The 56300-nt window shown below is 45.9% G+C and carries 60 protein-coding genes (2 of these 60 running past the window's edge); 40 read left to right on the forward strand and 20 right to left on the reverse strand.

Translation table 11 applies throughout. From position 1 onward, the window contains the following. The 20 genes from tsf to C1S74_RS15125 form a co-directional block, all read left to right on the forward strand. A protein-coding gene (gene tsf, locus C1S74_RS15030; RefSeq protein ID WP_045403995.1) for a translation elongation factor Ts crosses the window boundary here: on the forward strand, window positions 1-787 show its 3' portion. 59 nt of this gene lie to the left of the window's left edge; the window shows 787 of its 846 coding nt (coding positions 60-846); its start codon lies off the left edge, out of view; the stop codon is at window positions 785-787. A 153-nt stretch (window positions 788-940) separates the two neighbouring features. Next, window positions 941-1672 carry a UMP kinase gene (gene pyrH, locus C1S74_RS15035; RefSeq protein ID WP_045403996.1) on the forward strand — a complete coding sequence of 244 codons (732 nt, stop codon included), beginning with the start codon at window positions 941-943 and terminating at the stop codon, window positions 1670-1672. Window positions 1673-1770: 98 nt separating this feature from the next. Continuing rightward, on the forward strand, window positions 1771-2328 hold the full coding sequence (gene frr, locus C1S74_RS15040) for a ribosome recycling factor (protein ID WP_038864693.1): 558 nt from the start codon (window positions 1771-1773) through the stop codon (window positions 2326-2328). Window positions 2329-2424: 96 nt separating this feature from the next. Continuing rightward, window positions 2425-3180, forward strand: a complete 756-nt coding sequence (locus C1S74_RS15045; protein WP_038864695.1) for an isoprenyl transferase — start codon at window positions 2425-2427, stop codon at window positions 3178-3180. 12 nt (window positions 3181-3192) lie between these two features. Continuing rightward, a complete protein-coding gene (locus C1S74_RS15050) occupies window positions 3193-4035 on the forward strand; it encodes a phosphatidate cytidylyltransferase (protein WP_045403997.1) in 843 nt (280 codons plus the stop codon). Window positions 4036-4087: 52 nt separating this feature from the next. Beyond that, complete coding sequence (ispC, locus tag C1S74_RS15055; protein WP_045403998.1) at window positions 4088-5293, forward strand: 1-deoxy-D-xylulose-5-phosphate reductoisomerase; 1206 nt, start codon at window positions 4088-4090, stop codon at window positions 5291-5293. Continuing rightward, complete coding sequence (gene rseP, locus C1S74_RS15060; protein WP_045403999.1) at window positions 5293-6651, forward strand: sigma E protease regulator RseP; 1359 nt, start codon at window positions 5293-5295, stop codon at window positions 6649-6651. The genes ispC and rseP overlap by 1 nt, the downstream gene beginning before the upstream one ends. 44 nt (window positions 6652-6695) lie before the next feature. After that, window positions 6696-9110, forward strand: coding sequence for an outer membrane protein assembly factor BamA (bamA, locus tag C1S74_RS15065; protein WP_045404001.1), 2415 nt, complete (start codon window positions 6696-6698; stop codon window positions 9108-9110). Between the two features lie 13 nt (window positions 9111-9123). Beyond that, entirely contained in the window at window positions 9124-9633 is a 510-nt protein-coding gene (locus C1S74_RS15070) for an OmpH family outer membrane protein (protein ID WP_038864801.1), read from the forward strand. Between the two features lie 6 nt (window positions 9634-9639). Beyond that, the gene (lpxD, locus tag C1S74_RS15075; protein ID WP_045404003.1) at window positions 9640-10671 is read left to right on the forward strand and encodes a UDP-3-O-(3-hydroxymyristoyl)glucosamine N-acyltransferase; all 1032 of its coding nucleotides are present in this window, start codon (window positions 9640-9642) and stop codon (window positions 10669-10671) included. A gap of 174 nt (window positions 10672-10845) precedes the next feature. Further along, window positions 10846-11298, forward strand: coding sequence for a 3-hydroxyacyl-ACP dehydratase FabZ (fabZ, locus tag C1S74_RS15080; protein WP_009707417.1), 453 nt, complete (start codon window positions 10846-10848; stop codon window positions 11296-11298). Between the two features lies 1 nt (window position 11299). Then, window positions 11300-12088, forward strand: coding sequence for an acyl-ACP--UDP-N-acetylglucosamine O-acyltransferase (lpxA, locus tag C1S74_RS15085; protein ID WP_045404005.1), 789 nt, complete (start codon window positions 11300-11302; stop codon window positions 12086-12088). Window positions 12089-12225: 137 nt separating this feature from the next. Beyond that, entirely contained in the window at window positions 12226-13365 is a 1140-nt protein-coding gene (gene lpxB / locus C1S74_RS15090; RefSeq protein ID WP_045404007.1) for a lipid-A-disaccharide synthase, read from the forward strand. Between the two features lie 9 nt (window positions 13366-13374). Then, window positions 13375-14013, forward strand: coding sequence for a ribonuclease HII (gene rnhB / locus C1S74_RS15095; protein ID WP_038864717.1), 639 nt, complete (start codon window positions 13375-13377; stop codon window positions 14011-14013). Window positions 14014-14089: 76 nt separating this feature from the next. After that, a complete protein-coding gene (gene dnaE, locus C1S74_RS15100) occupies window positions 14090-17569 on the forward strand; it encodes a DNA polymerase III subunit alpha (protein WP_045404008.1) in 3480 nt (1159 codons plus the stop codon). 46 nt (window positions 17570-17615) lie between these two features. Next, a complete protein-coding gene (accA, locus tag C1S74_RS15105) occupies window positions 17616-18575 on the forward strand; it encodes an acetyl-CoA carboxylase carboxyl transferase subunit alpha (RefSeq protein ID WP_039976971.1) in 960 nt (319 codons plus the stop codon). A 105-nt stretch (window positions 18576-18680) separates the two neighbouring features. After that, the gene (gene tilS, locus C1S74_RS15110; protein WP_045404010.1) at window positions 18681-20027 is read left to right on the forward strand and encodes a tRNA lysidine(34) synthetase TilS; all 1347 of its coding nucleotides are present in this window, start codon (window positions 18681-18683) and stop codon (window positions 20025-20027) included. A gap of 64 nt (window positions 20028-20091) precedes the next feature. Beyond that, window positions 20092-20406, forward strand: coding sequence for a c-type cytochrome (locus C1S74_RS15115; RefSeq protein WP_045404012.1), 315 nt, complete (start codon window positions 20092-20094; stop codon window positions 20404-20406). Between the two features lie 222 nt (window positions 20407-20628). Further along, the gene (glnB, locus tag C1S74_RS15120) at window positions 20629-20967 is read left to right on the forward strand and encodes a nitrogen regulatory protein P-II (protein ID WP_005436810.1); all 339 of its coding nucleotides are present in this window, start codon (window positions 20629-20631) and stop codon (window positions 20965-20967) included. A 134-nt stretch (window positions 20968-21101) separates the two neighbouring features. Further along, window positions 21102-21947, forward strand: coding sequence for an endonuclease/exonuclease/phosphatase family protein (locus C1S74_RS15125; RefSeq protein ID WP_045404014.1), 846 nt, complete (start codon window positions 21102-21104; stop codon window positions 21945-21947). 17 nt (window positions 21948-21964) lie between these two features. On the opposite strand, the gene C1S74_RS15130 is transcribed toward C1S74_RS15125, so the two are convergent. The 3 genes from C1S74_RS15130 to gloB form a co-directional block, all read right to left on the reverse strand. Further along, a complete protein-coding gene (locus C1S74_RS15130) occupies window positions 21965-22651 on the reverse strand; it encodes a YIP1 family protein (protein WP_038879168.1) in 687 nt (228 codons plus the stop codon). Next, window positions 22648-24234, reverse strand: a complete 1587-nt coding sequence (locus tag C1S74_RS15135) for a lytic transglycosylase (RefSeq protein ID WP_045404015.1) — start codon at window positions 24232-24234, stop codon at window positions 22648-22650. The genes C1S74_RS15130 and C1S74_RS15135 overlap by 4 nt, the downstream gene beginning before the upstream one ends. 252 nt (window positions 24235-24486) lie before the next feature. Then, the gene (gene gloB, locus C1S74_RS15140; RefSeq protein ID WP_038864732.1) at window positions 24487-25245 is read right to left on the reverse strand and encodes a hydroxyacylglutathione hydrolase; all 759 of its coding nucleotides are present in this window, start codon (window positions 25243-25245) and stop codon (window positions 24487-24489) included. Window positions 25246-25281: 36 nt separating this feature from the next. Between gloB and C1S74_RS15145 the strand changes: the two genes are divergently transcribed. Then, entirely contained in the window at window positions 25282-26037 is a 756-nt protein-coding gene (locus tag C1S74_RS15145; protein WP_045404017.1) for a class I SAM-dependent methyltransferase, read from the forward strand. Here C1S74_RS15145 and rnhA read toward each other — a convergent pair. Continuing rightward, a complete protein-coding gene (gene rnhA / locus C1S74_RS15150) occupies window positions 26034-26498 on the reverse strand; it encodes a ribonuclease HI (protein WP_045404019.1) in 465 nt (154 codons plus the stop codon). The two genes, C1S74_RS15145 and rnhA, sit on opposite strands and share 4 nt — an antisense overlap. Window positions 26499-26556: 58 nt before the next feature. Here rnhA and dnaQ point away from each other — a divergent pair, with 58 nt between their 5' ends. The 8 genes from dnaQ (at window position 26557) to C1S74_RS15190 (ending at window position 32922) form a co-directional block, all read left to right on the forward strand. Beyond that, window positions 26557-27273, forward strand: coding sequence for a DNA polymerase III subunit epsilon (gene dnaQ / locus C1S74_RS15155; protein ID WP_038864738.1), 717 nt, complete (start codon window positions 26557-26559; stop codon window positions 27271-27273). Window positions 27274-27288: 15 nt separating this feature from the next. Continuing rightward, window positions 27289-28539 carry a TIGR03503 family protein gene (locus C1S74_RS15160; RefSeq protein ID WP_045404021.1) on the forward strand — a complete coding sequence of 417 codons (1251 nt, stop codon included), beginning with the start codon at window positions 27289-27291 and terminating at the stop codon, window positions 28537-28539. Between the two features lie 208 nt (window positions 28540-28747). Beyond that, window positions 28748-29011, forward strand: coding sequence for a type II toxin-antitoxin system HigB family toxin (locus tag C1S74_RS15165; RefSeq protein WP_045404023.1), 264 nt, complete (start codon window positions 28748-28750; stop codon window positions 29009-29011). After that, window positions 29008-30234 (forward strand): ImmA/IrrE family metallo-endopeptidase, encoded by a 1227-nt coding sequence (locus tag C1S74_RS15170; RefSeq protein ID WP_045404025.1) that lies wholly within the window; start codon window positions 29008-29010, stop codon window positions 30232-30234. The genes C1S74_RS15165 and C1S74_RS15170 overlap by 4 nt, the downstream gene beginning before the upstream one ends. 11 nt (window positions 30235-30245) lie before the next feature. After that, window positions 30246-31409: a beta family protein gene (locus C1S74_RS15175; protein WP_045404027.1), complete on the forward strand. Its 1164-nt coding sequence runs from the start codon at window positions 30246-30248 to the stop codon at window positions 31407-31409. Window positions 31410-31512: 103 nt separating this feature from the next. Continuing rightward, the gene (locus C1S74_RS15180; protein WP_045404029.1) at window positions 31513-31905 is read left to right on the forward strand and encodes a DUF1353 domain-containing protein; all 393 of its coding nucleotides are present in this window, start codon (window positions 31513-31515) and stop codon (window positions 31903-31905) included. A gap of 81 nt (window positions 31906-31986) precedes the next feature. After that, window positions 31987-32397, forward strand: a complete 411-nt coding sequence (locus C1S74_RS15185) for a GNAT family N-acetyltransferase (RefSeq protein WP_045404030.1) — start codon at window positions 31987-31989, stop codon at window positions 32395-32397. Window positions 32398-32658: 261 nt separating this feature from the next. Beyond that, complete coding sequence (locus C1S74_RS15190; protein WP_045404032.1) at window positions 32659-32922, forward strand: hypothetical protein; 264 nt, start codon at window positions 32659-32661, stop codon at window positions 32920-32922. Window positions 32923-33027: 105 nt separating this feature from the next. On the opposite strand, the gene fadE is transcribed toward C1S74_RS15190, so the two are convergent. Next, window positions 33028-35472 (reverse strand): acyl-CoA dehydrogenase FadE, encoded by a 2445-nt coding sequence (fadE, locus tag C1S74_RS15195; protein WP_045404034.1) that lies wholly within the window; start codon window positions 35470-35472, stop codon window positions 33028-33030. Between the two features lie 359 nt (window positions 35473-35831). On the opposite strand from fadE, the gene lpcA reads away from it, so the two are divergent. Next, entirely contained in the window at window positions 35832-36407 is a 576-nt protein-coding gene (lpcA, locus tag C1S74_RS15200; RefSeq protein WP_005436835.1) for a D-sedoheptulose 7-phosphate isomerase, read from the forward strand. A gap of 61 nt (window positions 36408-36468) precedes the next feature. Continuing rightward, window positions 36469-37314 carry a class II glutamine amidotransferase gene (locus tag C1S74_RS15205; protein WP_045404036.1) on the forward strand — a complete coding sequence of 282 codons (846 nt, stop codon included), beginning with the start codon at window positions 36469-36471 and terminating at the stop codon, window positions 37312-37314. Between the two features lie 84 nt (window positions 37315-37398). Here the strand turns inward: C1S74_RS15205 and purN are convergent, their stop codons facing one another. Together purN and purM are read right to left on the reverse strand one after the other, a co-directional pair. Continuing rightward, window positions 37399-38037 carry a phosphoribosylglycinamide formyltransferase gene (gene purN / locus C1S74_RS15210; protein ID WP_045404037.1) on the reverse strand — a complete coding sequence of 213 codons (639 nt, stop codon included), beginning with the start codon at window positions 38035-38037 and terminating at the stop codon, window positions 37399-37401. 408 nt (window positions 38038-38445) lie between these two features. Beyond that, window positions 38446-39486: a phosphoribosylformylglycinamidine cyclo-ligase gene (gene purM, locus C1S74_RS15220; RefSeq protein ID WP_005436839.1), complete on the reverse strand. Its 1041-nt coding sequence runs from the start codon at window positions 39484-39486 to the stop codon at window positions 38446-38448. A gap of 179 nt (window positions 39487-39665) precedes the next feature. Between purM and upp the strand changes: the two genes are divergently transcribed. Continuing rightward, the gene (gene upp, locus C1S74_RS15225) at window positions 39666-40292 is read left to right on the forward strand and encodes a uracil phosphoribosyltransferase (protein ID WP_005533963.1); all 627 of its coding nucleotides are present in this window, start codon (window positions 39666-39668) and stop codon (window positions 40290-40292) included. A 137-nt stretch (window positions 40293-40429) separates the two neighbouring features. Here upp and C1S74_RS15230 read toward each other — a convergent pair whose 3' ends face one another. Next, window positions 40430-41683 carry a uracil-xanthine permease family protein gene (locus C1S74_RS15230; RefSeq protein ID WP_038879185.1) on the reverse strand — a complete coding sequence of 418 codons (1254 nt, stop codon included), beginning with the start codon at window positions 41681-41683 and terminating at the stop codon, window positions 40430-40432. 242 nt (window positions 41684-41925) lie between these two features. Here C1S74_RS15230 and C1S74_RS15235 point away from each other — a divergent pair, with 242 nt between their 5' ends. After that, window positions 41926-43224, forward strand: a complete 1299-nt coding sequence (locus C1S74_RS15235) for a DUF2066 domain-containing protein (RefSeq protein WP_045404082.1) — start codon at window positions 41926-41928, stop codon at window positions 43222-43224. 87 nt (window positions 43225-43311) lie between these two features. On the opposite strand, the gene C1S74_RS15240 is transcribed toward C1S74_RS15235, so the two are convergent. Genes C1S74_RS15240 through bepA form a run of 4 tightly spaced genes read right to left on the reverse strand, consistent with a single transcriptional unit; the run spans window position 43312 to window position 46167 of the window. Then, window positions 43312-43752, reverse strand: a complete 441-nt coding sequence (locus C1S74_RS15240) for a DUF2069 domain-containing protein (RefSeq protein ID WP_038864756.1) — start codon at window positions 43750-43752, stop codon at window positions 43312-43314. 20 nt (window positions 43753-43772) lie between these two features. Then, window positions 43773-44345, reverse strand: coding sequence for an NAD(P)H:quinone oxidoreductase (wrbA, locus tag C1S74_RS15245; protein ID WP_045404038.1), 573 nt, complete (start codon window positions 44343-44345; stop codon window positions 43773-43775). Next, a complete protein-coding gene (gene arsC, locus C1S74_RS15250) occupies window positions 44346-44696 on the reverse strand; it encodes an arsenate reductase (glutaredoxin) (protein WP_045404040.1) in 351 nt (116 codons plus the stop codon). A gap of 16 nt (window positions 44697-44712) precedes the next feature. Continuing rightward, the gene (bepA, locus tag C1S74_RS15255; RefSeq protein WP_038864759.1) at window positions 44713-46167 is read right to left on the reverse strand and encodes a beta-barrel assembly-enhancing protease; all 1455 of its coding nucleotides are present in this window, start codon (window positions 46165-46167) and stop codon (window positions 44713-44715) included. A gap of 269 nt (window positions 46168-46436) precedes the next feature. Between bepA and C1S74_RS15260 the strand changes: the two genes are divergently transcribed. Next, window positions 46437-46673: a sulfurtransferase TusA family protein gene (locus tag C1S74_RS15260; RefSeq protein WP_038864760.1), complete on the forward strand. Its 237-nt coding sequence runs from the start codon at window positions 46437-46439 to the stop codon at window positions 46671-46673. A gap of 1 nt (window position 46674) precedes the next feature. Then, entirely contained in the window at window positions 46675-47745 is a 1071-nt protein-coding gene (locus tag C1S74_RS15265) for an AI-2E family transporter (protein ID WP_038864761.1), read from the forward strand. Window positions 47746-47809: 64 nt separating this feature from the next. Here the strand turns inward: C1S74_RS15265 and bcp are convergent, their stop codons facing one another. Continuing rightward, on the reverse strand, window positions 47810-48280 hold the full coding sequence (gene bcp, locus C1S74_RS15270) for a thioredoxin-dependent thiol peroxidase (RefSeq protein WP_038864763.1): 471 nt from the start codon (window positions 48278-48280) through the stop codon (window positions 47810-47812). A 15-nt stretch (window positions 48281-48295) separates the two neighbouring features. Next, window positions 48296-48838 carry a glycine cleavage system transcriptional repressor gene (locus C1S74_RS15275; RefSeq protein ID WP_038864765.1) on the reverse strand — a complete coding sequence of 181 codons (543 nt, stop codon included), beginning with the start codon at window positions 48836-48838 and terminating at the stop codon, window positions 48296-48298. Between the two features lie 409 nt (window positions 48839-49247). Here C1S74_RS15275 and dapA point away from each other — a divergent pair, with 409 nt between their 5' ends. Together dapA and bamC are read left to right on the forward strand one after the other, a co-directional pair. Next, window positions 49248-50126 (forward strand): 4-hydroxy-tetrahydrodipicolinate synthase, encoded by an 879-nt coding sequence (gene dapA, locus C1S74_RS15280; protein ID WP_038864767.1) that lies wholly within the window; start codon window positions 49248-49250, stop codon window positions 50124-50126. A gap of 66 nt (window positions 50127-50192) precedes the next feature. Then, window positions 50193-51212 carry an outer membrane protein assembly factor BamC gene (gene bamC, locus C1S74_RS15285; protein ID WP_045404042.1) on the forward strand — a complete coding sequence of 340 codons (1020 nt, stop codon included), beginning with the start codon at window positions 50193-50195 and terminating at the stop codon, window positions 51210-51212. 131 nt (window positions 51213-51343) lie between these two features. Here bamC and C1S74_RS15290 read toward each other — a convergent pair whose 3' ends face one another. The 4 genes from C1S74_RS15290 to C1S74_RS15305 are packed head-to-tail and all read right to left on the reverse strand — an operon-like array spanning window position 51344 to window position 53792. Continuing rightward, the gene (locus C1S74_RS15290) at window positions 51344-51550 is read right to left on the reverse strand and encodes a DUF2897 family protein (RefSeq protein ID WP_045404044.1); all 207 of its coding nucleotides are present in this window, start codon (window positions 51548-51550) and stop codon (window positions 51344-51346) included. Then, window positions 51547-52245, reverse strand: a complete 699-nt coding sequence (locus C1S74_RS15295; protein WP_045404045.1) for a M15 family metallopeptidase — start codon at window positions 52243-52245, stop codon at window positions 51547-51549. The genes C1S74_RS15290 and C1S74_RS15295 overlap by 4 nt, the downstream gene beginning before the upstream one ends. A gap of 41 nt (window positions 52246-52286) precedes the next feature. Then, a complete protein-coding gene (dapE, locus tag C1S74_RS15300) occupies window positions 52287-53423 on the reverse strand; it encodes a succinyl-diaminopimelate desuccinylase (RefSeq protein WP_045404047.1) in 1137 nt (378 codons plus the stop codon). A gap of 18 nt (window positions 53424-53441) precedes the next feature. Beyond that, complete coding sequence (locus C1S74_RS15305; RefSeq protein WP_045404049.1) at window positions 53442-53792, reverse strand: ArsC family reductase; 351 nt, start codon at window positions 53790-53792, stop codon at window positions 53442-53444. A 303-nt stretch (window positions 53793-54095) separates the two neighbouring features. Between C1S74_RS15305 and C1S74_RS15310 the strand changes: the two genes are divergently transcribed. Further along, a complete protein-coding gene (locus C1S74_RS15310) occupies window positions 54096-54383 on the forward strand; it encodes a winged helix-turn-helix domain-containing protein (RefSeq protein ID WP_038864778.1) in 288 nt (95 codons plus the stop codon). A gap of 38 nt (window positions 54384-54421) precedes the next feature. Here the strand turns inward: C1S74_RS15310 and C1S74_RS15315 are convergent, their stop codons facing one another. Together C1S74_RS15315 and C1S74_RS15320 are read right to left on the reverse strand one after the other, a co-directional pair. Beyond that, a complete protein-coding gene (locus C1S74_RS15315) occupies window positions 54422-54754 on the reverse strand; it encodes a DUF4156 domain-containing protein (protein ID WP_045404050.1) in 333 nt (110 codons plus the stop codon). A 1-nt stretch (window position 54755) separates the two neighbouring features. Continuing rightward, on the reverse strand, window positions 54756-55109 hold the full coding sequence (locus C1S74_RS15320) for a DUF2956 domain-containing protein (RefSeq protein WP_045404052.1): 354 nt from the start codon (window positions 55107-55109) through the stop codon (window positions 54756-54758). 142 nt (window positions 55110-55251) lie between these two features. Here C1S74_RS15320 and C1S74_RS15325 point away from each other — a divergent pair, with 142 nt between their 5' ends. Both C1S74_RS15325 and C1S74_RS15330 read left to right on the forward strand, forming a co-directional pair. Continuing rightward, entirely contained in the window at window positions 55252-55737 is a 486-nt protein-coding gene (locus tag C1S74_RS15325) for a DUF2919 domain-containing protein (RefSeq protein WP_038864785.1), read from the forward strand. 41 nt (window positions 55738-55778) lie between these two features. Beyond that, a protein-coding gene (locus tag C1S74_RS15330) for a Dyp-type peroxidase (RefSeq protein ID WP_045404054.1) crosses the window boundary here: on the forward strand, window positions 55779-56300 show its 5' portion. The gene runs 381 nt beyond the window's last position; only the first 522 of its 903 coding nucleotides appear in the window; it begins with the start codon at window positions 55779-55781; its stop codon lies beyond the right edge, outside the window.

Here is a 56300-nt window from a genome sequence, read left to right on the forward strand (position 1 = left end):
GATGGAATGTAAGAAAGCGCTTGTAGAAGCAAACGCTGACATCGAACTAGCAATTGAAAACATGCGTAAATCAGGCGCAGCGAAAGCAGCTAAGAAAGCTGGTAACGTTGCAGCTGAAGGCGCAATCATCATCAAAGAAGAAAACGGCGTAGCTGTTCTTCTTGAAGTTAACTGCCAAACTGACTTCGTTGCTAAAGACGGTAACTTCACTGCATTCGCAGAAAAAGTAGCACTTGACGCTCTAGCGACTAAAGCTACTGCTGAAGAGCTAGTTGCTAAATTTGAAGAAGAGCGCGTAGCTCTAGTTGCTAAAATCGGCGAAAACATCAACATCCGTCGCGTTGCTTACGTACAAGGTACTGCAATCGCTTCTTACCGTCACGGTGAGAAAATCGGTGTAGTTGTTGCTGGTGAAGGCGACGCTGAAACTCTTAAGCACGTTGCTATGCACGTTGCTGCTTCTAAGCCTGAGTTCGTTAATCCAGAAGACGTACCAGCTGACGTAGTTGCTAAAGAGAAAGAAGTTCAAGTTGAAATCGCTATGAACGAAGGCAAGCCTCAAGAGATCGCTGAGAAGATGGTTATCGGCCGCATGAAGAAATTCACTGGCGAAATCTCTCTTACTGGTCAAGCTTTCATCATGGAACCTAAGAAATCTGTTGGCGAAATGCTAAAAGAGAAAGGTGCTTCTGTTGCTACATTCGTTCGCCTAGAAGTAGGTGAAGGTATCGAGAAAGCTCAAGAAATGAGCTTCGCTGAAGAAGTAGCTGCAGCTCAAAAAGGTTAATCCTTAGCGACTTGTATAAATATTAGACCGTAGCCTAGGCTGCGGTCTTTTTACGAAAAGAGCGGCAAATCTTAGCCGTGATGAATAGCTATAAGTTTTCTTGTGTCTATTCGTGACTGTTAATCAACAACTCTCTTTTGGAAGGTAAACTCCATGACTACGAACCCTAAACCAGCGTATCAACGTATTCTATTAAAACTGAGTGGTGAAGCTCTTCAAGGCGAAGAAGGTTTCGGTATTGACCCTGCGGTTCTTGACCGTATGGCTCAAGAAGTTAAGGAGCTGGTTGAACTGGGTGTTCAAGTTGGTGTGGTAATCGGTGGCGGTAACCTATTCCGTGGTGCTGGTCTGGCTGAAGCGGGTATGAACCGCGTTGTGGGTGACCACATGGGTATGCTAGCAACAGTAATGAACGGTCTAGCAATGCGTGACGCACTTCACCGCGCATACGTAAATGCTCGCGTAATGTCTGCAATTCCTCTAAAAGGTGTGTGTGACGATTACAATTGGGCAGACGCTATCCGCGAACTTCGCCAAGGCCGCGTAGTAATCTTCTCGGCAGGTACAGGTAACCCATTCTTCACAACAGATTCAGCGGCTTGTCTACGCGGTATCGAAATCGAAGCTGACGTAGTTCTAAAAGCGACAAAAGTTGATGGTGTATTTACTGCTGACCCAGTAGCAAACCCAGACGCAGAGCTGTATGATAAGCTATCTTACACTGAAATTCTGGATAAAGAATTGAAAGTGATGGACTTGGCTGCGTTCACTCTTGCTCGTGACCACAAAATGCCAATCCGCGTATTTAACATGAATAAGCCAGGCGCACTACGTCGCGTGGTAATGGGCGAAGCTGAAGGCACTTTGATCTGCACTGACGCGTAAATCTCAGCGCCATTCAACAAGAGACATTGGATGGCGTTTTGCTTTGCTTAAGCCCTTTAAGCTTTCTTCATGAAAGATGACATTTTTAAGGTGAAACCGTGATTAACGAAATCAATAAAGACGCGCAAGAGCGCATGGACAAAAGCGTTGAAGCGCTAAAGAACAACCTTTCTAAAGTTCGTACTGGCCGCGCACACCCAAGCCTACTATCTGGCATCTCTGTAGAATACTACGGCGCAGCTACTCCTCTTAACCAAATCGCTAACGTTGTTGCTGAAGACGCTCGTACTCTAGCAATCACAGTTTTCGACAAAGAACTAACTCAAAAAGTTGAAAAAGCGATCATGATGTCTGACCTTGGTCTAAACCCAATGTCTGCTGGCACAATCATCCGCGTTCCACTTCCACCGCTAACAGAAGAGCGTCGTAAAGACCTAGTTAAGATCGTTCGCGGTGAAGCTGAAGGCGCACGTGTTGCTGTTCGTAACATCCGTCGTGACGCAAACAGCGACCTAAAAGGCCTTCTAAAAGATAAAGAAATCTCTGAAGACGAAGATCGTAAAGCACAAGACGAAATTCAAAAACTGACTGACGTAGCAGTTAAGAAGATCGACGACGTTCTTGCTGCAAAAGAAAAAGAGTTGATGGAAGTTTAATACTCCCATCCACATCACTGTTGGAAAACGCTGTGCTCACAGCTCAGCGTTTTTTTGTGTTAGTCTATCCAACTGATGGAACTCAATTAACTCCCTATGCAAAATTCTCAAGCCTTCTCTGATTCCCTTCCTAAACATATTGCCATCATTATGGACGGTAATGGTCGTTGGGCTAAGTCCAAAGGAAAGCCTCGTGTATTCGGTCATAAAAAGGGCGTAAACGCCGTTCGTAAGACTGTTGCAGCCGCTTCCAAGCTTGGCATCAAAGCCATGACTTTATTCGCTTTCAGTAGCGAAAACTGGCGTCGTCCAGAAGAAGAAGTCGGCCTTTTAATGGAGCTGTTCATTTCTGTCTTATCGAGTGAAGTGAAAAAGCTGCACAAAAACAACTTACGCCTACGTGTCATTGGCGATACCAGCCGTTTTAGTGAACGCTTACAAGGTAAAATTCTTGAAGCGGAAGCTCTAACTGCCGGCAACACGGGAATGGTGATTAACATTGCAGCCAACTATGGCGGTAAGTGGGACATCACAGAGGCGGCCAAATCGTTAGCGTTAAAAGCGCGTAACGGTGAGATCCGTGTAGAGGATATCAATGAGCAGTTGATTACCCAGCATCTGACTATGGCAGACCTACCAGAAGTCGATCTATTGATTCGTACTAGTGGTGAGTGTCGCATCAGTAACTTCATGCTGTGGCAAATGGCTTATGCTGAAATGTACTTTACTCCTGAGTACTGGCCTGAATTCGATGAAGACAGCTTAGTAGAGGCTGTGACTTGGTTTATCAACCGAGAGCGTCGTTTTGGTTGTACTGGTGAACAAGTGAAGGCATTGATGGCTGCTCAATAAGGACTAGTTAGTTTGAAACAGAGAATAATAACAGCACTAATTTTAGCTCCCCTGGTTATTTTAGGTATTTTTAAGTTACCACTAATGGGCTTTATCATCGCATTGACCGCGATAACCCTATTAGGCTTTTGGGAGTGGACTCAGTTTACAGAAAGCAAATCTCGCATTGCTGCCCTTGTTCCGGCTGCCGTTGTTACCGGACTTAGTTTTCTATTCATTTCGCCTGATGCAGCAAGCCTTAACCAACTGGCAGCTCCGCATTACACCGTTTTAGCACTCGGTTTTGCTTGGTGGATTATCGCAAGCGGAATGGCAATTACTTACCCTAAAACCACTAATTTATGGCAAAGCAGTAAAGTGTTGCGCCATGTCTTTGGTTTCCTTACGTTGATCCCTTTCTTATGGAGTGTGATCATTCTTAGGGCTTCTGATTTTGCAGTAGATCCATACCACGGCGCAAAACTTGTGCTGTATGTTTGCTTCTTGGTATGGGCTGCTGATAGCGGTGCTTACTTTGCTGGTAAAAGCATGGGTAAGCGCAAAATGGCGCCTCATGTGAGCCCAAACAAGACGATAGAAGGCTTGATTGGCGGCATTGTCGCAGCATTGATTGTTGGCTGGTTGTTCGCCGGTTGGTTTGATATTCAATTTACCAGCCCAATTCACATGGTGGTCATCACATTGATTACCGTCGTGATTTCTGTACTTGGTGATTTGGTTGAAAGCATGTTCAAACGTGTGTCAGGTATCAAAGACAGCAGCAACATCATTCCCGGTCACGGCGGTATCCTAGATCGTGTCGATAGCCTTACCGCTGCATTCCCAGTATTTGCTCTTCTTTACTACGTATTCTAATTTAATCGGGAGCGGCATCGTCGCTCCTGAGTTTTTCTAACGGTCTTACATCATGCAAAAGTTAACGATTCTTGGTGCAACAGGCTCAATCGGTGCAAGCACACTAAAAGTGGTTGAACAAAACCCTGAGCTGTTTTCTATCGTCGCATTAGCGGCTAGCACTAACGTTGAAAAGATGGTCGCACTTTGCCGTAAATGGCAACCAAAATATGCTGTGATGGCGGATAAAGCGGCGGCAGTGGCATTAAGCACCGAGCTTGCTTCAATCTCGCTAAAGACAGAAGTATTAGGTGGTGTTGACGCACTTTGCCATGTTTCTGCCTTGGAAGAAGTCGACAGCGTAATGGCTGCGATTGTAGGCGCTGCAGGTTTGTTACCAACCATGGCAGCGGTAAAAGCGGGCAAGCGAGTGCTGCTAGCGAACAAAGAAGCGCTTGTGATGTCAGGTCAACTGTTCATTGACGCAGTTGAAGAACATGGCGCAGAGTTACTTCCTGTAGACAGTGAGCACAATGCGATTTTCCAGTGCCTCCCGCAACAAGTTCAAACTAATCTAGGCCGTTGTAACTTAGAAGAGCATGGTATTTCCTCGATCCTGCTGACTGGTTCTGGTGGTCCATTCCGCTATACCGACATTGCAGAGTTAGATAAAGTGACGCCAGCACAAGCGATTGCTCATCCTAACTGGTCAATGGGGCCAAAAATCTCGGTTGATTCTGCAACCATGATGAACAAAGGCCTTGAGTACATTGAAGCAAAATGGCTATTTAACGCCGCTCGTGAACAACTGAAAGTGATCATTCACCCTCAGTCTGTCATTCACTCCATGGTTCAATACCGCGACGGCTCTGTACTGGCGCAAATGGGGGAGCCAGATATGGCAACCCCGATTGCATTAACCATGTCATATCCATCCCGTGTGGATGCGGGAGTGAAACCGCTCGACTTTACTCAAGTAGGTGAATTGACATTCCTTCAACCAGATTTTGCACGCTATCCGTGTTTGAAGCTGGCTATCGATGCGTGCTACGAAGGTCAACATGCAACAACGGCTCTGAATGCAGCGAACGAGATTGCCGTTGATGCTTTCCTAAATAATCGACTTGGTTTCACAGATATCGCTCGCATCAATGAGTCAGTTTTGAACAAAATAACTGCAAGCCATAAAAGTGAGAATGTGAATAGCTTGGAAAGCTTGATAGAGCTAGATAGAATGGCACGAACTATCGCCTTAGAATTTTTACGCGAGCGTAGCTAATGACAGGTATTTTGTGGAATTTGGTTTCTTTTATCGTTGCATTGGGCATCTTGGTGGCCGTGCACGAGTTTGGTCACTTTTGGGTTGCTCGCCGTTGTGGTGTCAAGGTTGAGAAATTCTCAATCGGTTTTGGTAAGTCTATCTGGAACAAGGTAGGCAAAGACGGCACTGAGTACAGCATTTCAATGATCCCATTGGGTGGCTATGTCAAAATGGTGGATAGCCGTGTTGATGAAGTACCTGAAAATGAAAAGTACATGGCGTTTGATCAAAAGCCATTGTGGAAGCGCACATCAATCGTTGCGGCAGGCCCTATTTTCAACTTCCTGTTCGCGATCGTTGCGTATTGGCTAGTTTTCCTGATTGGTGTGCCAGCGGTTAAACCTGTAATTGGTGAAGTTACGCCCAATTCAATCGTTGCTCAGGCAGGAATTGAAACAGGGATGGAACTAAAATCTATCTCAGGTATCAAAACTCCGGATTGGGAATCAGTCAACATGGGTTTAATCTCTCATATTGGCGATGATTCAATGACAGTGACCTTAACTTCATCAAATGAAGTGGTCTCTGAAGTGACCAAAACCCTTGATATCCGTGATTGGAAATTTGATCCTGAAACTCAATCAGCAATGCATTCACTTGGCTTTACGCCGTTCACTCCAGAGATATACACGGAGTTAGCGCAAGTAAGTGAAGGCGCTGCGGGTGAAAAGGCGGGTTTACTGGCTGGTGACAAGATTGTCGCGATCAACGGCAAAAAGATTTCTAACTGGAATGAAGTGGTTGAAGCCATTCGTTCTAACCCAGAAACGCCAATTGACCTGACGGTGTTACGTCAGGGTGATGAGCAATCATTGACGTTGACTCCAGGTCGCCGTGAGCTAGCTAACAAACAAGTGGTTGGTTTTGCGGGTATCGCACCTGAAGTCGCAGAATGGCCAGAAAGTTATCGCTTCGAATTACAGTTTGGTGTATTCGAGTCTATTGGCAAAGCGATTGACAAAACTGGTCAAGTTATTGGACTTACAATCAGCATGCTTAAGAAACTGATTGTAGGTGATGTTGGTCTGAACAATCTGAGTGGGCCAATTTCAATCGCCAAAGGAGCAGGGGCTACGGCAGACTATGGTCTGGTTTACTTTTTAGGTTTTCTAGCACTAATTAGTGTTAACCTAGGTATTATTAACCTCGTTCCTTTACCAATGTTGGATGGTGGTCATTTGTTGTTTTTTGCAATCGAAGCTGTTATCCGACGCCCTGTGCCGGAAAAGGTACAAGAAATGGGTTATCGAATTGGTGGTGCGATTATCTTCTCGCTCATGGCGTTAGCGCTATTTAATGATTTTACTCGTCTGTGATAGTTCAGAGACAAAAGCAGTAGCAAGGAATAATTAGAACAAGTATGGCGATTAAGCGAATTCTTTTTGCAAGTTTACTGGCGACCAGTGTATCTGCAAACGGAGCACAGAACTTTGTAGTTCAAGATATTGAAATCGATGGATTGCAACGTGTGGCACTGGGTGCTGCGTTGCTGAAAATGCCTGTACGTGTCGGCGATACTGTTGACCAAGGCGATGTTGCTGAGATCATTCGTGCACTGTACGCATCGGGTAACTTCGAAGATGTTAAAGTACTGCGCAATGGTGACGTGTTGGTTGTTCAAGTAAAAGAACGCCCAACGATTGCGAGCATTTCATTCTCAGGCAACAAAGCAATCAAGGACGAGCAGCTACAAGAAAACCTGAACGCTTCTGGTGTTCGTGAAGGTGAAGCGCTTGACCGTACTACGCTAAGCAACATCGAAAAAGGTTTGGAAGACTTTTACTACAGTGTTGGTAAATACAATGCGACCGTAAAAGCGGTTGTTACTCCATTGCCTCGTAACCGTTCTGATCTGAAATTTGTCTTCACCGAAGGTGTATCGGCAAAAATTCAGCAAATCAACTTTATCGGCAATGAAGTCTTTTCTGATGAAGACCTTCTTTCTCGTTTCAACCTAAACGTAGACGTGCCATGGTGGAACTTCTTAGCGGACGAAAAGTACCAAAAGCAAGTGCTTGCTGGTGATATCGAGGCGCTGAAGTCTTACTACCTTGACCGTGGTTACTTGAAATTTAACGTTGATTCGACACAAGTGGCGATTTCTCCTGACAAAAAAGGCGTATACATTACGCTTGGTCTTGAAGAGGGCGACGTGTACACCGTTAAGGATGTGAAATTCCGCGGCAACTTGATCGGTGAAGAAGAAACGTTTGAGAAGCTGGTTCCATTTGAAGATAACGAAACCTACAACGGTTCTCGTGTGACTTCGATGGAAGAAGGCATCAAGCGTGTGCTTGGTGAATCTGGCTACGCTTACCCACAAGTGAACACAATCCCTGAGTTTGACGACGAAAATAAACAAGTGTCGCTTGTCGTCAACGTTGACCCAGGTAACCGTATCTACGTACGTGATATTCGCTTTACGGGTAACAACTCGACCAAAGATGAAGTACTGCGTCGTGAGATGCGTCAGATGGAAGGCAGCTGGTTAAACTCGAAATCGATTGAAACGGGTAAAACGCGTCTAAACCGTCTTGGTTACTTCGAAAACGTAGAAGTACAAACTGTACGTGTTCCTGGCAGCGATGACCAAGTAGACCTAGTTTACTCAGTTAAAGAGGCAAACTCAGGCAGCGTTAACTTTGGTGTCGGCTACGGTACTGAATCAGGCGTCAGCTTCCAAGTTGGTTTACAACAAGACAACTTTATCGGTAGTGGTAACCGCGTTGGTATTAACGCGATGATGAACGACTACCAGAAAAACGTGAGTTTGGACTACCGCGACCCTTACTGGAACCTAGATGGTGTAAGTTTGGGTGGTAAGATCTTCTATGATGAGTTTGAAGCATCTGAAGCGGGTATCGTTGACTATACCAACCAAAGTTACGGTGCAAGTTTGACATGGGGTTTCCCATTCGACGAATTGAACCGTTTTGAGTTTGGTGTTGGTTATACCCACAACAAGATCGGTAACTTGTCGCCTTACTTACAGGTAGAACAGTTCCTACAAGCGCAAGCAGACAATATCGACTCTAGCGGCGCATTGAATACAAACGATTTTGACTTCAACATCTCATGGACACGTAACAACCTAAACCGTGGCTACTTCCCAACAGCGGGTAACCACCAACGTGCATTCTATAAGATGACCGTACCTGGCTCTGACGTTCAATACTTCAAGATGCAGTATGATGTTCGTCAATACGTGCCACTGACTAAGAAGCATGAATTCACGCTCTTGTTCCGTGGTCGTCTAGGTTATGGTAACGGTTATGGTCAAACGGATGGTAACGATAACTTGTTCCCATTCTACGAGAACTACTACGCAGGTGGTTTTACAACACTACGTGGTTTCGGCTCTAACTCTGTAGGTCCGAAAGCGGTTTACCGTGATTACTCAGGCTCAAATAACGGTGCGGACACCGCAACAGATGATTCTGTTGGTGGTAACGCGGTAGCGCTGGCGAGTATCGAGTTGATCGTACCAACACCATTTGCTTCGGATGAAGTTCGTAACCAGATTCGTACCAGTATCTTCTTTGATATGGCGAGTATTTGGGATACCGAATTTGATTACCGTAGCTCAGGTGCTGAATACGGCGACCGTTACTACTACGATTACTCAGATCCAACCAACTACCGTTCATCTTACGGTGCGGCGTTGCAATGGATGTCTCCTATGGGGCCACTAGTCTTCTCACTAGCGAAACCAATTAAGAAATATGATGGCGACGATGAAGAGTTCTTCACGTTCACTATCGGTAGAACCTTCTAAAGAGGAAAATATTTTGAATAAAATGATCAAAGCGGCTGGGATTGGCCTTCTTGTACTTAGCTCTTCAATGTTTGCAAACGCGGCTGAAGCTGCTCAGAAAATTGCTTACGTAAACACGGCTCAGGTTTTCCAATCTCTTCCTCAGCGCGAAGTGGTTCTACAAAAAATGCAGAAAGACTTCAAGAGCAAGGCAGACGAGCTGAAGTCTATCCAAGCAAAAGCGAAGACTAAGATTGAAAAGCTACAGCGTGATGGCCAACTTCTAGGCCAAGACGAAGTTGAAAAGCTACGTATCGACATCGCTAAACTAGACAGCGAGTACAAAGTAAAAGCTCAAGCTCTAGAGAAAGCAAGCGCACGTCGTGAAGCTGAAGAAAAAGCGAAGCTATTCAAAACGATTCAAGATGCTGTGAAGAAAGTAGCAACGAAGAAAGGTTACGATATGGTAATCGATATTTCTTCTCTTCAGTACGGTAAGCCAGAATACAACATCTCTGAAGACGTAATTAAAGCTCTAAAATAAGAAGTTATGAAGACATTAACATTAGCCGAGTTGGCGACAATTACCGGGGGAGAGCTATTTGGTGACGAGTCACTCGTCGTAAGCCGTGTAGCTCCAATGGATAAAGCACAAGAAGGTGACGTTACCTTTTTGTCTAACCCAAAATACGCAAAGCACCTTGCTGAATGTCTCGCGACAGTCGTGATGGTGAAGGAAGAGCACAAAGAGCAGTGTACAGGCAATGCGCTTGTTGTCGCTGACCCTTATGTAGCTTTTGCTCGTGTGGTTCAAGCTATGGATACCACACCGAAGCCTGCTGAAGACATTGCACCTAGTGCCGTGATTGCAGCAGACGTGAAGATGGGTGCAAACGTAGCAGTCGGTGCAAATGCAGTGATTGAAACGGGTGTAGAGCTTGGCGACAACGTTATTGTTGGTGCGGGCTGTTTTATCGGTAAAAACGCAAAGTTAGGCAACAACACCAAGCTTTGGGCTAATGTTACTATCTATCATGAAGTGTCACTTGGCGATGACTGTCTGGTTCAATCTGGCACAGTCATCGGTTCAGACGGTTTCGGTTACGCGAGCGATAAAGGCGAGTGGATCAAAATTCCTCAGCTTGGTTCAGTGCGTATCGGCAATCGTGTTGAGATTGGTGCATGTACTACGATTGACCGTGGTGCACTTGAAGACACCATCATTGAAGACAACGTGATTCTTGATAACCAGCTTCAAATCGCTCATAACGTGCAGATCGGATATGGTACCGTGATGCCAGGTGGTACTATTGTCGCTGGCAGTACCAAAATTGGTAAATACTGCCAGATCGGCGGCGCGTCGGTTCTTAACGGACATATCACGATTGCAGATGGCGTAGCTATCACCGGTATGGGCATGGTTATGCGCAGTATCGAAGAGAAAGGCTTGTATTCGTCAGGTATTCCACTGCAAACGAACCGAGAGTGGCGTAAGACGGCAACTCGAGTTCATCGCATTGACGATATGAACAAACGCCTGAAAGCTGTTGAGAAGCAGCTGGAACCGAAAGAAGAATCTTAGTTCCATAATTCTGAACAAAGACTCGCGAAATGCGGGTCTTTTTCTTCTATAATGACGCGCTATAAGTAGATTTATCACCAAGCTGGTATACACTTTGCAGGCATTTCCTGATTAAGTGGCTTTTGCCGCTGCCTTGCCATCTTGGTTGTTGAGTATTGATATAGGAAGACGACTTTGACTACTGAAAAGAAAACGATGAACATCTCTGAAATTCAAGAGCTACTACCTCATCGCTACCCATTCTTATTGATCGACCGAGTGATTGACTTCCAAGAAGAGAAGTACCTTCACGCGATTAAAAACGTGTCGGTTAACGAACCTCAGTTCACAGGTCACTTTCCACAACTGCCAGTCTTCCCAGGTGTTCTTATTCTGGAAGCGATGGCGCAGGCGACAGGCTTACTTGCATTTAAATCATTTGGTGCGCCAACTGAAAATGAGCTGTACTACTTCGCAAGTGTTGACGGTGCAAAATTCCGTAAACCAGTAGTACCAGGCGACCAAATGATTATTGAAGTAGAATTTTTGAAAGAGCGTCGCGGCATTGCTGCATTCAAAGGTGTAGCGAAGGTTGACGGCGAAGTAGTATGTTCAGCAGAGCTGAAGTGTGCTCGTCGAGAGTTTTAATATGATTCATGAAACCGCTAAAATCCACCCAGCTGCGGTGGTAGAAGAAGGCGCGAAAATTGGCGCTAACGTGACTGTTGGTCCATTCACTTACATCACCTCAACGGTAGAGATCGGTGAAGGTACGGAAGTGATGTCTCACGTAGTGATCAAAGGTCACACCAAAATTGGTAAAGACAACCGCATTTTCCCACATGCTGTGATTGGTGAAGAAAACCAAGATAAGAAGTACGGTGGCGAAGATACAACAGTGGTTATCGGTGACCGCAACGTGATTCGTGAAGCGGTTCAGGTTCATCGTGGCACTGTCCAAGATAAAGCGACCACTGTGATTGGTGATGATAACTTGCTGTGTGTTAACGCGCACATTGCTCACGATGTTATCGTTGGTAACCATACTCACATTGGTAACAACGCGATTCTTGGCGGTCACGTAACGGTTGATGACCATGCCGGCGTTATGGCACTTTCTGCGATTCACCCATTCTGTACGGTAGGTGCTTACGCTTACGTTGGCGGTTGTTCTGCAGTTGTTCAGGATGTACCGGCTTACGTACTTGCACAAGGTAACCATGCGACACCATTTGGTTTGAACTTGGTTGGTTTGAAGCGTAACGGTTTTGAAAAACCAGAAATCCGTGCACTGCAAAAAGCGTATAAAGAGCTTTACCGTTCAGGTAAAACGCTAGAAGAAGTGAAGCCGATCCTTGCTGAAATGGCACAAGAGTGGCCAGCAGTAAAACGTTTCTCAGACATTCTGGAAACAACGGAACGTGGCATCATTCGTTAATTTACGAATGTGCGGTTAATGAGAAAAGATCGCGCCCAATTGGGCTGCGGTCTTTTTGTGTTTTATGGATAGGGTAAAATAGCAAGATCCTCGGATATTACTCTCTATCCATAGCGCATAGGAAAAGCGAAAGAAAGATGGAAAGACCACTACGTATTGGCATCATTGCCGGAGAACTGTCAGGCGATACTCTTGGCGAAGGCTTCATCAAAGCAGTTAAAGAACAATACCCAGATGCAGAATTTGTCGGTATTGGCGGCCCTAAAATGATCGCGCAAGGCTGTGAGTCACTGTTTGAAATGGAAGAGTTGGCAGTGATGGGCTTGGTTGAAGTTTTGGGTCGCTTACCAAGATTGTTGAAAGTGAAAGCAGAGCTGATTAAGTATTTCACTGCAAATCCGCCGGATGTCTTTGTAGGGATCGATGCACCAGACTTTAACTTGCGTGTTGAATTAGATTTAAAAAACGCAGGAATCAAAACGGTACACTACGTGAGCCCTTCTGTTTGGGCCTGGCGTCAAAAACGTATCTTCAAGATTGAAGCGGCAACCAACCTTGTATTGGCTTTCTTACCTTTCGAAAAAGCGTTTTACGACAAATTCAATGTGCCGTGTGAATTCATTGGTCACACATTGGCAGATGCTATTCCGTTGCAATCGGATAAAGCGCCTGCACGTGAGCTACTAGGTTTAGAACAAGATAAACAATGGCTAGCGGTGCTTCCGGGTAGTCGTGGCAGCGAGTTGAAAATGCTCTCTCAACCGTTTATTGAAACCTGTAAAAAACTGCATCAGAAGTTCCCAGATCTTGGTTTTGTCGTTGCGTTAGTAAATCAGAAACGTCGCGAGCAATTCGAGCAAGCGTGGAAAGAGTACGCGCCAGAGTTGGACTTCAAACTGGTAGACGATACCGCTCGTAATGTGATTACGGCGTCTGATGCCGTGATGTTGGCGTCTGGTACGGTCGCGCTTGAGTGTATGTTGTTAAAACGCCCAATGGTTGTAGGGTACCGTGTTAACGCGGTTACCGCCTTCCTAGCCAAGCGCCTGCTGAAAACCAAATACGTGTCGTTACCAAACATTTTGTCGGATAGCGAGTTAGTAAAAGAATACCTGCAAGAAGAGTGCACTCCAGAAAACTTATTCACTGAAGTGTCTCGCTTACTAGAGAGCGATAACCAACAGATGTTGGATAAGTTTACGGAAATGCATCACTGGATACGCAAAGACGCGGACCAACAGGCTGCAAATGCGGTTCTAAAACTGATTGAAAAATAGAGATTTACCATGGCTGTAAAACCAAAAACGACCAAAGCGAAAGTAGAGCTCCCACCGTTTGAATACCCACAAGGTTACCAATTGGTTGCGGGTGTGGATGAAGTAGGGCGTGGGCCTCTTGTCGGCGACGTTGTTACCGCTGCGGTTATCTTAGATCCAAATAACCCAATTGAGGGTTTGAACGACTCGAAAAAGCTGAGCGAGAAAAAACGTCTCGCACTTCTGCCCGAAATTAAAGAGAAAGCCTTGGCTTGGGCGGTCGGCCGCTGTTCTCCTGAAGAAATTGACGAGCTCAACATATTGCAAGCCACCATGGTTGCGATGCAGCGTGCCATCGCTGGTTTGAAAGTACAGCCAGACCTCGCACTTATCGATGGCAACCGCTGTCCGCAGTTGCCAATGGATTCCCAAGCGGTGGTGAAGGGTGATTTGCGAGTTGCGGAAATCAGTGCGGCTTCAATCATTGCAAAAGTGGTTCGTGACCAAGAAATGGAAGAATTGGACAAGCAATACCCACAGTTTGGTTTTGCAAAGCACAAAGGTTACCCAACCAAAGCGCACTTTGAAGCGATTGAAGAGCACGGCGTGATCAGTGAACATCGCAAGAGCTTCAAGCCAGTGAAGAAAGCGCTTGGTATTGAAGAATAATTAGCGGCTGCTTGGTGTTATAAGCCAGCCCTTAGGTTAGAATTCCCAACAAGATTTAGTTTTACGGTACCTGTTAATGTCAGATCCCAAGTTCATTCACCTTCGTGTCCATAGTGACTTCTCGATGGTGGATGGTATCAACAAAGTTCCACCGCTCGTTAAGAAAGTCGCCGAACTCGGCATGCCAGCAATGGCACTGACCGATTTCACCAACTTATGTGGTTTGGTGAAATATTACGGCACAGCTCACGGTAGTGGTGTTAAGCCAATCATTGGTGCAGATTTTAAAATGCAATCCGATGAGTTTGGCGAGGAACTGACACAACTGACCGTATTAGCGGCGGACAACACCGGTTATAAAAACCTGACATTGTTGATTTCCAAAGCGTATTTACGTGGTCACGTTCAACATCAGCCTGTTATCGACAAAACATGGTTAGCGGAACTGTCAGAAGGACTTATCATTCTTTCTGGTGCGAAAAACGGTGAAATCGGTAAGGCATTGCTAAAAGGCAACCGTAAAGTTGTCGACAGCTGTGTCGAGTTTTATAATCAATATTTCCCAGACCGCTTCTATCTAGAATTGGTTCGGACCGGTCGCCCAGATGAAGAAACCTACCTTCACTTTGCGATTGAATTGGCAGAAGAGGTAGAACTGCCAGTTGTTGCAACTAACGAAGTGGTGTTCATCAGCGAAGACTTGTTTGATGCTCATGAAATCCGCGTTGCGATCCACGATGGTTACACCCTAGAAGATCCACGACGTCCAAAGAACTACAGTCCTGAGCAGTATTTGCGTACGGAAGAGGAAATGTGCGAGCTGTTTGCCGACATTCCTGAAGCGCTGGAAAACAGTGTCGAAATCGCTAAACGCTGTAATGTAACGGTTCGTCTTGGTGAATACTTCCTGCCTGCCTTCCCAACTGAAGGGATGGAAGAAACCGAATTCTTGGTGATGAAATCTCGTGAAGGCTTGGAAGAACGTCTTGAGTTCCTATTCCCAGACGAAGCCGAGCGTAAAGAGCGTCGACCAGAATACGACGATCGCCTTCAAATCGAACTCGACGTAATCAACCAAATGGGATTCCCGGGTTACTTCTTGATCGTAATGGAGTTCATCCAGTGGTCGAAAGACAATGCGATTCCAGTAGGCCCAGGTCGTGGTTCGGGTGCTGGTTCTTTGGTGGCATACGCACTGAAGATCACCGACCTTGACCCGTTGGAATATGACCTTCTTTTCGAACGTTTCTTGAACCCAGAACGTGTCTCCATGCCCGATTTCGACGTCGACTTCTGTATGGACAAACGTGACCAAGTTATTGACCACGTAGCAGAAATGTACGGTCGTGATGCGGTATCGCAGATCATCACGTTTGGTACCATGGCGGCAAAAGCGGTAATCCGCGACGTAGGCCGTGTATTGGGCCACCCATTTGGTTTCGTTGACCGCATCTCGAAACTGGTTCCGCCTGACCCAGGTATGACGCTAGAGAAAGCGTTTAAAGCTGAGCCAGCGCTACCAGAGCTTTACGACGCCGATGAAGAAGTCAAAGAGCTGATCGATAAGTGTCGCATCCTAGAGGGTTGTACACGAAACGCCGGTAAGCACGCGGGTGGTGTTGTAATTTCACCTACCACGATCACCGACTTTGCGCCGATTTATGCTGATGCGGAAGGCCACTTCCCCGTTACTCAGTTCGATAAGAACGACGTTGAAACTGCTGGCTTGGTTAAGTTTGACTTCTTGGGTCTGCGTACCTTAACCATCATCGACTGGGCGCTGGGCCTGATTAACCCACGTTTAGAGCGTGAGGGTAAAGAATCCGTTCAGATTGAATCGATCCCGCTGGTGGATCCGGCGTCTTTCCGACTATTACAAAACTCAGAAACTACTGCGGTATTCCAGCTGGAATCGCGTGGTATGAAAGAACTGATCAAACGTCTTCAGCCGGACTGTTTCGAAGACATCATCGCACTGGTAGCCCTTTTCCGTCCCGGTCCGCTACAGTCGGGCATGGTAGATAACTTTATCGACCGTAAACACGGCCGAGAAGCGATCTCTTATCCAGATGAAAAGTGGCAACACGAATCACTTAAAGAGATTCTGGATCCCACTTACGGCATCATCCTGTATCAAGAACAGGTAATGCAGATTGCACAGGTACTGTCTGGCTACACCCTTGGTGGTGCGGACATGCTTCGTCGTGCGATGGGTAAGAAAAAGCCTGAAGAGATGGCGAAGCAGCGTGCCACCTTTGAAGAAGGCGCGATTGCTAACGGCGTCGATGGCGAGTTGGCGATGAAAATCTTCGACTTGGTAGAAAAGTTTGCGGGTTACGGTTTTAACAAATCGCACTCGGCAGCTTATGCGTTGGTTTCTTACCAAACGCTATGGCTAAAGACGCACTTCCCAGCAGAGTTCATGGCAGCGGTAATGACCGCCGATATGGACAACACGGAAAAAGTCGTTGGCCTTGTAGACGAATGTTTCCGCATGAAACTGACCGTCTTGCCGCCAGACATTAACTCCGGTTTGTACCGCTTTAACGTGGATGAAAACGGCGCGATTGTTTACGGTATTGGCGCGATTAAAGGTGTGGGTGAAGGCCCAATTGATGCGATTTTAGAAGCGCGGAACAAAGGCGGTCACTTCATTGATCTGTTTGACTTCTGTGCGCGCATCGATCTGAAAAAGGTCAACAAACGCGTTATCGAAAAACTGATTTACGCGGGCGCACTTGACCGACTTGGTCCACATCGTGCGGCGTTGATGGCATCGTTGAATGACGCGGTCAAAGCGGCCAGCCAACATCACCAAGCCGAAGCATTTGGTCAGACTGACATGTTCGGCGTATTGACCGATGCTCCGGAAGAAGTGGAACACAAATACACCCAAGTTCCGGCGTGGCCAGAGAAAGTATGGTTAGAGGGTGAGCGTGAGACACTAGGTTTGTATTTGACAGGCCACCCAGTAAACGCATACATAAAGGAACTAAATAAGTACGTTAGTTGTCGACTTAAAGATGCGACACCGACTCGACGTGATCAATCTGTGACCGTTGCGGGTTTGGTTATTGCAGCTCGTGTTATGACAACGAAGCGCGGAACACGCATCGGTTTGATGACTTTGGATGACAGAAGTGGTCGAATGGAAGTGATGTTGTTCTCGGATGCGCTCGATAGATATGCAGAACTTCTCGAAAAAGACAAAATTTTGGTCGTTTCTGGACAGGTCAGCTTTGATGACTTCAATGGTGGCCTTAAAATGTCGGCGCGTGAGGTCATGGATCTTGGCAGTGCACGTGAAAAATATGCACGTGGTTTGTCAGTATCCATCGATGCGAGCCAAATTAACGATAAATTCTTTGAGCAATTTACGCGTATTTTAGAACCGTACAAAGCCGGAACCGTACCTGTCAATGTATACTACCAGCGTGCCGACGCCAGAGCGCGGTTAACATTGGGCACCGAATGGCGAGTAACGCCAAGTGATACATTGCTAGACGATTTAAAACAGTTACTTGGCAAAGGCCAGGTAGAACTCGAATTTAACTAAAAATTCAGCGCAATATGTTAGACGCTGAGTCAAAAAGGATTCATAGATGAGCCTAAACTTTCTTGAATTTGAAAAGCCGATTGCAGAACTAGAAGCGAAAATTGAAGCGCTACGTGACGTATCTCGTCACGGTGGTGATTCTGCGGTTGACCTTGATAAAGAAATCGAACAGCTTGAGAAAAAGAGCCTAGAACTTAAGAAGAAAACCTTCAGCAACCTAGGCGCATGGGAAACAGCTCAACTGGCTCGTCACCCTTTACGTCCATACACATTGGATTACATCCAGCACGCGTTTGAAGAGTTTGATGAATTGGCGGGTGACCGTGCGTTCGCAGACGACAAAGCTATTGTTGGTGGTATTGCACGCCTTGAAGGTCGCCCAGTGATGATCATTGGTCACCAAAAAGGTCGTGAAACCAAAGAGAAAGTGAAGCGTAACTTTGGTATGCCTAAACCAGAAGGTTACCGTAAAGCACTGCGTCTGATGGAAATGGCTGAGCGTTTCAACATGCCTATCATCACTTTCATCGACACAGCTGGCGCATACCCAGGTGTTGGCGCGGAAGAGCGTGGCCAATCTGAAGCAATCGCAAAAAACCTAAAAGTGATGTCTGGTCTTAAAGTACCAGTAATCTGTAACGTGGTTGGCGAAGGTGGTTCAGGCGGTGCACTTGCTATTGGTGTAGGCGACTACGTGAACATGCTTCAGTACTCAACGTACTCAGTAATCTCTCCAGAAGGTTGTGCTTCAATCCTATGGCGTGATTCAGACAAAGCACCTCAAGCAGCAGACGCAATGGGTCTAACCGCTCCTCGTCTAAAAGAGCTTGAGCTTATCGACGAAATCATCGAAGAGCCATTAGGTGGTGCGCATCGTGACCACGTTCAAATGGCGGCGAACATGAAAGCAAATCTGCTTCGTCAGCTAGAAGACCTAGAACAGCTGGATCACGAAACGCTACTTGAGCGCCGTTACCAGCGTCTAATGAACTACGGTTACTGCTAAATTACGGTCACCGTTAAGCGCTAGCTGATCTCTCTTGAGATAAGAGATAAAATAGAAAGGGTTGGGCATGTGTCCAGCCCTTTTTTTGTTTCTACCGGATTGCTTATGGAATCGCTTTACTCAAATTTTGCTCAAGCTCTCGACCGCTATCATCAACCAAACACTAAGATCGTTTTGGCGTTCAGTGGTGGGGTGGATTCGCGTCTGTTGCTTGAGCTGTTGAGTCGTTACCAACAAGCGCGTTCAGCAGACGGTAGCTCTGCAGATTCCCAACTAATAAACTGTCATGCTGTGTATGTTCATCATGGGTTGAGTGTGAATGCTGATGACTGGGCACAAAAGTGCAAGCAATGGGCACAGCAAGCTGGGCTCTCATGTTCCGTTGAACACGTGAACCTAGATATCAACAGTGGTGAAAGCATTGAGCTTTTAGCTCGTGAAGCGCGGTATCAAGCTCTGGCGAAGCACATCGCAGTCGGTGACTTACTGCTGACCGGTCAACATGCCGATGATCAGGTCGAAACCTTCTTGTTGGCACTAAAACGTGGCAGTGGACCGAAAGGTTTATCATCGATGGCAGAAAGCATGCGGTTTGCTAGTGGGACATTAGTACGCCCATTACTTTCGGTTAAACGATCGCAGATTGAACAGGCCGCGGATTACTTTGGCTTAGAGTGGGTTGAAGACGAAAGTAACCAAGACACACGGTATGATCGAAACTTCCTTCGTCATCGCATTGTTCCCCAACTTTCTGAGCGTTGGCCTAGCATCCATCAAGCGGTGCAACGCAGTGCGACTTTGTGTGCCCAGCAAGAGACCTTGCTAGATGAGTTGCTCGAAGCGGTATTCAATCAGGCGATGCAGCCGGATTTGAGTTTGAGTATTGACGTTTTAACGGCACACAGTGAGTTGGCGCGCGCACGTTTGATTCGTATGTGGCTGGCAAAACTCAATGCCAATATGCCGTCTCAAGTGCAGTTGAACCTGATTTGGGATGAAGTGGCGCGGGCTCAACAGGACGCCAACCCAAAATTGAAGATCAAGCAAGGTGAAGTGCGCCGCTTTCAACATCGACTCTATTGGGTCACTGAAACTTCAGATGTGACCTCGTGGCAAGCCAAGTGCCCTTTGAATACGCCTCTAAAGCTTCCTGAGCCGTTAGGGGAGCTTGAGTTGAGTACGAAGTCATGTGAGCTAAGTATTACCCTACCTGCGCACCCAGAGCGACTTAGAATTACATTTAACCCTGAAGGCTTGTCTGCACACCCGACGACTCGTCACCACAGTCGTAAGCTGAAAAAACTCTTTCAGGAATACAATGTGCCGAGCTGGCAACGTCGTCAAATTCCAATTCTAATGTATGAAGATAAAGTGGTTGCCGTCGCTGGCCTGTTCGTTGATCAAGCCTTTAGTGGTCAAGACTGTGAACTGATCTGGCGCAAGATGTTGTAATTCATGCAACAATGTCGGTTATAAAACAAAAATATCTTTAAATAATAATCGATTAGGTGAAGCAATGAAGAAAATAATCATGGGCGCAGGAATCGCGCTAGCCATGTTAAGTGGGCAGGCGCTGGCGGCAGGCGATGTGGCTGCTGGCCAAGCAAAAGCTGGCGTTTGTGCTGCTTGTCATGGACCAGATGGAATTGCTGTGATTCCTGGCTACCCAAACTTAAAAGGTCAAAATGAGCAGTACATTGCTAGCTCAATTAAGGCATACAAAGCAGGCCAGCGCACTGGTGGTTTGGCTGCGGTGATGCAAGCACAAGCAAGTTTGCTGTCTGATGAGGACATTGCTAACTTGGCGGCATACTATGCGAGCTTGAAGTAAGCGTTAGCCTCAAATTAACGCTCACTAAAACACATACCAAGCCAGACTTATGCTCTGGCTTTTTCATTGGTGGCATGATTGAGAATGGCGACTTTGTTACATTTGCCCGCAAATAAATCCCACCAGTGTCAGGATTTTCAGGTGCTTGGTCACAACAAGGATTGAATGTTGTGAGGCGCTAACCGATAATATGCGCAAACGATTGAAGCTTAAGGGATGAACATGAAAAAGATTGAAGCGATTATCAAGCCATTCAAATTGGATGATGTTCGAGAAGCATTGGCTGAAGTAGGCATTACAGGGATGACCGTCTCTGAAGTGAAAGGCTTTGGTCGTCAGAAAGGTCACACAGAATTGTACCGCGGTGCAGAGTACATGGTGGATTTCCTTCCTAAAGTGAAGCTAGAAATCGTAGTGACGGAAGACGTTGCAGACAAGTGTGTAGAAACCATCATCGAAACGGCGCAAACCGGTAAGATTGGTGACGGTAAGATCTTCGTAACAGACGTCGAACGCGTAGTGCGTATCCGTACTGGTGAAGAAGACGAAGATGCGATCTAATCTGTTATCCAGATAGATATAAGATTTCACTACAGCATGTGGTGAAAATTTGAGTAAGCTAAGAGGGAGCCGACTGGGGCTCCTTTTTTATTATGCGCATTTTATGCGTGCCATTTTTGTATTTAGGTAAGCCTATGTATCCGCGTTTAGCTTTTGCGTTAGTTTTTCTTATTATTACTGCGGTGGTGAGCTTTCAGGTGATTTTTACCGTGCCAGAGCAACCACAAATTATTACTCAAACAGGGGCGAACATTAAGCAAGATATCCGCTGCATGGAGTTTGATAAGCCGCAAGTGCTGGATAAGGATGGCGAGCTAAATGTCGTAGTGTGGAACATTTACAAACAAAACCGAGACAACTGGAAGCAAGCGTTGGATACATTCTCCGTTAATAAACAGTTGCTCTTGTTACAAGAAGCAAGCTTAACGGACGACTTCAAAAGCTGGCTGGTGGAAGGGCATTGGGTCAGTAATCAAGTCAGTGCGTTTAAAGCATTAGGAAGTGGTGCTGGTGTGATCAGCATTGCGCAAAAAGAGCCCATTCTCGCTTGTGCGTACACATCGAAAGAACCGTGGTTGCGCTTGCCGAAATCGGCACTGTATAGCAAATACAGGCTCAGCAACGGTGAAACCTTAGCGGTGGTGAACATTCACGCGATCAACTTTACCGTTGGTACCGAGGAATACACTTCGCAATTGTCTGCGTTAGAAAGGGTATTGAAAGAGCACAAAGGCCCGATTTTGTTTGCGGGGGATTTCAATAGTTGGAGTGAAGAGCGCGTGACGGCAATGAAGAAAGCACTCCAAAAAGCCAATCTACAAGAAGCAAAGTTCAGCCAAGACAATCGAACTCAGTTCATTACAGGCTTGCCGCTTGATCATGTGTTTTATCGCGGGTTAACCCTCAAAAACGCGAAAGCGCCGCAGAGCGACGCTTCCGATCATAATCCACTGTTGGTGTCGTTTACGTTAAGCGACTAACGGATTACCTTGGTCCATTAAGCGATAACGATATACAACGCCCAAATTACGTAAAACGCAATCCAAGGCAGGCTCGCAATCACAAGAGCCTGTCCGCGTTCGAACTCTGTCCAAGTCAAAACTACACCATAGCCAAGCACGATGTACCATGGCAATAGCAATGGTAATGAGCTTGCAAAGTGTGACCAATCACTGGTCAAAGGTAACTTTAGCAACCCGTTTAGGCTATTCAAATCGGCAGCGTAAGTCATCACCTGACCATGCTTCAGCAATAAGCTCGCGTAGCTTGCAATATCGCCCAACACGGCTGGGAATAAAATCGCACTCGCAGCAGCGAACCATTTCCAGTAACCGTATTGCTGTTTACTTGCTTTGGTTGCAAGAAAGAACCACAGCGCTAATAGCAACAGTGTTGCAAAACGATTGAATACGTCATTGATGATCGCACTTGCCATCAGCGTGTTTGGCTCCAGCAACTCGATTTGCTTTGGATCGATCTGTTGGAACTGAGCGGTCAGTTGATCACTTAACCAAGTAAAATCCACATTCGAGAAGTAGGCGCCCCAGAATAGGAATGGGCTGAGCATCAAAATGATGAACGGCTGCCACCCCCAACCTCCGCGCTGATACAGCGCTAAGAAGCAAGATGTTGGCGATCGGAAGATATCCAACAACATGATAAGTGGGTTACTCGACGGGTTCATACACTTACCTTAGTTACATCAACATACAACTTAAGCTTCTGACCTGGTTTCAGGTACTTCTGCTTTTGAAGAGAATTCCATTTTACGATGTCGTTACCCTTCACCTTAAACTTGGTTGCAATACCACTGATGGTGTCGCCAGAACGTACGTTGTAGAACACGGTACGAATCACTGCGCCTTTATCAGAGTTCTTCCAAATCACCAGTTTTTGGCCAACGCGCAAGGTGTCTTTTGGTCCCATGCCGTTCCATTTTGCCAAAGACTTATGAGAAACCTTGTTCTCTTTTGCGATTGACCACAAGCTCTCGCCTGATTGCACAACGTGAGTCAGTTTGAATTGACCACGAGATTGAGATTGCGTTTTGTTCAGGCGATTTTCAGCAGTTAAGGCGTACTTTGTATCGTCTTTTGTCGACGTTGGGATCATTAGGTACTGACCAACGCGGATATTGTTGTTCGATAGGCCGTTAGCACGTTGGATAACTTTCGTTGTCGTACCGTACTTCTGAGCCAATACGCTGAGCGAGTCACCAGACTTCACTTTATAGCGTGCGACCTTCATGCCTTTACCACGGTTCTTCTTCACTTGAGCAAGGAACTGATCCTTTTTCTCGATAGGAATAAGAAGTTGGTGTGGGCCGTCAGGTGCAGTAGACCATTGGTTATATGCTGGGTTGTAACCTTGCAGCTCCTTAACACCAATTCCGGCGTAGTCTGCCGCAATTGCTAGGTCTAGTTGTTCTTTTGGATCAACCTGAGTCAGAACTGGCTTGTTCGGGATCGGCGGAATGTCGATGCCGTACTTATCTTGGTTCGCAATGATGTCCGCTAGTGCAAGCAGTTTAGGTACGTAACTGCTGGTCTCTTTTGGAAGATCCAAAGAGAAGAAGTCCGTTGGTTTGCCTAGCTTTTTGTTCTTACGAATCGCGCTCGATACACGGCCACCACCACTGTTGTAAGCCGCAATCGCTTGATCCCAGTTGCCGTCAAAACGCTTGCTTTGCTGCTCTAGGTAAACCAGTGCTGCATCGGTAGAAGCATAAACATCACGGCGACCGTCGTACCAGTAGTTCTGATCTAGACCCATCATTTTGCCGGTGCCAGGAACGAACTGCCACAAACCTGCTGCACTGCCGTGCGAGTAGGCAAAAGCATCAAATGAGCTTTCTACGATCGGTAGCAGCGCCAATTCCATCGGAAGGCCACGTTCTTCGATACGGGTGGTAATCATGTACAAAAACGGCTGTGCACGTTCAGATACTGTGCGCAGGTGGTTAGGATGCTTTAAATACCAAGTGCGGTAGTAAGCCACTTTCTTGTTGTCAGGAATGTCCATTTCAAGTTGCATGCCGATACGTCGCCACACATCGTCTTGTTCCTGAGGGGAAAGGGCTTTTGGCGTCTCTTTAGCAGGTTTCTTTGCTATCGATTGCTTTTTCTCGGAGTCAGCCTGAGCTGTTTTTTGCTTAACAGCTTGTTCTGACTTATTGGTTTCTGGTGTTGGAGTGCTTGCAGAATCTGACTGTGTCAATTGACAGCCAGATAATAGTAACGCCAACGCCCAACTGTACTTCAAACGCATGGTTTCAGCCTATTTAGGGCCTGTTTATCTTCTCCTGCCTGTCGCGCAACAAAGTGCGTGGCAGTCGCAAGATAATAGACATCTTGTAACACTAACTAAGGGTAGAGGCGGTTTTGCCGCTACTTTATGCGTTTGGGTGAAATACAAACAGATTTATATCAGCCCCAAACGCAATAGAAGCGCCAGAGGCGCTTCTATGAAAATCAGCTCACGATAATACTTGCGTCTAGCAAAGTTACAAGCAGAAAATGGTTAAAATTCGTTCTTCCACTCACGTAAAGCTGTAAAAACCGAGCATGGGTCGCTATTTTGGATACGGTTTGTTACAGATTTTATGACCTCTGCGTTCGTTGCACGCAGGAATGGGTTAATTAACTTCTCTTTGCGTAACGTCGTAGGAAGGGTAGGAATATTTAATCCGCGTAGACGGTTTACATCATCACGGTACTGACGCAAATGTTCATTGTCCGGCTCAACCGCCAGTGCAAATGCTACATTACTTGCCGTGTATTCATGTGCGCAGAACACTTCTGTCTCTTCCGGCAGTTTCATTATTTTGCTTAGTGACTCAAACATCTGCTCTGGTGTGCCTTCAAAGATTCGGCCACAACCCGCCGAGAACAACACGTCACCACAGAACAACTTACCGTCACCAACATAGCCAATGTGACCTAATGTGTGGCCAGGCAGCCCCAGTACCATGAAGATTTCGCCAAACAGTTCTAGCTTGTCACCTTCTTCCATTGCGTTGGTTAAGGTTGGGATTGGCTCTGCTTTCGGACCAACCACTGCAACATGAGGAAACGCATGAACTAAATCTGGAACGCCACCAATGTGATCGTTGTGGTGGTGTGTAATTAAGATCGCTTCTAAAGTTAACTCGTTAGCCTGCAAATATTCCAACACTGGCTTAGCATCGCCCGGATCAACCACGGCGCATCGCTTATCGCTATTTTGAATCAGCCAGATGTAATTATCATTAAATGCGGGTATGCTTTTGATCTCTAACACGTTCGTTCTCCGTCACCCTTTTAAGTCAGGTGGTTAATGAAACCAGCACTCAGCAACAAAACTTTACAGCACCCGTCGACCTGGTCAGAAATGAATAACGGCCCGTGGGTACTTGAGTCAATCCAAACCCGACTCGACGAGTGGTGTCCGAAATTGTTCGGTTACCACATGCTTAAATTGGGCGGGTTGAGCTGTGAGCTAACCAGCTGTAGTTGTAACATTCAACACCAAGTCAACGTAGATATCCAGAACCCGTTGCATAATGTCATTGCAGATGGTTACGAATTACCCTTTTTAGAGAAAAGCTTTGATGTTGCGGTCCTCGCCCATCAGCTTGACTATGCAAGTGATCCCCATCGATTGCTGCGAGAAGTCGATCGCGTCATGATGGACGACGGTTATCTTATTATTACGGGATTCAACCCCATCAGTTTCACTGGACTTGCGAGTTTGTTGCCTTGGCGCAGAAATAATTTGCCTTGGAGTGGACGAATGTTCACAGCGAACCGGATTAAAGACTGGTTAGGGGTATTGAACTATCAGGTGATTCATTGCGAACGTTATGCTCTGTTTCCGATGACACGTTACAAAACCATGTGGACATGGTTGGAAAACAGCTTGGGGGATTGGGCATCGCCGGCGGGGAGTTTGTACTACATCGTCGCTCGCAAGCGAACTTACCCTCTCAAACCTATCAAGCCACATTGGCGCTTGAAGAGAAAGTTAACACCACTGGGCGTGATGAACAGAGAGGGCAGTGCGTTAGAAAAGGTATCAAGCAGTAAAAACTAAGACGCTTGGTAACCGGTATCTTCTTCGGTTGGGTTTTCTGCGGCTATGCGTGCTAATTCATCACACATTTCGTTTTCACGATGACCCGCGTGGCCTTTAACCCAGCGCCAATCCACTTGGTGGCGAGCAGTCTCTTTATCCAATGCCTGCCATAAATCGGCATTTTTCACAGGTTTTTTATCTGACGTTTTCCAACCGCGTTTCTTCCAGTTGTGGATCCATTGCGTAATGCCTTGGCGCACGTACTGACTATCGGTAGTCAACGTCACTTGGCACGGCTCTTTTAGCGTTTGTAACGCCACAACAGCGGCCAACATTTCCATACGGTTGTTTGTGGTGAGCGTGTAGCCTTTGGCGAGAGTCTTTTCTGTTTGCTTATAACGCAAGACAATGCCGTAACCGCCAGGGCCTGGATTTCCTAAACAAGATCCGTCTGTGAAAATCTCAACGTGTTTGGTCATATTTTTGGTACTATTAGCCGAAACATTTAATAAAGCATAGTCTGACACACATAACCTTATGAATACCAGCAGCAATTCTGAACATAATCGTATTGTCGTTCTCGATACCGAAACCACGGGTATGAACCTAGAAGGTGGTCCTCACTACATGGGTCATCGCATCATCGAAATTGGTGCCGTGGAGATCATCAACCGTAAGCTGACTGGTCGTCACTTTCACGTTTACCTAAAACCTGACCGTGAAATCCAACCAGACGCGATTGAAGTCCACGGTATTACCGATGACTTCTTGGTCGACAAGCCAGATTACTCAGCCGTACACCAAGAGTTTCTCGACTTTATCAAAGGTGCCGAGTTGGTTGCCCACAACGCGCCCTTCGATACCGGCTTCATGGATTATGAGTTTGAAATGCTCAATCCAAGCATTGGTAAGACGGATGACTACTGTAAGGTGACCGATACCCTTGCCATGGCGAAGAAAATCTTCCCGGGCAAGCGAAACAACCTCGACGTCTTGTGTGAACGTTACGGCATTGATAACTCACACCGTACTCTCCACGGGGCATTGCTCGATGCGGAGATTCTAGCTGACGTTTACCTCCTAATGACGGGTGGTCAAACGAGTCTAGAATTCAACGCCAACAAAAAAGACGGTGAAGCGGAAGGCATTCGTCGTGTTGAAGGAAGAAAAGCGCTAAAGGTTTTGCGTGCAACTGCCGATGAAGTAGAAGCACACCAGAAAAGACTCGAACTGGTGAACGACAGTATTTGGTAGTTAATAGGAGAGACTATGTTGAGGGCTTTGTCAGTCGCTATTTTAGCGTTCTGGAGTTGTTTCGCGTTTTCTGCGAGCGAGTCCGCCATGTCTTTGTTAGATAACCGCTTTCGTGTCGATCCCACCATCGAACAGATTACTTTTTTGGTTTATCGTGAACAGAGCTCTCAGCCCGTCGTCCTTGTCCGCCCCGATGGTAAAAAATATTACGCTTGGGGCACCTACGACAACGTTCGTTGGTATCAAGAATCTTCCCTCGACATCATCTCGATAGATAAACCCATGCCGGGTCCGTGGCAGGCCGTCGGCAAAGTTACCCCGAAAAACAACATCCGTCTGATTTCGCACCTCAAGCTCAGCACCGATGTGTTTCCAAACCGCCTTTACAATAGCGAAGCTCTAAAATTTACCGCACGTTTGACCTCAGACGATAAGCCACTTGCTCTGCGTGATTTTTTAGACCGCGTAAACCTGCGTGTGACTTTTGCTAAGTTTGTTGAGAACGAAGACGAACTGATCAAAGAAGCGCGCCCTGTACCAATGGTGATTGGCGAATTTGCCGATGATGGCCGAGACCTAGATGAAAAAGCAGGCGACGGTGTGTTTACCGTTCAACTGCCGATTGATGTCGAACCGGGTAAATACCGCGCGCGCATTACTTCTGGCAACGGCGTGTTCCTACGAGCACAAGAGCAAGTCGTACTGGTGTACCCATCGCCAATTACGCGCACCTTTATTCAAGCTCGTCATGCAGACCAACCTCATCAGCTGGTGGTCAGTGGTGAGCAAGGCATGATCACGCCAGGATCCATTGCAGTGAACGTTGAGCAAGAAGCACCAGACGGCTTTATCAGTTACAGCCAAGGTCAGGTGTCGGCTGATGGCTCTAAAACCACATTGAAGATGGATAACGATTCTGAACTTGGCAAATACTCATGGCACGGTGAAGTCTTTGCTACCGACCTATCTACCAAGCGCTCATTGGTGTTCCCAATTAAAGAGCAGACGTTCAGTGTGGTCGACGAAGTAGATCTAGAAGCCGCACGTCTTGCTAAAGAAGCAGAGCTTGCCGAGCAACGCCGCATCGAAATGGAAAAGCGCATCATCGCCGAGCGCGAAGCCGAACGAAAGCGCAGCATGATCATCATTGCCATTGGCAACGTGATTGCTTTGATTCTGGTGATTCTATTCTGGATCATCTGGAGCAAGCTCAAGGCCAAACGTCAAGCCATGCCAGAGATGCAGTTGGAAGTGCCTAAGAAGTAGGGCGCAAGAATTTAGATTATAGAACGGAGCCGCTTGGCTCCGTTTTTTTGATCTGTACGTTATAAAAATATGCAACTGGTTGTTTTTTGATATTTTTGACCATATTTATTATGTGGAATAGGCTTGTAAATTAAAGTTCCCATTTGTGGAACTTTTTGTTGATGTTTTTTGTTTGTGGTATAGAATAATTCCCAATTGGAGAACTTTGATGCGTTTAATTGGATTAGAACGACTGGGCGGAATTATAAGCGTCGACAGCGATACCAACATTTGGGTTTCTGCGTGGGTTGCAGAAGTAAGTAATGCCAATTGGAGAAGTGGTATTGAATTAGTTGACGCTTTTCCCAGGGTGAAGTGCCTAGATGAAACTTCTTATGAATTTCCGGTTTGCGGTAGTGACAATCTAAACATCAAAGTCACTTTTTGCTTTAACAGAGGCATTGCTGTGATACGTGAAGTGATGAATAAATGAGTAACCAACAACCTAGAGTTATTAGAACTCAAGAGCAATATCGCGAATATCTACTTCAAGTCGAAGAATTGATTGTTCAGAAATTAGCTCCGGGTTCAGAAGAAGCTGAGCGTTTAGAGTTGCTAACAATTCTTATAGAGAATTACGAACGCTCTCACTATGTGATAGAGCCGATAGACCCTATAGAGGCTATTAAGTTTAGGATGGCTGAAAAGGGATTAAAGCAAGTTGATTTAGCTCCCTATTTTGGAACGAAAAGTCGAGTTTCTGAGGTGCTATCCGGGAAGCGTCCATTAACCGTTCCAATGATCAAAGCATTATCGGTTGGACTGGGTATTGCTCCCCAAACTTTATTAGGACTTGAAAGTGAGTCTGACTATACGAGCACTTCAAACAAGCCAGAGGTCAACTGGTCGAAGTTCCCAATAAAGGAAATGCTTTCAAGAGGTTGGATTGAGAAGGTTAGCTCAAAGGCTAAGCAAACCGTTGAAGAGCAAGTTAAAGACTTTATTGGAAGTCTTGGAGGCACTACGGCATCAGCGTCTTTTAAAAGGACACTTTCAGGAGACGCTTATTCGCCACTAAGTCATTATAAACTCTATGCATGGGTAGCTCGTGTCATTCAAAAGGCTAGAAACAAAAAACTCGAGAATACTTTTGATGAGGGTGTGCTAGGCAAAGATTTTCTTAAGGATCTAGCTCAACTAAGTTGGTCTGAATATGGTCCTCTTTTAGCTGTCGAGTATTTAGAGAAACATGGTATTTGCGTTGTAATAGAGCCAGCCTTGAAAGGCACGTCTGTTGATGGCGCTGCTATGAAAGATATCGATGGTAAACCAATTATTGGCTTGTCTTTAAGGCAGGATCGCCTCGATAACTTCTGGTTTACCTTACTCCACGAGGTGGTTCATATCTGGAAGCATGCAGACTTAAACAAGACCTTTGTAGATGACATTGAAAATCACAGAGATAGCAAAGATAAGTTTGAAGCAGAGGCAAATCGGATCGCAAGAGATACTTTCATACCTCGAATGGTTTGGAAGCGTAGCGAAGCATATTTAAATCCCAGCCGGGATTCGATAGATAGTTTGTCCCGAGAGTTAAACATACATCCGGCTATCATTGCTGGAAGGTTAAGACGCGAATCGGGGAAATATAATCAGTATTCAGATTTGATTGGTCAAGGAGATGTCAGAAAGCACTTTCCTTGTAAGCATTGGTAAGTGAGGTAAGAATGACCCCTAAGTATGTACCTATTTTAAAGGCAAAAAAAGGCGAGTTTGAAGCGTATCAAAACTTGTCTAGAGCCGTTCAGCTTAACACTCTTCCTATTTTTGAGCTCCCACAACTCACTAGTAAGATGTTGGAGAATAAAACTTATTCTGCTCTTGTAAGTCCATACGATTACTTTGTTGGAAAGTGCGCGAAAGAGCTTAGCTCATCTTTGGGGGTTCCTACATTGGGAGTAGACATACATGCTTGGGCTCCTAATTCGACCGTAGAATCAGGTGAACACGTACTTTCAAAGTATGTTAGTGCACTAACTGCATATGGTTGTGACGCGATTCCGGTAATTGGTTACGATCGGTGGGAAGACGAAGAGTACGCAACAGTACTAAAATTGCTTGCTCAGTCAAAAGACAGATTTATACTTCGATTAGATTCGTTTGCATTCGAAGATATGATCGAAGGAGATGTCTTTTTCGATACCCTAGAAGATATTGTGTCCTCAATGGACCTAGATACAAGTAAGTGTTCAGTTCTACTCGATTTTGGGGATGTGACTAAAACATCTATTGTTGAAATAGAGGAACAAGTTACGACTGCATTAGCATTGTTACGTGATTATAAGTTTATGTTTACGTCTCTTGCGGGCTGTTCTGTCACGACTGATATAAATGGCATGGTTCCGAGCATCAATTCAACAGGCATAGTTGTCCGCAAAGAATTTAAGGCTTGGAAGGCGGTCAAGACTTTTGCACCCAATACGAATTTTGTTTTTGGTGATTATGGTATTGCTAACCCAAATGTTGCAGATGGCATTGTTGCTCCCGATGCCAATGGAAAAATTAGATATACCATCGCAGACAGCTTTTTTGTAGTTCGTGGATATTCTCGAAGACAAGGGGAAAAAGGCGCACAAATGCATGGCTTGTGTGAGACTTTGGTTAACTCTGGCTATTATCTTGGCCCTGAATTTAGCTGGGGAGACAGTATGATACATAAATGTTCTCAGCATGGAACTATCGGAAAGAAAGTGTTTGTGGGAAGTACTACCAATTGGGTATCAATAGACACCACACATCATATGACTTTTGTAAACAGTGAGATTCTAGAGTTCGAGAGAAAGGCTGCTACAAAGAAAGCGTTCGATTTTGAAGTCGTTACACGACGTTAGTGTTGTTCGACATCTGAGCTAAGAAAGGAGCAATCGCTCCTTTTTTTATTGCGATACCAAAAGTAACTCAACATCTCAAGTGAGGTGACTAGGAGGTCTCTGAATGAAGTACAAAAAGCGTCAGGCATACAAATACAACCTTCATTCCGAAGAACAGATTGAAACCGGTATTACCCTCGCGCAGCCTTTCGATAGTCCGTTTCTGAGTCTATCTAAGCAAGGTTTGCTGACGATTAAGAAAGGTTACTCATGGGATGGGGCGAGTGGCCCAGCGATTGATACCAAGAACATCCTCAAAGCGTCTTTGGTGCATGATGCGTTGTATCAGCTAATGAGGGAGGAAGTATTACCGCAAAGCAGTCGAGAGCAAGCGGATAGGCTTCTACGTCAAATATGTCTCGAACACGGCATGTCGAACTTTAGGGCGACGTACATCTACTACGGAGTAAGAGTATTTGGCGGATGTTTTTCCAAACCGGATCTGTTATCTGCCTGACGCGTATTTTTTATAAACTAACTGTTCATTTATACAGTGTTATTTTGTATGCTTCGAGTGTTTCAAAAGGAGTAATACATAATGACAATAAGATATGAAGAACATCCCCCAAGCCCACAAGAGTACTGTGAGATGCGTGTAAAAGCAGGCTTATCTCCAAAGTCTTTAAAAGCCGCAGAGATTGGCTTGCCGAACTCGCTTTATGGCGTATCCATCCGAGATGGTGAAGTGTTGATCGCAATGGGTCGAGTGGTTGGTGATGGCGCATGTAACTTTGAAATTGTGGATATCGCGGTCGATCCTAGCTATCAAGGAAAAGGCTTAGGAAGGAAAGTGATGGAATACATAGATGGCTACCTGTCGTCAGCAGCGCTAGAAGGCTCTTATGTTTCTATGATTGCGGATGAGCCAGTCTTCTATGAAAAACTTGGATACCGTTTAGTGGCACCAAAAAGTCAGGGGATGACAAAGAAGTTTAAACCACGCAAATAGAAGCCGCGCGATACCTAAGAGTAAACCGTCATTCTAGCGAGCTCCAGCGAGACTAAGAATCTATTATCAGCGCGCTGGGGTGTTTGTTTCTTCATCCTCTACAGAGTGCTTGGCAAGCAGGCTCTAGCGCGTGCATTCAATCACCTCGCTGTTCCTTTCCGTATCTATGCTAAACTCACGCCATCAGCTATATGAATGACTTCTCATTTGTTTACCTGAGGGCAGCAATCGGGCTGCCATAATCTTATTAAAGGCATAAAAATGAGCAAATTAAGTTCAGCTGAACGTAAAGCACGTGACAACGAACGTTTCTCCCAACGCGTGAGTGAGCGTCGTGAAAAAGGTGAAGATGTCGTTGCGTACGCATTGGCGAACAAAAAGGCTGTGAAGTTCCTGACTAAGTCAGAGAAGAAAGCTTTGAACGAACGCAAAGCGACGCTTCAAGAAGAACTTAAGCTGAAAGAGCAGGAAGAACTGCGCAGAATTGAACAGTCGTTTATTGTTGAAGAAGATAGCGAACAATAAACGCTTCTTTGCTAACGCCGTGTTGTGCGTAGCAGAGATTCAATAAAAAACGGGAGCCTCGGCTCCCGTTTTGCTTTCTTATTTATCGTTTAAGCCATCATTCGCTTAAGCGACGTTTTCCATCTGAGGGTAAAGCGGCTTTGCGGCCAATAGCTCTGGCTCAAAATCGTCTACGTTGATGGTGTCTAGGCGATGCTGTTCCGCTTCTCTTAGCAGATCTGCTTCTTCCTGAGTGATTACGCCTTGTTCTAGACCTTCTTGAGCAATCATATCCAAACGCATGAATGGACGGCGTTTGCCTTGCGCTTTACATATTTTGTCGAACACAGGCTCAGCTTGAAGGATCACAGACAGTGCCAACTCAATTTTACCTGCAGCGTTGTGTTCTGTTGGTTCTAGGTACTGACCACGACCAATACGTGAACGTGTTGCACTTGGCGTTTGTAGAATACGCGCCACTTTACTGTCTAGCTTATCGCTTGGTGCTTTGCGCACTCGGCCAAATGGCATGATCAATACACGCAGTGCACGACCAATCGCTTTGTTCGGGAAGTTTGCTAGGAACTCATCAATGGCAGCTTCGCTTTGTTTTAAGCTGTCTTGCAAGCCCCAATGTACCAATGGCAAATCTTCAACAGGGCGGCCATCCTGCTCGAAGCGTTTCAATGTTGCAGAGCTCAAGTATAGCTGACTTAAAATGTCACCAAGACGCGCAGACAGACGCTCTTTACGCTTCAACGAACCACCTAGTACTGCCATCGAGATATCCGATAGCAGAGCAAGGTTTGCGCTGTAACGGTTCAATTGTTGGTAGTAACGCTTGGTTGCGTCTTTGGTTGGTGACGTTGAGCCTAGACCATCACTTAGACCAAACCAGATGCTGCGAACTAGGTTACTCATGGTGAAGCTCACGTGACCCGCTAGTGCTTTGTCGAACTTCTCAACCGCATCGCCAGCGTCAGAGTAAGCGGCATTCATCTCTTCAAGAACGTAAGGGTGACAACGAATTGCGCCTTGACCGAAGATGATCATTGAACGAGTTAGGATGTTGGCACCTTCTACCGTTACCGCGATTGGTGCACCTTGGTAACCACGTGCTAGGAAGTTAGAAGGACCCATACAGATGCCTTTACCACCTACGATATCCATCGCGTCGATGATGCTTTGTTGGCCACGATGCGTACAGTGGTACTTCACGATAGCCGAGATAACAGAAGGTTTTTCACCTAGGTCGATACCTGCCACGGTTAGGTTGCTTGCTGCATCCATCACGTAGGCATTACCACCTAGACGAGCTAATGGTTCTTCTACGCCTTCCATGTGACCGATAGGTTGTTTGAACTGACGACGAATGCGTGAGTAAGCGCCTGTTGCCATCGCAGCGGTTTTGATGCCGCCCGTTGAGTTAGAAGGTAGCGTGATACCACGACCGACTGATAGACACTCAACCAGCATACGCCAGCCTTGACCAGCCATTTTCTCGCCACCGATGATGAAGTCCATTGGTACAAACACATCTTTTGCGCGAGTCGGACCATTTTGGAATGGTACGTTAAGTGGGAAATGACGGTTACCAATCTCAACACCTTTAAGGTTTGTTGGGATTAGGGCACAAGTGATACCAAGATCTTCTTGATCGCCAAGCAGACCTTCAGGGTCACGCAGTTTAAAGGCTAGGCCAAGTACCGTCGCGACAGGTGCCAGTGTGATGTAACGTTTATTCCAAGTTAGGCGCATGCCTAAGACTTCTTCGCCTTCCCATTCACCTTTACATACCACACCGAAATCTGGAATAGAGCCAGCATCGGAACCTGCTTCTGGGCTAGTCAGTGCAAAACATGGGATCTCTTTACCTTCAGCCAAGCGAGGTAAGTAATGATTTTTCTGCTCTTCTGTACCGTAGTGCTGCAGGAGTTCACCAGGACCTAATGAGTTCGGTACGCCAACGGTAGAAGACAGCACGCCAGAAACGCCAGTCAGTTTTTGCAGTACCAAAGATTGCGCGTATGCAGAGAATTCCAGACCACCGTATTTCTTTTTGATGATCATGGCGAAGAACTTGTTGTCTTTCAGGTATTGCCATACTTCTGGTGGCAAATCTGCAAGCTCGTGAGTGACTTGGTAGTCGTTCACCATGGCACACACTTCGTTAACTGGGCCATCTAGGAATGCACGCTCTTCTTTGCTCAGCTTAGGCGCTTTGATTGCGTGAAGCTTTTCCCATTCAGGTTTGCCTTTGAATAGCTCCGCTTCCCACCAGACCGTACCAGCGTCCAATGCTTCTTTCTCGGTCTGAGACATAGCAGGTAGGACTTTCTTAAACATCACGAGCGCTTTGCGACTGATCAGTGATTGGCGAATGCCCGACACGGCGAATACCGCAACGGCAAGTACATAAAGTGCCCAGCCAATAACACCAACTGAGCCTGCGATCGTCAGTGCTAGCATGGCAGCAGTTAGCAGACTGACGGATTTCACGAGAGACATTCTGTGGTAGAGCGTTATGCCTAACACAACTGTCATCGCTACGATTGAGAGCAAGATGTCCATATGTTTTTTCCTTTTCAGACTTTATTAATGTTGTACGTCTGTATTTTGGTAAGAGGTCTAACCAGTTCTCATAAGTGTAATCAAAATATTAATAAAATGTAAAACCTAAGATTGGGTAAAAAGTGATCTATGTAGAGTTAAAATTCTAAAGTTGGGAGTTGAGTGATGATTTCGTAAGCAAGTTAACAAGTTTATTACCGCGATGAATCCAAATCTGTTGGTTCACTATCGACACTAATTCTCGTTTGTGGGTAAACTCAGAGTAATGAAATGTCCGGTGCGAGATTCGCATCAGAACAATTTGCCAAGCGAGAGCCTCAACCTCACTGCTGTGGCCGAAATAATAAAGAGAACGTCTTATGTACCAAGATCTGATTAGAAGTGAATTAAACGAAGCTGCTGAAGTTCTGAATAAGTTTTTAAGTGATGACCACAACATCGCGCAAATCGAAGCGGCAGCAAAAATGATTGCTGACTCATTCAAGCAAGATGGTAAAGTGTTGTCATGCGGTAACGGTGGTTCTCACTGTGACTCTATGCACTTTGCAGAAGAGCTAACAGGTCGTTACCGTGAAAACCGTCCAGGTTACGCTGGTATTGCTATTTCAGATCCAAGCCACCTATCTTGCGTTAGTAACGACTTTGGCTACGATTTTGTATTCTCTCGTTACGTTGAAGCAGTAGGCCGCAAAGGCGATGTTCTGTTTGGTTTGTCGACGTCAGGCAACTCAGGCAACATCCTAAAAGCGATTGAAGCCGCGCAAGCGAAAGGCATGAAGACAATTGCGCTGACCGGTAAAGATGGCGGCAAAATGGCTGGCCTAGCGGACATCGAGATTCGCGTACCACACTTTGGTTACGCAGACCGCATTCAGGAAGTACACATTAAGATTATTCACATCATCATTCAGTTGATTGAAAAAGAGATGGAATAAGCTTTTCAGCTTGGCCTCGTTTGGGCTTAGTGGTGTTTTAAGGTAAGGAGTTCGTTTAACCATGTGTGAATTGCTCGGCATGAGCGCAAATGTTCCAACCGATATTTGTTTCAGTTTTACTGGATTGATGCAGCGCGGTGGTCGCACTGGACCGCATCGTGATGGCTGGGGAATTACTTTCTATGAAGGAAAGGGTTTCCGAACATTCAAAGATCCAAACCCTAGTTGTGATTCTCAGATCGCTGAGTTGGTGCAGAACTACCCGATAAAAAGTCGTGCGGTGGTTAGCCACATTCGCCAAGCAAACCGAGGCGGAGTGAACTTAGAGAACACGCACCCATTTACGCGTGAGCTGTGGGGACGCTACTGGACTTTTGCACACAATGGTCAGCTGAGTGACTACCAAGATTTGTATACGGGTCGTCACCGTCCGGTGGGAGAAACCGACAGCGAAATGGCTTTCTGTTGGTTGCTCAAACAGATGGAAGATAAATACCCTGAGCCACCTCAGGATATGGAATCGGTCTTTACTTATGTTGCTCAGTGTTGCGATAAGTTGAGAGACAAGGGCGTGTTTAACATGCTGCTCAGTGACGGTGAGTTTGTGATGACTTACTGTACCAACCATCTGTATTGGATTACGCGTCGCGCACCATTTGGCAAAGCGGCTCTATTGGATGAAGATGTCGAAATCAACTTCCAAGAAGAGACCACGCCAAATGATGTGGTTTCTGTGATTGCGACTCAGCCATTAACGGGCAATGAGGCATGGCAACGAATGAAACCGGGTGAGTTTGGTTTATTCCATGTCGGTGAATTGGTGTTGAATAATGCCAAGGCTCTGGAGGATGTACCCTTTGCCGCGCCGAAGCCGGGTAACCAAGCACCGACCGAACCGTTGAAGTGATGGTTTTCTCGCAGTATAGCATTCGAATAAAACAAAAGGCAGCCTGATGGCTGCCTTTTTGCGTTTGGTGTTTGGAATTGAGAACTATTCGTCGGCGTAGCCGTGTTCACCAAGCTCGAAACCATCAAGATACGCTTTACCATCTCTCATCGTTAGCCTTTCATCCGCTAACCACTTAGTTACCATTGGGTAGATCTTGTGTTCTTGAGTCTGCACGCGTGCAGCGAGTGCATCGGTATCGTCGTCTTCAAATACGGGTACTTTGGCTTGTAGTACCACAGGGCCGCCGTCTAACTCTTCTGTGACAAAGTGTACGCTGGTGCCGTGTTCTTTGTCGCCAGCATCAATAGCGCCCTGGTGGGTGTGTAGCCCCGGATACTTAGGCAAAAGGGAAGGGTGGATGTTGATCATTTTACCCAGGTAGTGGGAAACAAACGCGCCACTGAGAATACGCATGTAACCTGCAAGTACAATCACGTCCGGTTGGTATTCATCGATTTGTTTCATCAGTTCAGCATCAAAGTCTTCACGGGATTCGAATGCTTTTGGATCGACAAAATGCCCATTCACATCAAACTGTTTTGCGCGCTCTAAACCATAAGCGTCAGCTTTGTTGGAGAACACCGCTGCGACTTGTGCATTTGGCATACTGTCTTCGCAAGCTTCCAAGATGGCTTGAAGGTTACTGCCGTTACCCGAAATGAGGACCACTATGTTTTTCATGATGTTGAGACTGCCTTGCTATTGTAGGTTTGAAGTGCGTATCCGCTAAATTACCTACTATTAGAATGGTTTTCGATGTTCCAGATAGCAGAATGAGGACTATATCCCCAAATGACTTCATTAGGCTGGATTCAGAGCTTTGTCACCAATTCTAGTTCAAGGAAAACAACGTAGTGGAATAGTAAGCTCTTTCCAAGTTGTTTGACGATGAAATCGTATTGGTGACATGCTCCCGAAGGGCGAGTTGTATTGGCTTGTATACTTTGTTAACGATTTTTGATTTAGAACCACTAGATCTTCAAATCGTTGTCGCGCCTACAAACCAATCCATTCTCGCTGAACCAGCATTTAGAAGTTATTTGGGGATAACATCCTCATTCTTTTTATTTTTTGAGCTTGATTCGCAAGTTATTGGATTTCAACTTGCTCTTCGTTTGCTTCTGCTTGAGCGATTTCACCAATCACCCATGCGTTTTCGCCTTCTTCTTTAAGAAGAGCAACCGCTGCGTCTGCTTGGTCTTTTGGAAGAGCAACGACTAGGCCAACACCACAGTTGAACGTACGGTACATTTCGTGTGTTTCAACGTTGCCTTTCTCTTGTAACCATTTGAAGATGATTGGCCATTCCCAGCTACTACCATCGATAACGGCTTTTGTGCCTTCAGGCAGTACGCGTGGGATGTTTTCCCAGAAACCACCACCCGTGATGTGAGAAATCGCGTGGATGTCGTGCTTCTCAATCATCTTAAGTGCTGATTTGATGTAAATCTTAGTTGGTTCTAGTAGGTGCTCACCGATAGTACGACCTGCTAGCTCTTCGTTTTTATCTGCGCCAGAAACTTCTAGGATCTTACGGATAAGAGAGTAACCGTTTGAGTGTGGACCGCTTGAGCCAACAGCGATTAGTGCGTCGCCTGCTGCCACTTTCGTGCCGTCAATCACGTCTTCTTTTTCTACTACGCCAACACAGAATCCAGCAACGTCGTAGTCTTCGCCTTCGTACATGCCCGGCATCTCAGCAGTTTCACCACCGATTAGTGCACAGCCTGCTTGAACACAGCCATCAGCAATACCAGAAACCACGTCTGCCGCGGTATCTACGTCTAGCTTGCCTGTTGCATAGTAGTCTAGGAAGAATAGAGGCTCTGCACCTTGCACGATGAGGTCGTTTACACACATCGCCACTAGGTCTACGCCGATAGTGTCGTGCTTGTTCATATCCAGCGCTAGGCGAAGTTTTGTACCTACACCGTCAGTACCAGAAACCAGTACAGGTTGTTTGTATTTTGTCGGCAATTCACACAATGCGCCAAAACCGCCGATACCACCCATCACTTCAGGGCGACGAGTACGCTTAACCGCACCTTTAATACGATCTACAAGCGCGTTGCCTGCATCAATATCTACACCAGCGTCTTTATAGCTAAGAGAAGAGTTGTTACCACTCACAGGGAAGTCCTCGGTTTTTAAGTTGGATATGAAAACGGCGCTATTCTACCAGTGGTTAAATACAGATAGCAAACGTTTGCGTCGGTTTTTTTCTTTAGTGATCTATCCTGATATCCCTGCAAAAATCATGTATAATCTGAAGGTTTGTTTAAATATTGCCAATAAAGCCGGAGATGGAAATGAAAGTTGTTGAAGTTAAACACCCTCTAGTGAAACACAAAATCGGTCTAATGCGAGAAGGTGACATCAGCACGAAGCGTTTTCGTGAGTTAGCGACAGAAGTCGGTAGCCTACTTACTTACGAAGCGACTGCAGACTTTGAAACAGAGAAAGTAACCATTGAAGGTTGGAATGGTCCTGTAGAAGTTGACCAAATCAAGGGTAAGAAAGTAACAGTAGTGCCAATCCTGCGTGCAGGTCTAGGTATGATGGATGGCGTTCTTGAGCACATGCCAAGCGCACGTATCAGTGTTGTAGGTATCTACCGTGATGAAGAAACACTTGAGCCAGTGCCATACTTCAACAAGCTTGCTTCAAACATCGATGAGCGTATCGCCCTAGTTGTTGACCCAATGCTTGCAACAGGTGGCTCTATGATCGCAACAATCGATCTTCTAAAAGAGAAAGGTTGTCAGGCAATCAAGATTCTTGTTCTTGTAGCGGCTCCTGAAGGTATCGAAGCGCTAGAAAAAGCGCACCCAGATGTTGAGCTATACACAGCGGCAATCGATGAGAAGCTAAACGACAAAGGTTATATTGTTCCTGGTCTTGGTGACGCAGGTGACAAGATCTTCGGTACTCAATAAGCATTATTGTTTTACTGAATTTCAAAAAATAAAGGCTTGGTGAAAACCAAGCCTTTTTTTGTCTCTGCTATTTAGAAGCTAGCAAGCTAGATACGAGAGCAGTAGGGGCGACTTAAATCAATCAAGCCGCACAATACTTACTTCGCGTTGTCTTCTTCCATCTGTGCATTATCTACTACGTGGTTTTCACCAAGGTCGTGTGGCAGCACTAGGTTAAGAATGATTGCCACGATACCACACAGGCTCACACCTTGTAGGCTGAACTCACCAATACCGAAAGCCATACCACCGATACCAAACACTAGCGTTACCGCAACGATTACTAGGTTACGTGATTTGTGTAGATCAACGTTATTTTTAATCAGTGTGTTTAGACCAACTGTTGCGATAGAACCAAACAGTAGAATCATGATACCGCCCATTACCGGGACTGGAATGGTTTGTAGTATTGCACCCAGTTTACCCACGAGTGCAAGTACGATGGCAGTGACCGCTGCCCATGTCATGATTACAGGGTTGAACGCTTTCGTTAGCATTACCGCACCTGTTACTTCGCTGTAAGTGGTGTTTGGTGGCGCGCCAACCATAGAAGCTGCAATTGTTGCCACCCCGTCACCGGCGATAGTGCGGTGCAGACCTGGTTTCTTCAGGTAGTTTTTGCCCGTTACGTTTGAAATGGCAAGCATGTCACCCACGTGTTCAACCGCCGGGGCAATCGCTACTGGGATCATGAACAAGATGGCGTTGATGTTGAACTCTGGTGCGGTGAAGTTTGGCATTGCTAGCCAAGCCGCTTGAGCAACCGGTGTGAAATCAACCACTCCGTAGAACAGGGATACTGTGTAGCCTGCCAAAATACCGCCGACGATAGGAACCAGCTTTAGGAAGCCTTTCGCGAACACGCTTAGTGTAATGGTCGTTAAAAGTGATACCGCTGAGATGATCACCGCAGCATCGCCATTCACTAATTGAATCGCGCCGTCACCCGATTTACCTACTGCCATGTTGACCGCGGTAGGAGCGAGGCCAAGACCTATCACCATGATCACTGGGCCGACAACTACAGGAGGCAGAATTTTATGAATAAAGCCAACGCCGCGTACTTTGATCATCGCACCAAGACCAACGTATACCAAACCGGCAGCCATCAAGCCACCCATGGTTGCACCGATACCCCAAGTTTGGATACCGAACATAATAGGAGCAATAAACGCAAAAGAAGAGGCAAGGAAGATAGGGACAGAACGTTTAGTAATCAGTTGGAAAAGAAGAGTACCGACACCAGCACCAAACAGAGCAACGTTTGGGTCTAGGCCAGTAAGAAGTGGTACCAGCACGAGAGCACCAAAAGCGACAAAGAGCATCTGAGCGCCTTGTAACGCGTTTTTCATAATTATTTCCTATTCAGAGATCAGAGATACGCAGACAAATCCGGCGAATATTATCATCTGGCAATCGATTGCAATGTTGCCTAGATCAAACTTTTGTATGGATTTATAACAGAGACGAATAGTTTGTTTCCATGGTGGGTTTTAACTTGGTCAGAATACAGACAATTCACTCAGTACTCTTCTTGCTCACCGTTTGATAGTTGCTTATGATGCGTGTTCTTGTACAGAGGATTATGAAAACTATGCGCTATTTAGCTCTCTTATTGATAGGTTGGTTGTCTCTGCCAGTTTATGCATTAACTCAGGTGGATATCTATCGTGCCGAAGTGGCGATCGACAGTGAGCAAAAAGACGGCGAAGAACTCGCCCGTCAACAAGGTATGCAAGATGTGATTGTGCGTGCAACAGGCAGCGAATCTTCCCTTAGCAACCCAGTAATTAAGAAAGCAGTGGGTTCAAGTTCTCGCTATATTTCTCAACTTGGTTACGGCCAACTTGATGGTCAAAGCAGTTTGAAGATGCTGTTCAATAGTGGCCAAATCCGCTCATTGTTGACGCAAGCACAGTTGCCAACGTGGTCAGCAAGTCGTGCCAACATTCTTGTTTGGTTAGTGGAAGAACAAGGTTACGACCGTACTATCACTTGGGAGCATTCTGATTCTTCAAGTGTTGCAGCGTTGCGTGATGCGGCACAGTCACGAGGCTTACCTATCACGATGCCTGTGGGCGACTTTGATGATGTTACCGGTGTGAACGTGTCTGATTTGTGGGGCGGCTTTGTAGACCCAATCAGCCAAGCAAGCCAACGTTACCCTGTAGATGCCGTTTTGGTTGTACGCGTACAAGGTGACAAGATCCGTTGGACTTTGTATGACCAAGCGCCAACGCAATTGTCTGAGTCGAAGCAGTCGCCACGTAGTGGTTCTGCATCTGGTGCGAATGCTATTCCGGCGATGATTGGTGGTATCGCTGATTATTATGCGAAGAAAAGTGCGGTTGTTGTCTCGAGCAAGTCTTCAGAAGAGATCGATGTAAAAGTCGTTGATGTTGAATCAGCAATGGATTTCTTCAACCTAGAGGATTCCCTAACTAAGCTAAACTCAGTGGCGAGCACCGAGATCAAGCGTGTGCAAGGCAATGCTGTGACATTAACTATTCACCTCCTTGCTTCTCAACAAGCGTTTGAACAAGAAGCTTCCTCTATTCGTCCACTGGAAGTCACCGAAGATCCAATGGCGGGTTTAGAACCGGCGCCGGTACAACTTCCAGAAGCGCCTGCTCAACCAACGCAACTTCCTGCTGATACAGAGCAAGGCCAAGCTACAGAGAGTGGTGCTGTGGTTCAAGAGCTGACGGCAGAGCAGAGCGCAGTAGAAGCGAAACAGCCTGTTGTTGCTCAGCCAGCTCCAGAGCAATATGACCTTATTTACAAGTGGAAAGCTCCGGTTCGTGCTCAAGTTGAGCCAGAGCTAGATGCGGATTCTGAAATCGCCCCTGTGCTAGAAAAAGATACGGTAGAAAATCCAGAAGATGTTGGTTAATCGACGGTCTTGATTGGGTTTTCAAACAAATAAAAAGAGTCGCGTAGTGCGACTCTTTTTATTTTTTGATTTTGAAACTTCACGAGACTACTTGTTGAATTTGGCTTTCTCTTCCTTTTCAACTTGAGAAAGGCGTTTCAATTTCAACCCTAGCTCTTTACCTCTCGCTCGTGCAAACAAGATGTTACCCAAGAAGCCCAGTGAGGTGAGTAGTAACTCGACAACGGCAAGCCAGCGTTCGCCATCATCGACGTATAAAATCGTCAAACCGTGTAAGAAGTAAAGCATCAGCACAAAGTTTGCCCACGCGTGGGTGTATGGCTTACCTGCTAAAATTCCCGGTAATGGGAGCAGTAACGGAACACACCAAGCAATGGCTAATGTGGTACTACTCAGGTGTGGGTGAGGCGATAAGGCCAGTTGCCAAATGGCGACCCAAGCCAGTAGCGCTAAATTGCCAAACAACGCCATATAACGATAGGTTTGAGTTTGCTTGCTGAGAGGTGGTTGGTCGATAGAGTCAGTCATCGATTTACTTATCCTTGAGCTTACTGACTGCCTTTCAGCTTTTGTGCTGTCGCTGCCAGTCGTTTTCCTAATTGCTGTGCGAGACGAATCTCTTCTGCCGTAAGACTTGGTTCTTGTCCTACACTGCTTGCGCCGTATGGTGTGCCACCTGATTGGGTGGTATGCAGTTCTGGCTCTGAATAGGGGATTCCCAACACCATCATGCCGTGATGCAGCAGTGGTGTCATCATGCTCTGTAACGTGGTTTCTTGGCCACCATGCATAGAAGATGATGAGGTAAACACACAAGCGGGTTTATCGATAAGGACACCGTTTACCCACAAAGGTGTGGTTTGATCCCAAAAGTGTTTGAGTGGTGCGGCCATGTTGCCAAACCAAACTGGGCTGCCAAACGCAAGACCATCGCACTTTTTCAACTCTTCTAGAGTAACAATTGGATCAGAAGGAGGCTGTGAGTGAGGTGACAATTCTTCAACTGTACGCAAAATCGCTTCACAATGAGGAGTCGACTCGACTCCCCTTGCTATCTGTCTTGCCAGCTGTTTTGTAGAGCCATGACGGCTGAAATACAAAATGAGAACCTGGCAATCCATTTATAGAATGTCCAATACTTGCTCTGGCGGGCGACCAATTTTTGCTTTGCCGTTTGCAACAACAACAGGGCGCTCAAAAAGCTTTGGATTTTTTTCCATTGCTTCGAACAGTTGCTCGTCTGTCACTGACGCTTCACCTAGAGCAAGCTCTTTGTAGATGTCTTCTTTAGTACGCATCATTTCGCGAACTGAAGAGAATCCAAGTTGAGCGTAAAGTGCTTTGAGTTGCTCCACGTTAAGCGGCGTATCTAAGTATTTAACCACTTCGGGTGTCACACCATTTTGCTCTAGTAGTTCCAGTGTTTGACGGCTCTTTGAGCAACGAGGGTTGTGATAAATCACGACTGACATGGTTTTCTCCATTTCGTTATTGTAATGCCATGAATCGATCTCTTTGGATCATTAACTGGTCGATACGAGCGTCGTATCGTGCTTGTTTCAAGCTGCCCAGATCTGCAATTTTACTTGCTTCAGAATAATATTGAATGGCTTTATTCCATCCTGCTCGCAGCGCTAAAATTTCCGCGCGAGCGGCGAGTTCTTCGTCATTGCGACCCAGTGCGTGGTTACCTTTTGATAGAAGGTGCCAACCATTAGTGTCTTCTGGGTTATCGTGCGTGTAACGTTGAAGAATACGTACGGCTTCTTCATTCTTATTCGCTTCCAACAAAGCGTTGGCATAGTTGATGGTCAGCACTTTGTTTTGTGGATTGCGCTTTAAGGCTCGACTTAGCATATCTACGGCTTTTTGCGGCTGTTTCTGCTCGATGTACAGATCTGTCATGGCATCAAGATAAAATGGATTCGCTGGGTCTTGTTGAAGCAGTTTTTTCAACAACGGTTCAGCCTTATCGAGACGCTTATTATCTAAATGCACCAGCGCGCGACCGTAATCAAAAGACGGGACAATTTCTGGTGACGCTTTTTTCTGTGTTCGTTCAAACCACCCCATCGCTGCTTGTCCATCAATGCCTGCATAGCGGGCTACAATGCGAGCGCGTGTCAGGTGGTAATCGATAGATGGTTGAATTCGCAATGGTGGATACGCTCTAGCACGTGCTCGGCTGTCGGTAATACGATCTTCTGGTAATGGGTGAGTCAAAAGCATTGGGGGTGGCTTACTTGCGTAACGGTATTCGTCCGCAAGACGACCAAAAAAACGAGGCATTGCTTGAGCTTCAAACCCAGCTTTTGCCAAGGTCGCAATACCAAAACGGTCTGCTTCTTTCTCGTTGGAGCGAGTGTAGTTGATTTGGCTCTGCATATTACCAGCTGTTGCCGCCGTCACTGCTGCCATCCCCGCTTCTGGAGAGGCAATAGCAAGCAACAGCGCACCAGCTAGTGCCGCCATTGTTGCTGGCGAACGGCGCGCTTGTTCTTCCATGCTTCGTGCAAGGTGACGCTGTGTAACGTGGGCAATTTCGTGCGCTACAACAGAGGCAAGTTCACTTTCAGTACGAGCGTGCAAAAACAGACCCGAGTGCAGGGCAACGTAACCACCAAAGAAGGCAAATGCATTGATGTTGCGGTCACGGATCATAAAGAAGTGGAACGGAGTTTTTACGTCATTCGCATTGGCAACCAAACGGTGTCCAAGTGTGTCAATGTATTCATTGATGACGGGGTCGCTAACAATAGGACTGCTGGCTCTGAGCATACGCATGTAGGCGTCACCGTAAATCAACTCCTGATCTATCGTCAGAGTGCCTCCAGCTGCGGTGCCAATATCAGGGAGATCAAGGCTATTGGCGTAAATAGGCGTTGGTGTACTCAATGCAGCAGCAAGGCATAAACAAACTAGCGAGCGAGTGCGTTTTAACATACGGTTTAAAGATTCTCCAAAATACCGAGTCTGTGCTTGAGAGATGAATTCCTTTCAACGTCAGCACAGGCTTTATGGTCATCCGTGTCGGATGAATATGCTAGCTATAAGACCGAAAATAAACGAATTGGTTTCGTCAATTGTCATACACATAACTTCAAATTGTTAATTTAGAAGTCTTTGTCGTCTACGCTTAAATCACTAGCACCAGCTCAAAAAGCCGTTACAATACAACCCTATCATAGTTGCAGAGCAATACAATGGAATCCATGTTACTTGATTTGCGTGATCAACGCTGCCCTATGGCACTGTTACTTGCTAAGCGTCACGCAGCTGAAGTGTTTCAAGGAGAAACATCGCAGTTTCAACAGCTTGTTATTCAAGTTGTAGACAAGAGCTCTAAACAAGACATTGTGAAGTATTTGCAAAATCAAGGCTATACAGTGGATTGCGAATCCACGTCAGAACACTTCATTTTGACAGTCTTCAATAAGGAATCATCATAAGATGCTTGAGATGGTAAGTCGTTGGTATAAGCGACGCTTTTCAGACCCACACGCCGTGAGCCTCGTAGCGATCTTGCTGTTCGGCTTTATCACCATTTATTTCTTCGGGCATTTGATTGCACCGTTGTTAGTTGCCATCGTTCTCGCATATTTACTCGAGTGGCCAGTGACGCAAATGTGTCGCTTGGGGATTCCACGTACTTTTTCTGTCATTACGGTGATTTTGATTTTCATTGGCTTGATGCTGATTGCGGTGTTTGGTTTAGTGCCAACCATCTGGACTCAGGTCGGCAACCTAATCAACGACATTCCGAACATGTATGCTGGTCTGCAAAAGTTCATTGCTACTTTACCACAGCGTTATCCAGAACTGGCGAACTTACAAATCGTGGAAACCTTGGTAACCAATGCGAAAAACCAAGCAATAGGCTTAGGGGAAAGCGTGGTGAAAGGTTCGTTGGCGTCACTCGTCAGTTTGGCTACGTTAGCGGTTTATCTGATTCTTGTTCCTCTGTTGGTGTTCTTTCTACTGAAAGACAAAGAAGAAATGCTACGCATGGCAAGCGGTATTCTGCCTAAAAACCGTAAGTTGGCGAACAAAGTTTGGCATGAGATGAACGAGCAGATCTCGAATTACATTCGCGGTAAAGTGCTTGAAATTCTTATCGTTGGTGGTGTGAGCTACGTAACCTTCGCGATTCTTGATTTACGTTACTCAGCGCTGCTTGCGGTTGCCGTGGGCTTATCCGTTCTGATCCCCTACATCGGCGCGGCAGCGGTGACAGTACCTGTGGCGATTGTTGGTTTGTTCCAATGGGGCTTATCGCCTCAGTTTTACTGGTTACTTGTTGCTTACGGTATTATTCAAGCACTAGATGGCAACGTATTAGTACCAGTATTGTTTTCAGAGGCAGTCAACCTTCACCCAGTGGCTATCATTGTCGCAGTATTGGTGTTTGGTGGATTGTGGGGCTTCTGGGGCGTATTCTTTGCTATTCCATTGGCGACGTTGGTGAAAGCAGTATGGAACGCGCTGCCAAGCTCGGAAGAAGCCGAACCGATACAAGAATAGAAACCGATTTCAATAAAAAGCCCAGCGATTGCTGGGCTTTTTGGTATTTGGATGAAAGCTAAGCTTACGCGTTTTCTTTCAAGTAGTTCACAACCACTTCGTGGTGATCTTTGGTTTTGAACTTGTTGAACACGTGCTCAATCACGCCTTCTTCGTTGATTAGGAAGCTGATGCGGTGAAGGCCATCGTACACTTTACCCATGAATTTCTTCTCACCCCAAACGCCGAATTGGTCTGCAACTGCATGGTCTTCGTCTGAAAGTAGCGTGAAGTTTAGCTCATCACGCTCGATGAATTTACCAAGGCGTTTTACTGGGTCGATACTTACGCCTAAAACGACAACGTTGTGTTCATCTAGCGCTGCTTTTACATCACGCAGACCTTTTGCCTGGGTCGTACAACCCGGCGTCATCGCCTTAGGGTAGAAGTAAAACAGAACTTTTTTACCTTTAAAATCACCTAAAGAAACGGTGTTGCCATCTTGGTCGAGCAAAGAGAAGGCTGGCGCTGGCGAGCCTGCTGTCAGCGTATTCATTATTATTTCCTTTACTTATAGTGTGTTTTTAATGAAATTCAGAGAACCTTGTACGTTGAGCGTATGACAAAGTTCATCGAATTCTTCTTGCAGTTGCATCAGGTTACAGTCTGCACTCACTGATGCAGTGATTGCGATGTGGAATTGATCCGCATCGAGCTGAATTTTTGATTTACTGATGGTTTGCGCACTAAGAGAATGTAGGCCAATCTGTTTATCAGCGAAGAACTGAGTGAATTTTTCAGTAAGACCGATGCGGTCCTCAGATTCAATAAACACTTCCATGGTGTAGCTGTTGTCGAGCAACTCGTGCGCCGACGTTCGCTTCATGATGGTAATAAGGTCATGTTCTTGCCCAAGCAGTGGCAATTGTGTCTCAACACGGGTGACATTACTGGCATTCCCAGTAAGTAGCATAATGAGGGTAAATTCATTACCAAAGATAGCGATACGGCTATCGACAATGTTACAGCCAGCAAGAGTGACGAGCCTAACCACTTGGTTACATATGCCCGGACGATCCGTTCCAACCGCTGTAAGTACCAGATGTTGCTTCATAAATGAGCTTCTTGTCCTTTCTTTCAATAGAGAGATGTTAGCACAGATACAATAGAGAAATGTCGAGTCAGTTCTTTTTTTAAACTCATGGAAACGCTTTGTTGATTATGTGAACACTTTGGTTGTTGAGCACTCTATTAATTCACTCAGTGCTGACTTGAGCTTAAAGGTGAAAGAGTATATTCCGCGGCTAATTTAAGATGGCAAGCTTAGTTGGGTAATGGCTTGCCACAAGACAATACGATTATCAGAATGGCTGGAATTGAGAACAAAATTCACAATTTAGTTGCGAGACCTCTAACAACTGGTAATTATTCATTCATTTGTACTTTGTAAGCGAGTTTACGCTCTTGTGTTTGTCAATCGCATTACAGTACCATGCAGAAAGAGTAAATTGAGGGAGATAAACATGTTTTCAGGAAGTATCGTAGCGCTGATTACACCATTTAAGCCAGATGGTGAAGTAGACTTTGATGGTCTGCAAAAGCTTGTTGAGTACCATGTAGAAGCAGGTACCGACGGTATTGTGGCAGTAGGCACGACAGGTGAGTCTGCGACTCTGACCATTGAAGAGCATGTAAAGGTCGTTAATAAAATCGTTGAGTTTGCGGACGGTCGTATCCCAGTGATTGCTGGTACGGGCGCAAATGCAACCCACGAAGCAGTTACGTTTAGCAAATTATTAGCGGATTCTGGTATCTCTGGTTACCTGAGTGTGACGCCTTACTACAACAAACCAACACAAGAAGGTTTGTTCCAACATTACAAAGCTATTGCTGAAGCGAGTGATGTACCTCTAATTTTGTACAATGTACCAGGTCGTACTGCAGTAGATTTATTGCCTGAGACAGTGGCACGTTTGTCAAAGCTTGATAATATCGTGGCATTAAAAGACGCAACCGGTGATTTAAGCCGAATTGCACTTCACCGTGAACTTTGTGGCGAAGATTTTATCTTACTAAGTGGTGATGATGCGACTGGCCTAGAATTTGTTAAACTTGGCGGTCACGGCGTTATCTCGGTAACGAACAATATTGCGGCTAAAGACATGGCTGACATGTTCCATTTGGCAAGTGAAGATAAGTACGAAGAAGCAGAAGTTATCAACCAACGTTTGATGACACTGCACAAAAATCTGTTCGTTGAATCAAGCCCAATCCCAGTAAAATGGGCAGCACATAAGCTTGGTTTGATTGAAGAAGGTGGTTTACGTCTTCCTCTTGTCGAGCTTTCTGAAAAATCTCAGCCAGTTGTGGAACAAGCGTTAACAGACGCCCGCATTTATTAAGATTGAGTGACTAGGATTGAAGTTCATGCTGGGGGCAAGTACGCCCTCAGTGTTTTAGGAGTATAAATGAAGCTTTCAAGCCAGTTAGTGTTAAGCTCACTAGCTGTATTCGTATTGACTGCCTGTTCAGGCGGTGCCAACCAACGTCGTCAAGCAAAAGACGACTTCGAGTATTTGAACACCCCATCTCTGGAAGAGTGGAGTGTACCCGCAGGTGCTGTTCTTCAGTTTTACCCTAACTACCGCATTCCTCAAGGAAACTACAGCGGTGGTATTGGTAAAAACGTGGATATTCGCCCACCTCAACAAGTACTGGAACTGATTCCTGGCGCTCGTCTTGACCGTAGCAGCGACGGTGAAGTGACACTATGGCTGCTTCGCAAGGATGAATTGGATAAAGTTTGGCGAACGGTTCAAGAGATGGTTTCTGAGAACAAGATTCCTGTAGAAAGCCAAACTGACAACCGCATTGAAACCGGTTGGGTCACTTGGAACTCACCAGACGAAGAGATGGAAATCGGTAGCCGATACGAAATCACTCGTGGTGAGATGAATGGTCGTCATGGCTTTAAGGTTAGCTTGATTGACTGGCGCGAAGGCAACCAAGTGAAAGAAGTGACACGTACTAACCGTGAGCGTTACAACGTGTTTATGACTAACTTGGTAACGGCGCGTTACGATCAACACGTTCGTGAAGAAGCACAGCGTAAAGCGCAAGAGCTTGTTAAGCACATTCCTATCACCATGGGTAAAGACCGCAGCGGTTTACCAGTGATCATTGCTCGTGCTCAATACAATGTCGTGTGGAACCGTCTACCAGATGTTCTGCCTAAGATGGGATTTACGATAGAAGAACGTAGCCAATCTCAAGGTACAGTGACCGCGAAGTACGCATCTCCAGATGATGAATTCTGGAATGACATCGGTGTGAAACCGGTTGATCTAGCGCCAGGTAAGTACACATTCCTACTGGGTGATTTGGGTAACCGTACTTCTCTTAACATTACCGACTCTTCTGGTAAGCCAGTAGAAGAAGAATTTTTGAAATCACTTGCGCCAGTATTGGCAGCGGTTGTGAAAGACTAGCCACTGCTAAGTGCCATTGGCTTCAAGACAGATCAAAAAAGGGACCTCAGTGGTCCCTTTTTTGATCTTCTGAATACGATGCCTTGGTCTAATGTTAAGTCAACGATTTTGAGTGAAAGAGCACTCTTAAATTAACGAGGTTCGTCTTTCTTCTTTTGGCCTTCATCATCGTAGCGTTCTTTATCTAGCTCATTCAGTCTGTCTAAATCGTTTTTACGACCTTTATCCATCTGACCAAACTTCATCTTAGCAGTGTACTTAAGCGCAGCAATATTACCGACTACGATGCTTAGCACTATGATGATAATGACCCAAGGGTTGGTTAGTAGTTCTATCATAGGGCCTCCGGTGGCGTGATATTTTGAATGAATCGTTCTACGACGTTATCCAAATTATTCAGTATGACTTCAATCCCTGCAATGCTATCGAGCTGATTTTGCTGCGTCAGCTGAGTTTTAAGCAGCGCAGGCGTTAGGTGCGCGAGGCACTGTTGTCCGACTACTTTATGGCTGATGTGCCAAGGTTCGATAGCGACACCACCTAAGTCTTGTTGATAAGGAAAGAAAAAGCCAAACGAGCCAAGGTTAGCGGCTAACCATTGATAGAATGCACGCTGGTGGCCATCAAGGTATTCCCAAGGCTCTAATTGAAGCGTGGTGTCTTGTGGCAATAAGTTACGAGCATAAACGTCAAAGTCACAGCCCCAGTGATGACGACTGCCACCGGGCAGAGCTGACCAACGCAGAATCGCCATGAGCTTTTCTTCGTCGCTTAACTCTGCTTTGTTAAGAGGCTGGGAATTCGAGTCAAGAATTGGCAATTCACCAGAAAACTTACCGTTCCAAATGGCTTTTTGGCGATGAAAATCACGAAAGCCGCTGGCAATTTCCATCTTAAAGCCCGCTTCGGTTGCCGCTTCAATCATCTTAAGCAAATCGTCAGCCACTTCAGGATGAAGCATGAAAGCCTTTTGCCCGACTAAGGTGGATTGCAGATGCGAATCGGTGATTCCGGTAAGTTGCTCTGGTGTCATGGTGTTCTCGTTAAATGCGTTGTCGTGCGTTCTTATGAGGTTTACTTTGCTAACAAGTGCTTCAATGTATTTTCGTACATGTCAGTCAGCTTCTCTAAGTCGTCAACTTTCACACACTCGTTCACTTTGTGAATCGTCGCGTTTACCGGGCCAAGTTCTACCACTTGACCACCCATGCGTGCGATAAAGCGACCATCAGATGTACCGCCCGTCGTCAGAAGCGCTGGCTTAGTGCTGTTTACTTCATCTACTGCTGCAACCACGGCATCCAGTAGAGCGCCAGTATCTGTTAAGAACGGGTCGCCGTTGAATGTCCATTTTAAGTCGTAATCCAATTCATGTTTGTCTAACGTTTCGGTCACGCGTTGAACGATAACGTCGTTGCTTAGCTCTGTACTAAAGCGCAGGTTGAACTGAACATTGAACTCACCAGGAATGACGTTAGACGCACCAGTACCAGCCGACACGTTCGGGATCTGGAAGCTGGTTGGAGGGAAGTAGTCGTTACCTTGGTCCCACTCGGTTGTCGCGAGTTCGTGAATCGCCATTAGAGACTGGTGAACTGGATTACTTGCTAGGTGAGGGTAGGCGACATGACCTTGTGTCCCATTTACCGTTAGGTCACCAGTGATCGATCCACGACGACCATTTTTCACCACATCGCCGACGACTTCTGTACTTGAAGGTTCGCCCACGATACACATATCGATGTTCTCACCGCGTTCCATTAGGGTTTCAACCACGCGAACGGTACCGTTAATGAACGGGCCTTCTTCGTCAGAAGTGATCAAAAAGCCAATAGAGCCTTTATGGTCTGGGTTTTCTGCGATAAAACGTTCTACCGCCACCACCATGCAAGCCAATGAGCCTTTCATATCTGCCGCGCCGCGACCATGCAAGTAACCATCGATAATGGTTGGCTCAAATGGGGGGGTGTTCCATTGCTCTAGCTTGCCCGCAGGAACCACATCGGTGTGACCGGCAAAAGCAAACAGCGGCGCTTCTGTACCACGTCGAGCCCAGAAGTTTGTGGTGTCTTCAAACACCATGACTTCGATTTCAAAACCTAGTGCTTTTAGGCGTTCGATCATTACATCCTGACAGCCTGCATCTTCAGGCGTTACGGACTGGCGGCTGATCAGGTCTTTAGCGAGTGCCAGTACTGGACTGTCTGTCATCCTTGAATATTCCTTACATTAAGAGTTAAAAATGGTCGCGTATTGGTCTGCTTTGAAACCGATATGGAGCTGGTTTTCGACTTTTAAGATTGGGCGCTTGATCATTGCTGGGTTCTCTACCAACAGAGCAATTGCATTTTCTTCGTTAAGTGAATCTTTTTGTTCTTGAGTCAGTTGACGGAAAGTCGTACCACGTTTGTTGAGGACTTGTTCCCAACCCAGTGCTTTACAAAACTCAGTAACCATCGCGGCATCGATACCTTGTTTACGGTAGTCGTGGAAATCAAACGCTAGGTCTTCTGCTTCTAGCCATTTTTTGGCTTTTTTAATTGTGTCGCAATTTGGGATGCCGAACATGGTAATCGTCATATTATTTCCTTTTCTTTTTATTTTTTACTCATCGGTTAGCGTTATGAATACCCGATGTAGCGTTGTTTTTGGCTGTTCAAGCATCCTATCAAGAAGCAACCAAACTGACAAAATCATGCGGTCAATATTTTACGTGTCTCGGTTTTGTTTTATTTACGTCAGTAGCTCACTCCCCCATCAAATGGCATTCAGATTGATAAAAAACTCGGCTAAATAGCACGGAAAAGTCGAGTTATTGATCAAACGCAACATTTCGCCGGACAAAAAAGAAATAATGAATCAGCACAATTTTAGGAGGTGTCAATGGAATTGAGTCCTGTTTTTGCAAGGCGGCTATATTTGGCCTTGTTGGTGGAAAACCTAGAAAGGCCAAATGTACCAAAATTGATCGAAAGAACGGGGTGGCCTCGTCGTACTATTCAAGATGTACTCAAGGCATTACCGGGGATCGGCATCGAACTTATCTTCGTTCAAGATGGCCGACGTCATAATGACGGCTATTACCAACTTTCAGATTGGGGACCTTTTGATGTTCAATGGGTTCTTGAACGGGAGGGAGATATCGCTAGCAGTCTTGGATTTCGTGCATAAGCCAGCAATTGCTGGCTTTTTTTACATTCGAGAAAAGTTTACTGACAGCGGTAGGCTGTGCCTAGCACACTAAATGAAGTGGTGAAGTCTTGAGGAGAGATCATAAACACCGTATCAGCGCCTATGGCAGATGCCTTGTTTTTTAGATCGTGCATTGCACCTTGCATCATGGCATCGTTGGTGTAGAACAAGTAACTGTACCAATGGCCTTCGCTGCCAGTCACTTCTCCTAAATACTCACAATGCTCTGGGTTGAATTGGCTATCAATGCGAACTTGCACATTCTCACTTGGCTCGAAAGGCAAAGTTGAAGGCGTTGAACATCCCATCAAAGCCAGTGCGATGCATCCTGTCATCACATATCGAAACATGTTATCTCCCTATTACGATGTAAGTGGCAAAACTAACCCAACTCAGAACCAGTAGAACCCATGGCAAAATAGTGGGTTTGTTTGCTGGTGTTTGTGTAGCAACAACGTCTTGCTCTGCGACATCTTCATGCTGGCGTTGTTTTTCTTTTTGCTGTTTTTTCTTAGCTCGATCGGCTTGGCGATTACGTTCTTTTTGTTGTTTCTTGTATTGAGCAATGCCTTTTTCGATGCCCTGAGCGATTAATTTGGTTTGATCTTTGGTCTGACCTGGTTTCTGTGTTGCTTTGGCGATCTTCATTGCTTCCGTTTGGGTTTCTTGGGAAGGAACGGGTACTGTTGTGTTTTTCTTTTTCATATTTTTTCGACGTCGCTGTAAATCTAACCTTAGTTTACCTGCGTAAGATGACGAAATGAACTTTAGTTCTCATGTTTGCGGTGTTGCAACTCTGAAGCGATCGGTTAAAGTGGCATTTTTATGAAACTAAGAAGACGATATTGTGCGTTACTCATTCGATCAGTACGACGCTCATGGATTTTTGAAAGCGCCAATTATGTTATGGCTAGGATGGATGTTCCTAGCGCGCTCTTGGGTGGTGTTTGCCATGGCAGGAGTGAGTAGAGACAGCGGCAGTAAGATATTATCGATTGTTTACCCTGACTCCAATACGTTATACCTTGGGCTATCGATGGGTATTCCAAGCCTACTATTGATGTGGTTGATGGGCTTGCGTCATCCAGACAGAGGTTGGGTGAATCAAATTACTCAGCATGGTCGTGCGATGACTTTGATCTTGTGCGGTATTCAACTGGCGCAGACCATGTATCATGTCTATCTCGAACATGGTGTATTCAATTGGGCGAACGCGCTTACAATTACCTTGTTAACTTGGTTTATGATCTATCTTCTTAATGGAAGATGGGTAAAAGACTGTTTCCACGTGCCACAGGTTGAGCACAAAGAAGAACAGCCAGCAAAAAATTAAAACAAAGCTCCCGCAAGGGGCAATGTATAGAGGAAATCTCAATGTCACAAGCTCAAACGGCGATTGTGCCTGAAGCAGGTCCATTTGCACTTTACACTCAGTTGAAAGTGAACCAAAACCGTGAAAACGTATTGGCGAAACTGAAAGCGCTTCCTGAGCTAGTAAAAGAGCTCAATGCGAGCCAACCAGGTGCAGATCTAACCCTTTCTATCGCATTCACCAAATCTTTTTGGCAGCACCTAAACATGCAAATGCCAGAAGAGTTGATTGACTTCCCTCAATTGGGTGAAGGCGACATCGTGGCGCCTGCGTCGGACGTAGATGTTCTGATCCACTGCCACTCAACGCGTCATGATTTACATTTCTATGTGCTACGTAAGTTCTTAGTAGACACAGCAGAAGACGTGACAGTGGTTGATGAGACATACGGTTACCGTTACCTAGATGCTCGTGACATGACAGATTTCGTCGACGGCACTGAAAACCCGAAAGGCGATGCACGTGCGGACGTTGCGTTGATCAAAGACGGCGCTTTCGCTGGTGGTAGTTACGTGATGGTGCAA

This window comes from Vibrio hyugaensis (assembly GCF_002906655.1).
GTDB lineage: Bacteria > Pseudomonadota > Gammaproteobacteria > Enterobacterales > Vibrionaceae > Vibrio > Vibrio hyugaensis.

Excerpts from the sequence above, each read along its gene's own strand:
- pyrH (WP_045403996.1), top strand. The coding sequence starts at position 941 with ATGACTACGAACCCTAAACCAGCGTATCAACGTATTCTATTAAAACTG.
- C1S74_RS15045 (WP_038864695.1), top strand. The coding sequence starts at position 2,425 with ATGCAAAATTCTCAAGCCTTCTCTGATTCCCTTCCTAAACATATTGCC.
- ispC (WP_045403998.1), top strand. The coding sequence starts at position 4,088 with ATGCAAAAGTTAACGATTCTTGGTGCAACAGGCTCAATCGGTGCAAGC.
- rseP (WP_045403999.1), top strand. The coding sequence starts at position 5,293 with ATGACAGGTATTTTGTGGAATTTGGTTTCTTTTATCGTTGCATTGGGC.
- bamA (WP_045404001.1), top strand. The coding sequence starts at position 6,696 with ATGGCGATTAAGCGAATTCTTTTTGCAAGTTTACTGGCGACCAGTGTA.
- lpxD (WP_045404003.1), top strand. The coding sequence starts at position 9,640 with ATGAAGACATTAACATTAGCCGAGTTGGCGACAATTACCGGGGGAGAG.
- lpxA (WP_045404005.1), top strand. The coding sequence starts at position 11,300 with ATGATTCATGAAACCGCTAAAATCCACCCAGCTGCGGTGGTAGAAGAA.
- lpxB (WP_045404007.1), top strand. The coding sequence starts at position 12,226 with ATGGAAAGACCACTACGTATTGGCATCATTGCCGGAGAACTGTCAGGC.
- rnhB (WP_038864717.1), top strand. The coding sequence starts at position 13,375 with ATGGCTGTAAAACCAAAAACGACCAAAGCGAAAGTAGAGCTCCCACCG.
- dnaE (WP_045404008.1), top strand. The coding sequence starts at position 14,090 with ATGTCAGATCCCAAGTTCATTCACCTTCGTGTCCATAGTGACTTCTCG.
- accA (WP_039976971.1), top strand. The coding sequence starts at position 17,616 with ATGAGCCTAAACTTTCTTGAATTTGAAAAGCCGATTGCAGAACTAGAA.
- tilS (WP_045404010.1), top strand. The coding sequence starts at position 18,681 with ATGGAATCGCTTTACTCAAATTTTGCTCAAGCTCTCGACCGCTATCAT.
- C1S74_RS15115 (WP_045404012.1), top strand. The coding sequence starts at position 20,092 with ATGAAGAAAATAATCATGGGCGCAGGAATCGCGCTAGCCATGTTAAGT.
- glnB (WP_005436810.1), top strand. The coding sequence starts at position 20,629 with ATGAAAAAGATTGAAGCGATTATCAAGCCATTCAAATTGGATGATGTT.
- C1S74_RS15125 (WP_045404014.1), top strand. The coding sequence starts at position 21,102 with ATGTATCCGCGTTTAGCTTTTGCGTTAGTTTTTCTTATTATTACTGCG.
- C1S74_RS15130 (WP_038879168.1), bottom strand. The coding sequence starts at position 22,651 with ATGAACCCGTCGAGTAACCCACTTATCATGTTGTTGGATATCTTCCGA.
- C1S74_RS15135 (WP_045404015.1), bottom strand. The coding sequence starts at position 24,234 with ATGCGTTTGAAGTACAGTTGGGCGTTGGCGTTACTATTATCTGGCTGT.
- C1S74_RS15145 (WP_045404017.1), top strand. The coding sequence starts at position 25,282 with ATGAAACCAGCACTCAGCAACAAAACTTTACAGCACCCGTCGACCTGG.
- rnhA (WP_045404019.1), bottom strand. The coding sequence starts at position 26,498 with ATGACCAAACACGTTGAGATTTTCACAGACGGATCTTGTTTAGGAAAT.
- dnaQ (WP_038864738.1), top strand. The coding sequence starts at position 26,557 with ATGAATACCAGCAGCAATTCTGAACATAATCGTATTGTCGTTCTCGAT.
- C1S74_RS15160 (WP_045404021.1), top strand. The coding sequence starts at position 27,289 with ATGTTGAGGGCTTTGTCAGTCGCTATTTTAGCGTTCTGGAGTTGTTTC.
- C1S74_RS15165 (WP_045404023.1), top strand. The coding sequence starts at position 28,748 with ATGCGTTTAATTGGATTAGAACGACTGGGCGGAATTATAAGCGTCGAC.
- C1S74_RS15170 (WP_045404025.1), top strand. The coding sequence starts at position 29,008 with ATGAGTAACCAACAACCTAGAGTTATTAGAACTCAAGAGCAATATCGC.
- C1S74_RS15175 (WP_045404027.1), top strand. The coding sequence starts at position 30,246 with ATGACCCCTAAGTATGTACCTATTTTAAAGGCAAAAAAAGGCGAGTTT.
- C1S74_RS15180 (WP_045404029.1), top strand. The coding sequence starts at position 31,513 with ATGAAGTACAAAAAGCGTCAGGCATACAAATACAACCTTCATTCCGAA.
- C1S74_RS15185 (WP_045404030.1), top strand. The coding sequence starts at position 31,987 with ATGACAATAAGATATGAAGAACATCCCCCAAGCCCACAAGAGTACTGT.
- C1S74_RS15190 (WP_045404032.1), top strand. The coding sequence starts at position 32,659 with ATGAGCAAATTAAGTTCAGCTGAACGTAAAGCACGTGACAACGAACGT.
- fadE (WP_045404034.1), bottom strand. The coding sequence starts at position 35,472 with ATGGACATCTTGCTCTCAATCGTAGCGATGACAGTTGTGTTAGGCATA.
- lpcA (WP_005436835.1), top strand. The coding sequence starts at position 35,832 with ATGTACCAAGATCTGATTAGAAGTGAATTAAACGAAGCTGCTGAAGTT.
- C1S74_RS15205 (WP_045404036.1), top strand. The coding sequence starts at position 36,469 with ATGTGTGAATTGCTCGGCATGAGCGCAAATGTTCCAACCGATATTTGT.
- purN (WP_045404037.1), bottom strand. The coding sequence starts at position 38,037 with ATGAAAAACATAGTGGTCCTCATTTCGGGTAACGGCAGTAACCTTCAA.
- upp (WP_005533963.1), top strand. The coding sequence starts at position 39,666 with ATGAAAGTTGTTGAAGTTAAACACCCTCTAGTGAAACACAAAATCGGT.
- C1S74_RS15230 (WP_038879185.1), bottom strand. The coding sequence starts at position 41,683 with ATGAAAAACGCGTTACAAGGCGCTCAGATGCTCTTTGTCGCTTTTGGT.
- C1S74_RS15235 (WP_045404082.1), top strand. The coding sequence starts at position 41,926 with ATGCGCTATTTAGCTCTCTTATTGATAGGTTGGTTGTCTCTGCCAGTT.
- C1S74_RS15240 (WP_038864756.1), bottom strand. The coding sequence starts at position 43,752 with ATGACTGACTCTATCGACCAACCACCTCTCAGCAAGCAAACTCAAACC.
- wrbA (WP_045404038.1), bottom strand. The coding sequence starts at position 44,345 with ATGGATTGCCAGGTTCTCATTTTGTATTTCAGCCGTCATGGCTCTACA.
- arsC (WP_045404040.1), bottom strand. The coding sequence starts at position 44,696 with ATGTCAGTCGTGATTTATCACAACCCTCGTTGCTCAAAGAGCCGTCAA.
- bepA (WP_038864759.1), bottom strand. The coding sequence starts at position 46,167 with ATGTTAAAACGCACTCGCTCGCTAGTTTGTTTATGCCTTGCTGCTGCA.
- C1S74_RS15260 (WP_038864760.1), top strand. The coding sequence starts at position 46,437 with ATGTTACTTGATTTGCGTGATCAACGCTGCCCTATGGCACTGTTACTT.
- C1S74_RS15265 (WP_038864761.1), top strand. The coding sequence starts at position 46,675 with ATGCTTGAGATGGTAAGTCGTTGGTATAAGCGACGCTTTTCAGACCCA.
- bcp (WP_038864763.1), bottom strand. The coding sequence starts at position 48,280 with ATGAATACGCTGACAGCAGGCTCGCCAGCGCCAGCCTTCTCTTTGCTC.
- C1S74_RS15275 (WP_038864765.1), bottom strand. The coding sequence starts at position 48,838 with ATGAAGCAACATCTGGTACTTACAGCGGTTGGAACGGATCGTCCGGGC.
- dapA (WP_038864767.1), top strand. The coding sequence starts at position 49,248 with ATGTTTTCAGGAAGTATCGTAGCGCTGATTACACCATTTAAGCCAGAT.
- bamC (WP_045404042.1), top strand. The coding sequence starts at position 50,193 with ATGAAGCTTTCAAGCCAGTTAGTGTTAAGCTCACTAGCTGTATTCGTA.
- C1S74_RS15290 (WP_045404044.1), bottom strand. The coding sequence starts at position 51,550 with ATGATAGAACTACTAACCAACCCTTGGGTCATTATCATCATAGTGCTA.
- C1S74_RS15295 (WP_045404045.1), bottom strand. The coding sequence starts at position 52,245 with ATGACACCAGAGCAACTTACCGGAATCACCGATTCGCATCTGCAATCC.
- dapE (WP_045404047.1), bottom strand. The coding sequence starts at position 53,423 with ATGACAGACAGTCCAGTACTGGCACTCGCTAAAGACCTGATCAGCCGC.
- C1S74_RS15305 (WP_045404049.1), bottom strand. The coding sequence starts at position 53,792 with ATGACGATTACCATGTTCGGCATCCCAAATTGCGACACAATTAAAAAA.
- C1S74_RS15310 (WP_038864778.1), top strand. The coding sequence starts at position 54,096 with ATGGAATTGAGTCCTGTTTTTGCAAGGCGGCTATATTTGGCCTTGTTG.
- C1S74_RS15315 (WP_045404050.1), bottom strand. The coding sequence starts at position 54,754 with ATGTTTCGATATGTGATGACAGGATGCATCGCACTGGCTTTGATGGGA.
- C1S74_RS15320 (WP_045404052.1), bottom strand. The coding sequence starts at position 55,109 with ATGAAAAAGAAAAACACAACAGTACCCGTTCCTTCCCAAGAAACCCAA.